The 57,671-nt window shown below is 37.9% G+C and carries 48 protein-coding genes, 1 tRNA gene, 1 other RNA gene and 1 pseudogene; 30 read left to right on the forward strand and 21 right to left on the reverse strand.

Annotation, left to right across the window (positions count from 1 at the left end):
- From F933_RS01685 to F933_RS01720, 8 genes are all read left to right on the forward strand, one after another.
- Positions 1-2,504, forward strand: a 2,504-nt coding sequence (locus tag F933_RS01685) for a YadA-like family protein (RefSeq protein ID WP_005057957.1), incomplete at its 5' end; no start/stop codon positions are given.
- Between the two features lie 69 nt (positions 2,505-2,573).
- Complete coding sequence (gene tpgA / locus F933_RS01690) at positions 2,574-3,362, forward strand: trimeric autotransporter adhesin/peptidogylcan-associated protein TpgA (protein ID WP_005057958.1); 789 nt, start codon at positions 2,574-2,576, stop codon at positions 3,360-3,362.
- A gap of 258 nt (positions 3,363-3,620) precedes the next feature.
- Positions 3,621-7,409, forward strand: coding sequence for a DUF4132 domain-containing protein (locus F933_RS01695; RefSeq protein ID WP_005057959.1), 3,789 nt, complete (start codon positions 3,621-3,623; stop codon positions 7,407-7,409).
- Between the two features lie 12 nt (positions 7,410-7,421).
- Positions 7,422-8,513, forward strand: a complete 1,092-nt coding sequence (locus F933_RS01700; protein WP_005057962.1) for an ATP-binding protein — start codon at positions 7,422-7,424, stop codon at positions 8,511-8,513.
- Between the two features lie 256 nt (positions 8,514-8,769).
- Positions 8,770-11,265, forward strand: coding sequence for a DUF5682 family protein (locus tag F933_RS01705; protein ID WP_005057963.1), 2,496 nt, complete (start codon positions 8,770-8,772; stop codon positions 11,263-11,265).
- Positions 11,265-12,401, forward strand: a complete 1,137-nt coding sequence (locus tag F933_RS01710; RefSeq protein WP_005057966.1) for a VWA domain-containing protein — start codon at positions 11,265-11,267, stop codon at positions 12,399-12,401. The genes F933_RS01705 and F933_RS01710 overlap by 1 nt, the downstream gene beginning before the upstream one ends.
- The gene (locus F933_RS01715) at positions 12,398-14,542 is read left to right on the forward strand and encodes an SWIM zinc finger family protein (RefSeq protein WP_005057968.1); all 2,145 of its coding nucleotides are present in this window, start codon (positions 12,398-12,400) and stop codon (positions 14,540-14,542) included. The genes F933_RS01710 and F933_RS01715 overlap by 4 nt, the downstream gene beginning before the upstream one ends.
- Positions 14,543-14,787: 245 nt before the next feature.
- On the forward strand, positions 14,788-14,988 hold the full coding sequence (locus tag F933_RS01720; protein WP_005052909.1) for a hypothetical protein: 201 nt from the start codon (positions 14,788-14,790) through the stop codon (positions 14,986-14,988).
- 36 nt (positions 14,989-15,024) lie between these two features.
- On the opposite strand, the gene F933_RS01725 is transcribed toward F933_RS01720, so the two are convergent.
- Complete coding sequence (locus F933_RS01725) at positions 15,025-15,417, reverse strand: MerR family transcriptional regulator (RefSeq protein ID WP_005057971.1); 393 nt, start codon at positions 15,415-15,417, stop codon at positions 15,025-15,027.
- Between the two features lie 98 nt (positions 15,418-15,515).
- On the opposite strand from F933_RS01725, the gene F933_RS01730 reads away from it, so the two are divergent.
- The 3 genes and pseudogenes from F933_RS01730 to F933_RS01740 all read left to right on the forward strand — a co-directional run bounded on the left by F933_RS01730 (position 15,516) and on the right by F933_RS01740 (position 20,239).
- A complete protein-coding gene (locus F933_RS01730; protein WP_005057974.1) occupies positions 15,516-18,230 on the forward strand; it encodes a heavy metal translocating P-type ATPase in 2,715 nt (904 codons plus the stop codon).
- A 159-nt stretch (positions 18,231-18,389) separates the two neighbouring features.
- Entirely contained in the window at positions 18,390-19,628 is a 1,239-nt protein-coding gene (locus tag F933_RS01735; protein ID WP_034710436.1) for a putative solute-binding protein, read from the forward strand.
- A gap of 172 nt (positions 19,629-19,800) precedes the next feature.
- Positions 19,801-20,239: pseudogene (locus tag F933_RS01740) on the forward strand (SMI1/KNR4 family protein).
- Between the two features lie 51 nt (positions 20,240-20,290).
- Here the strand turns inward: F933_RS01740 and ssrS are convergent.
- The 3 genes from ssrS to F933_RS01750 all read right to left on the reverse strand — a co-directional run bounded on the left by ssrS (position 20,291) and on the right by F933_RS01750 (position 21,399).
- Positions 20,291-20,475, reverse strand: a non-coding RNA gene (gene ssrS / locus F933_RS16910) — 6S RNA.
- A 79-nt stretch (positions 20,476-20,554) separates the two neighbouring features.
- Positions 20,555-20,842: a cell division protein ZapA gene (locus tag F933_RS01745; RefSeq protein WP_005052918.1), complete on the reverse strand. Its 288-nt coding sequence runs from the start codon at positions 20,840-20,842 to the stop codon at positions 20,555-20,557.
- 2 nt (positions 20,843-20,844) lie between these two features.
- Positions 20,845-21,399 (reverse strand): hypothetical protein, encoded by a 555-nt coding sequence (locus F933_RS01750; protein WP_005057981.1) that lies wholly within the window; start codon positions 21,397-21,399, stop codon positions 20,845-20,847.
- A gap of 66 nt (positions 21,400-21,465) precedes the next feature.
- Here F933_RS01750 and F933_RS01755 point away from each other — a divergent pair, with 66 nt between their 5' ends.
- Both F933_RS01755 and pepP read left to right on the forward strand, forming a co-directional pair.
- Complete coding sequence (locus F933_RS01755) at positions 21,466-22,098, forward strand: UPF0149 family protein (protein ID WP_005057983.1); 633 nt, start codon at positions 21,466-21,468, stop codon at positions 22,096-22,098.
- A gap of 64 nt (positions 22,099-22,162) precedes the next feature.
- Positions 22,163-23,482 (forward strand): Xaa-Pro aminopeptidase, encoded by a 1,320-nt coding sequence (gene pepP, locus F933_RS01760; RefSeq protein ID WP_005057984.1) that lies wholly within the window; start codon positions 22,163-22,165, stop codon positions 23,480-23,482.
- 142 nt (positions 23,483-23,624) lie between these two features.
- Here the strand turns inward: pepP and F933_RS01765 are convergent, their stop codons facing one another.
- Entirely contained in the window at positions 23,625-24,161 is a 537-nt protein-coding gene (locus F933_RS01765) for a hypothetical protein (RefSeq protein ID WP_005057985.1), read from the reverse strand.
- 681 nt (positions 24,162-24,842) lie between these two features.
- Here F933_RS01765 and cgtA point away from each other — a divergent pair.
- Entirely contained in the window at positions 24,843-26,060 is a 1,218-nt protein-coding gene (cgtA, locus tag F933_RS01770) for an Obg family GTPase CgtA (RefSeq protein ID WP_005057986.1), read from the forward strand.
- 15 nt (positions 26,061-26,075) lie between these two features.
- Positions 26,076-27,209, forward strand: coding sequence for a glutamate 5-kinase (gene proB, locus F933_RS01775; RefSeq protein WP_005057987.1), 1,134 nt, complete (start codon positions 26,076-26,078; stop codon positions 27,207-27,209).
- A 151-nt stretch (positions 27,210-27,360) separates the two neighbouring features.
- Here the strand turns inward: proB and F933_RS01780 are convergent.
- The 3 genes from F933_RS01780 to pyrC form a co-directional block, all read right to left on the reverse strand.
- A tRNA-Glu gene (locus F933_RS01780) sits at positions 27,361-27,436 on the reverse strand.
- Between the two features lie 19 nt (positions 27,437-27,455).
- Positions 27,456-28,118: a ribonuclease T gene (gene rnt / locus F933_RS01785; RefSeq protein ID WP_005057989.1), complete on the reverse strand. Its 663-nt coding sequence runs from the start codon at positions 28,116-28,118 to the stop codon at positions 27,456-27,458.
- Positions 28,103-29,137, reverse strand: coding sequence for a dihydroorotase (gene pyrC, locus F933_RS01790; RefSeq protein ID WP_005057991.1), 1,035 nt, complete (start codon positions 29,135-29,137; stop codon positions 28,103-28,105). The genes rnt and pyrC overlap by 16 nt, the downstream gene beginning before the upstream one ends.
- Positions 29,138-29,299: 162 nt before the next feature.
- Here pyrC and F933_RS01795 point away from each other — a divergent pair, with 162 nt between their 5' ends.
- The gene (locus F933_RS01795; RefSeq protein ID WP_005057992.1) at positions 29,300-30,562 is read left to right on the forward strand and encodes a GGDEF domain-containing protein; all 1,263 of its coding nucleotides are present in this window, start codon (positions 29,300-29,302) and stop codon (positions 30,560-30,562) included.
- A 68-nt stretch (positions 30,563-30,630) separates the two neighbouring features.
- Here the strand turns inward: F933_RS01795 and F933_RS01800 are convergent, their stop codons facing one another.
- A complete protein-coding gene (locus F933_RS01800) occupies positions 30,631-31,839 on the reverse strand; it encodes a L,D-transpeptidase family protein (protein ID WP_005057994.1) in 1,209 nt (402 codons plus the stop codon).
- 201 nt (positions 31,840-32,040) lie between these two features.
- On the opposite strand from F933_RS01800, the gene hemE reads away from it, so the two are divergent.
- The 4 genes from hemE (at position 32,041) to F933_RS01820 (ending at position 36,563) form a co-directional block, all read left to right on the forward strand.
- Positions 32,041-33,114, forward strand: coding sequence for a uroporphyrinogen decarboxylase (hemE, locus tag F933_RS01805; RefSeq protein ID WP_005057996.1), 1,074 nt, complete (start codon positions 32,041-32,043; stop codon positions 33,112-33,114).
- Positions 33,115-33,154: 40 nt separating this feature from the next.
- Complete coding sequence (locus tag F933_RS01810; RefSeq protein WP_005057998.1) at positions 33,155-33,952, forward strand: DUF817 family protein; 798 nt, start codon at positions 33,155-33,157, stop codon at positions 33,950-33,952.
- 176 nt (positions 33,953-34,128) lie between these two features.
- Complete coding sequence (locus F933_RS01815) at positions 34,129-34,599, forward strand: DUF3015 family protein (RefSeq protein ID WP_005058000.1); 471 nt, start codon at positions 34,129-34,131, stop codon at positions 34,597-34,599.
- A gap of 83 nt (positions 34,600-34,682) precedes the next feature.
- The gene (locus tag F933_RS01820) at positions 34,683-36,563 is read left to right on the forward strand and encodes an Lnb N-terminal periplasmic domain-containing protein (RefSeq protein ID WP_034710317.1); all 1,881 of its coding nucleotides are present in this window, start codon (positions 34,683-34,685) and stop codon (positions 36,561-36,563) included.
- A 36-nt stretch (positions 36,564-36,599) separates the two neighbouring features.
- Here F933_RS01820 and F933_RS01825 read toward each other — a convergent pair whose 3' ends face one another.
- From F933_RS01825 to trpD, 6 genes are all read right to left on the reverse strand, one after another.
- On the reverse strand, positions 36,600-36,962 hold the full coding sequence (locus F933_RS01825) for a cupin domain-containing protein (RefSeq protein ID WP_005058006.1): 363 nt from the start codon (positions 36,960-36,962) through the stop codon (positions 36,600-36,602).
- A 13-nt stretch (positions 36,963-36,975) separates the two neighbouring features.
- Positions 36,976-37,524, reverse strand: a complete 549-nt coding sequence (gene folE / locus F933_RS01830) for a GTP cyclohydrolase I FolE (RefSeq protein ID WP_171065926.1) — start codon at positions 37,522-37,524, stop codon at positions 36,976-36,978.
- A gap of 90 nt (positions 37,525-37,614) precedes the next feature.
- Complete coding sequence (locus F933_RS01835) at positions 37,615-38,301, reverse strand: Smr/MutS family protein (protein WP_005058009.1); 687 nt, start codon at positions 38,299-38,301, stop codon at positions 37,615-37,617.
- A gap of 159 nt (positions 38,302-38,460) precedes the next feature.
- A complete protein-coding gene (locus F933_RS01840) occupies positions 38,461-38,937 on the reverse strand; it encodes a GNAT family N-acetyltransferase (protein WP_005058011.1) in 477 nt (158 codons plus the stop codon).
- A gap of 137 nt (positions 38,938-39,074) precedes the next feature.
- Positions 39,075-39,881, reverse strand: a complete 807-nt coding sequence (gene trpC / locus F933_RS01845; protein WP_005058013.1) for an indole-3-glycerol phosphate synthase TrpC — start codon at positions 39,879-39,881, stop codon at positions 39,075-39,077.
- A gap of 9 nt (positions 39,882-39,890) precedes the next feature.
- Positions 39,891-40,940, reverse strand: coding sequence for an anthranilate phosphoribosyltransferase (trpD, locus tag F933_RS01850; RefSeq protein ID WP_034710320.1), 1,050 nt, complete (start codon positions 40,938-40,940; stop codon positions 39,891-39,893).
- A gap of 259 nt (positions 40,941-41,199) precedes the next feature.
- Here trpD and F933_RS01855 point away from each other — a divergent pair, with 259 nt between their 5' ends.
- A complete protein-coding gene (locus F933_RS01855) occupies positions 41,200-41,994 on the forward strand; it encodes an MOSC domain-containing protein (protein ID WP_005052948.1) in 795 nt (264 codons plus the stop codon).
- Positions 41,995-42,074: 80 nt separating this feature from the next.
- Here the strand turns inward: F933_RS01855 and F933_RS01860 are convergent, their stop codons facing one another.
- Positions 42,075-43,433, reverse strand: a complete 1,359-nt coding sequence (locus F933_RS01860; RefSeq protein ID WP_005058019.1) for an L-cystine transporter — start codon at positions 43,431-43,433, stop codon at positions 42,075-42,077.
- 357 nt (positions 43,434-43,790) lie between these two features.
- On the reverse strand, positions 43,791-44,375 hold the full coding sequence (locus tag F933_RS01865) for an anthranilate synthase component II (protein ID WP_005058022.1): 585 nt from the start codon (positions 44,373-44,375) through the stop codon (positions 43,791-43,793).
- A gap of 620 nt (positions 44,376-44,995) precedes the next feature.
- On the opposite strand from F933_RS01865, the gene glnA reads away from it, so the two are divergent.
- From glnA to F933_RS01885, 4 genes are all read left to right on the forward strand, one after another.
- Positions 44,996-46,411 carry a type I glutamate--ammonia ligase gene (glnA, locus tag F933_RS01870; RefSeq protein ID WP_171057879.1) on the forward strand — a complete coding sequence of 472 codons (1,416 nt, stop codon included), beginning with the start codon at positions 44,996-44,998 and terminating at the stop codon, positions 46,409-46,411.
- A 286-nt stretch (positions 46,412-46,697) separates the two neighbouring features.
- A complete protein-coding gene (ubiH, locus tag F933_RS01875; protein WP_005058025.1) occupies positions 46,698-47,909 on the forward strand; it encodes a 2-octaprenyl-6-methoxyphenyl hydroxylase in 1,212 nt (403 codons plus the stop codon).
- Entirely contained in the window at positions 47,906-49,138 is a 1,233-nt protein-coding gene (locus F933_RS01880) for an FAD-dependent monooxygenase (protein WP_005058027.1), read from the forward strand. The genes ubiH and F933_RS01880 overlap by 4 nt, the downstream gene beginning before the upstream one ends.
- Before the next feature lie 174 nt (positions 49,139-49,312).
- Positions 49,313-49,561 (forward strand): hypothetical protein, encoded by a 249-nt coding sequence (locus F933_RS01885; protein ID WP_005058029.1) that lies wholly within the window; start codon positions 49,313-49,315, stop codon positions 49,559-49,561.
- A 64-nt stretch (positions 49,562-49,625) separates the two neighbouring features.
- Here the strand turns inward: F933_RS01885 and F933_RS01890 are convergent, their stop codons facing one another.
- Positions 49,626-50,228: a LysE/ArgO family amino acid transporter gene (locus tag F933_RS01890; protein WP_005058030.1), complete on the reverse strand. Its 603-nt coding sequence runs from the start codon at positions 50,226-50,228 to the stop codon at positions 49,626-49,628.
- A gap of 103 nt (positions 50,229-50,331) precedes the next feature.
- Here F933_RS01890 and F933_RS01895 point away from each other — a divergent pair, with 103 nt between their 5' ends.
- Entirely contained in the window at positions 50,332-51,222 is an 891-nt protein-coding gene (locus tag F933_RS01895; RefSeq protein ID WP_005058033.1) for a LysR family transcriptional regulator ArgP, read from the forward strand.
- Between the two features lie 123 nt (positions 51,223-51,345).
- On the opposite strand, the gene rsmI is transcribed toward F933_RS01895, so the two are convergent.
- Positions 51,346-52,185, reverse strand: a complete 840-nt coding sequence (rsmI, locus tag F933_RS01900; RefSeq protein ID WP_005058036.1) for a 16S rRNA (cytidine(1402)-2'-O)-methyltransferase — start codon at positions 52,183-52,185, stop codon at positions 51,346-51,348.
- Between the two features lie 16 nt (positions 52,186-52,201).
- On the opposite strand from rsmI, the gene F933_RS01905 reads away from it, so the two are divergent.
- The 4 genes from F933_RS01905 to F933_RS01920 all read left to right on the forward strand — a co-directional run bounded on the left by F933_RS01905 (position 52,202) and on the right by F933_RS01920 (position 55,205).
- Complete coding sequence (locus F933_RS01905) at positions 52,202-53,131, forward strand: penicillin-binding protein activator (RefSeq protein WP_005058037.1); 930 nt, start codon at positions 52,202-52,204, stop codon at positions 53,129-53,131.
- 13 nt (positions 53,132-53,144) lie between these two features.
- Positions 53,145-53,549 carry a YraN family protein gene (locus tag F933_RS01910; RefSeq protein ID WP_005058039.1) on the forward strand — a complete coding sequence of 135 codons (405 nt, stop codon included), beginning with the start codon at positions 53,145-53,147 and terminating at the stop codon, positions 53,547-53,549.
- A 69-nt stretch (positions 53,550-53,618) separates the two neighbouring features.
- Complete coding sequence (locus F933_RS01915; protein WP_005058041.1) at positions 53,619-54,329, forward strand: BON domain-containing protein; 711 nt, start codon at positions 53,619-53,621, stop codon at positions 54,327-54,329.
- A 3-nt stretch (positions 54,330-54,332) separates the two neighbouring features.
- Positions 54,333-55,205 (forward strand): alpha/beta hydrolase, encoded by an 873-nt coding sequence (locus F933_RS01920; RefSeq protein ID WP_005058044.1) that lies wholly within the window; start codon positions 54,333-54,335, stop codon positions 55,203-55,205.
- 19 nt (positions 55,206-55,224) lie between these two features.
- On the opposite strand, the gene nudC is transcribed toward F933_RS01920, so the two are convergent.
- Together nudC and F933_RS01930 are read right to left on the reverse strand one after the other, a co-directional pair.
- The gene (gene nudC / locus F933_RS01925; protein WP_005058046.1) at positions 55,225-55,983 is read right to left on the reverse strand and encodes an NAD(+) diphosphatase; all 759 of its coding nucleotides are present in this window, start codon (positions 55,981-55,983) and stop codon (positions 55,225-55,227) included.
- Entirely contained in the window at positions 55,983-57,632 is a 1,650-nt protein-coding gene (locus tag F933_RS01930; RefSeq protein ID WP_005058048.1) for a hypothetical protein, read from the reverse strand. The genes nudC and F933_RS01930 overlap by 1 nt, the downstream gene beginning before the upstream one ends.
- Positions 57,633-57,671: the final 39 nt, after the last annotated feature.

Genomic DNA, 57,671 nt, shown 5'->3' on the forward strand with positions numbered 1-57,671 from the left:
CCAATCAAGGTAATGACATCACGACGTTAAAAGGAGGTTTCAACCTCCAAACCAATGGTGCCAACAGCGGTGCAATCAAAGCGGGTGATACAGTTGATATCGGTGTGGTTGATCCAGCAGACAGCAACTTAACTGCGACTAAGACAGGCAACAATGTTGCATTTGCACTTAGCAAAGACTTAACGCTAAATAGTGTTAGTGCAAATCAACTCGCAGTTGGAAATGTTGTTGTAGATAAAACGACCAATACGATTGCTGGATTAAGTAATAAAAACTTAACTGCTGCTGACTTTGCAACTCAAGGTCGCGCTGCGACTGAAGAACAATTGAAGCAAGTTATTAGTAGCAATATCACTGAAGTTGTCGACGGCAATGGAAACAAGGTGAATATTATTGATCAGGTTGTAAATACTAAACCTGATAATAAAAACCAAGATTCATTGTTCTTAACCTATGATAAGCAAGGTCAAGAGACAACTGATCGTCTAACAATTGCTCAGACAGTACAGAAGATGAATACCGATGGTATTAAATTCTTCCATACCAATGCAGACACATCTAAAGGTGATTTGGGAACAACAAATGACTCAAGTGCAGGCGGATTAAATTCTACTGCAATTGGTGTAAATGCTATTGTTGAAAATGGAGCTGATAGTGCACTTGCTTTAGGTCACAATACTAAGGCTCAAGGTAAAGAATCGATTGCAATAGGTAGTGGTGCTGAAGCTTTAGGTACACAGTCAATTAGTATTGGTACAGGCAACAAGGTTAAAGGTAATCATTCAGGTGCGATTGGCGATCCAACGATTGTAGACGGCAATAATAGCTATTCTGTTGGTAACAATAACCAAGTATTAACTGATGACACCTTTGTTCTCGGAAATAATGTGACGCAAACTGTAACAGGTTCTGTGGTATTAGGAACGGCTTCAGCAGCGACAACAGGTGCAGGTGTTGCTGGTTATGCTTTATCAGCAGCAACAGGTGCAGATAAAGCAGCAATCACTAAAACAACTTCAACCACTGGTGCAGTAGCAGTTGGTGACGCTGCAAATGGTATTTATCGTCAAATTACCGGTGTAGCAGCAGGTGCTCAAGACTCTGATGCTGTGAACGTTGCACAATTGAAAGCAGTTGGCAATCAAGTTGTGACAACACAAACAGCACTGGTGAATAGCCTTGGTGGTAATGCGAAGGTGAATGCTGACGGCACGATTACTGGTCCTACTTACAATGTTGCTCAAGGTACTCAATCCAATGTTGGCGATGCATTAAATGCATTGGATAAAGCAATTGGTTCGGCAGCAACTACGTCTAAAACAACAGTATCGAATGGTGACAATATTGTTGTAAGTAAATCAAAAAATGCAGATGGTTCTGATAACTATGAAGTATCAACTGCAAAAGATTTGACAGTGGATTCTATTAAAGCAGGTGATACTGTTTTAAATAGTGCTGGTATTAGCATTGGTAATAATACGGTTGTGTTGAACAACACAGGTTTAGTGATTGCAGGTGGTCCAAGTGTGACAACACAAGGTATCAATGCAGGCAATAAGCAAATTACTAATGTTGCAGCGGGTACCAATGCTACTGATGCTGTAAACAAAGCTCAGTTAGATGCATTAGCAGCGCAACAAACTGCAAGCGACAATTCAGCAGTTAAATACGACGATGCGGCATCTAAAGACAAAATCACATTGGGTGGTGCAGATGGCACAACCATTAGTAATGTGAAAAATGGTGATGTTGCTAAAGACTCTAAAGAAGCTGTAAATGGCGGTCAATTGTGGAATGTTCAACAACAAGTGAACCAAAACACAAGTGATATTTCTAACATCCAAACCAATATCAACAACATCAACAATGGTAAGTCAGGTCTTGTTCAACAACAAACACCAAATGGTGACATCACCATTGGCAAAGATACTGGTGGTACTACAGTAAATGTTGCAGGTAAAGATGGTGATCGTGTTGTCACAGGTGTTAACGATGGTGCTATAAAAGCTGGTTCTAAAGATGCTGTAAATGGCTCACAACTTAATACAACGAATCAAAAGTTTGCTGAGTATTTAGGTGGTGGTGCTAAGTTTGCTGATAATACTTTTACTGCTCCAACTTATACAGTCGGTGATACAACACATAATAATGTTGGTGGAGCGATAGATGCATTGAACAAAGCTGACCAAGAGTTGGGTAGTAAAATTAACAATGTGAGCAACCGTTTAGAGCAAGCGTTCTATTCAACCAATCAACGTATTGATGATGTTGAGAAAAGAGCAAATGCAGGTATTGCTGCGGCAATGGCATTAGAAGCAGCGCCATATGTTGCTGGTAAATATACCTATGCAGCAGGTGCTTCTTATCATGGTGGTGAAAATGCAGTCGGCGTAACTTTACGTAAAACTGCTGACAACGGACGTTGGTCAATTACTGGTGGTGTAGCTGCTGCATCACAAGGTGATCCAAGTGTACGTATTGGTATCAGTGGCGTAATTGATTAAGGCTGAATTGTTCTGGAGAACCTAATATTTAGGTTCTCCTTATCACCAAGATATAAAGTGAGTTCAAATATGAAAAATATGATAAAAGCATTGGTTCTAGGGGTTACAACGAGTTTTGCTATTTCTGTCTTTGCAGAAGAGCAAGCGGTTGTACAACAAGATGAAATCAAATTTCCAGCGATTGATAAAAGCTATCTAAAACAAGTGAAACGTTATGAATACGATAATGTTGCGCGTTTAGATAAAGGTTTAACCAAAGATCAAATTCGTCATTTATTGGGAAATCCTCAATTTAGTGAAGGTTTATTCTTTGTGAAAACTTGGAACTATGTGTTAGATATTCGTCAGCCAAATAGTCAAGAATATTTACGTTGCCAACTTCGTGTAGATTTTGACAAGCAAAGACTTTCTGAGCGTTTATCTTGGAAGGGCGAAGCATGTGAAGGTTTGATGGCTTGGGGCGCAAACAATCAAGTTCCATCAAATTCTAATCTGACAGGTGAACGTTCAGGTAGTGTATTTTTTGCTTTCGATCGTTCAAATAAAAATGCGATTGAACAAGGTTCTGGTTCTATCAGTGCAATTGCACAACGAATTAAACAAAGTAATTCAACTGGTCCAGTTGTTGTTGCTGGGTTTGCAGATCCGCTTGGTAAATTTGCATATAACCAACAATTGTCATCACAGCGTGCAAACACCGTTGCAAAGTTGCTGGTGAGTGAAGGCGTTGATATAAATCGTATTCAAATCCAAGCAAATAGCCAAACAGATTTATATCAACAATGTGCTGGACATAAAGCCAATAACCAACTTGTAAATTGTTTAGCACCAAACAGACGTGTAAACATAAGTTGGTAATTCTTCTTAAATACAAAATGGCTACTCTTTGGAGTGGCCATTTTTTTATCTTAAAAACAGGTACGACAATAAATGTCGCAGATGCTTTGCCAAGAGGCTGACTTAAAATTGTATTTGCTTATAATGAAAACATGAGAATATATTCGGTGAGTAAAAATGATGATTGTTATAGAATTTTTAAATTAAAAAAAACGAATATTGATTTTTAAATCAATAAATGAAAAGTGATTAAAATTGGGGAAAATAAGAGGCTATTTAATGTTTGAAAGTATTAAGAATAAAGTGAATCAACTCATCAACCCACAAGGTCAAAATGCGATAGAGTCAGAAACTTTGGCATTATTCAGTACGATTGTTGAACCTTTAACAGAAATTGATTCGTCCTTACCCAATCAAGTTTTAAACTATATCGTGAATGGTCAAAACCCTGATGTTTTATTGACCTTACAGCAGCAAGCGACCGATAAAGTATGTGCTTTGCTTGGTAGCCCTGGTACATATGGCTGGTACTGGCCATCTACCGAGTTAACCAAAGCACAAGAAAAACTATGTAAAGCCTCACAAAATGCGCGTTATAAGCTGTACATCAATATTTTTTCAAAACTGAATAGTGAACAAATTATTCGTTATGGAAAATTCTTAGAAGCGGCAACACAGCAACGTAATTATTCTCAACTGTCCAAGCAAACTCCAGCATGGTTTAGTTATGTGTTGGTAGATGGGTTATTAACAAGTTTTAATCATCAAAGTTTTGACGATCGTCAGAAAAAATCACATCGTGATCTATGGTCACTTACAGCATTAAAGCAACTTTATTTATTTGAACCTGAAAATAATATTGAAGGGTTTATTACGACTTTATTTGAGCGTAATGGTGTAAATAGTTATCACTATGATCAATTGAATTTCTTGTTTAAGCTTTCGGATAGTGTCCAGTTCTTCACTGATTATGCTCAACAAGTTCGTGAGACTTTAGCTAAACTTTCTGCCGCAGCGCAAGGAATTTTCCTAGAGTTTATTGCTCAGCATCACGACTTATTACAAAAGCAAACTGAACTTATCATTATGCTCGCATTAAGTTCGAGCAAAGGTGTTCGCGAGCAAGCGACTGTTTTACTCACACATCTTGACGATGCTAAAAGTCAGCAACATTTGCAACATTATTTGATCAATGGCGAGAGCAAACAACGTAGTTTCGCTGCCGATTTGCTAGCACGTTTAGGTGAGCAAAATCGGGAAATCTTGCAGCAAGCAGCAGAAAATGAAAAATTAAAATCAGTACTGGCAAATATCCTTTCTGCGTTACAAAGACTCGAATCTTTGGGTCAAGTGGTCGAGCTTGAATATACCTTAGCTGAGATTGAAGTGATTGAGGCTCAAGACATTCCTGAAAGTTTTGCTCAGATTCTACAGGATAATTATTTGGCGGTAAAAGAAAAATATCGTCAAGCTTCTGAACAAGAAGTTGAAGATAATAAAGCTGTTGAAAAAGGTGGATACAAAAGCCATTGGAGACAGAATAACTACCGAGACTTCTGCAAATCATATGACAAACTTGAAAATGTTGGAAAATTAATTCTTGGTCATTTGAATGGGCAAAAAAACTATCGTTCGTATATTGAAGAAATTGCCAATTATCAAAAAAAGTTACAGCAGTTACCTGAGTTTAGTTTGATTCATGCAGCGCGTTTGGTGCTAGGGCATCGAAACAATGATTGGATCAACTGGTATCAGTTTTTCCAATTTTTAGATGCTAAGAACTGGGAAACAATTGAGTTACGTCAGTTAGCCCAAGTTTTGCAACAAGTAGGTATTTCAGAAGAGAGTAGTAAACGTTGTATTGCAAATGAATACCTAGAAAACTATAGCGGTGATGAACTAAATACTCGAATTTCTGATGATGAAAAAGTTATTCCTTTTTTTGTTGAGAACATTGATTTAATTGCTGAAGCTTTAGGGCTACTACCAAGTAAAAATCAAAATTCATGGCGTTATTATGATCCAATCAAGGCATTAGCTTTATTACAACGGTTCCCGCAAGTACCTAAACAGTTTATTCCTCGATTACTTGAGTTCGCTTTGGGGGATGGAAAACGTTTACGTTTTGACGCTCAGGAAGTATTAAAAAAACTGCCTGATATTCATTTAAGAGCGATTGAAGCTTTAGAAAATGGTAAACAAGAAATTCGTATTACAGCGGTGGAATGGTTAGCGCGTTTACAACATCCTTCTGCGGTCACAGCGCTTTATGATTTATTAAAAAAAGAGAAAAAAGAAGTTGTTATCGCTGCAATTCTGACGGCTCTAGAGCAGTTGGGTGAGGATATTAATATTTATCTTTCACCAAAAGCATTGCTCAAAGATGCTGAAAAGGGTTTGAAAGCTAAGATTGCCAGTAGTTTTACTTGGTTTGATTTGAAAAAATTACCTCAAGCGCAGTGGCAAGATGGTACAACAGTTGATCCTCAAATTATCCAATGGTGGGTCGTTTTAGCAGACAAATTGAAAGACCCTGTGCCCAATGCATTGTTACAGCGTTATATGGGACTGTTAAATGATAAAAGCCAACAAACACTTGCATTGTATTTACTGCAAAGCTTTATATATCAAGACACTCGTAATCCAACTTTAGAAGAGGCGATGGAGGTTGCAACGAAAGAAGCACCAAGTCGTTTAGCATCTTATCAAGATTCATTTAAACGATGGGGACAAAAATACCCTGAATATTATGGACGTTATGAACACATCACATTGGAAGAAGTGATTGAAGAAATTAAACGTGAGCGTTTAGCAATTTATTTAGGTTCTGCAATTAAAAGTAAAGGAATGTTGGCACTGACTTTTAAAACGCAAGGTAGTGTTCCGGTGAAATTGTTGCAAGATTATATGAAGCAACATTACCAACGTCGTGCACAAATCGAAGCGATGTTGAGTAGTTTTTCAATCAGTGATGATCCATTGATCATTCAATTACTTCTGAGTTTGTCACGTCGTTACCGCACAGCATCTGTTCAAAATCTAGCGAAACAATTGGTTGAACAAATTGCAGAGCGCAATCAATGGAGTAGTGATGAATTGGCAGATCGCACAATTCCGACCGCAGGCTTAGACGACGTAGGTGTGCTGAGTTTAGAGTACGGTTCTCGAATCTTAACTGCCTATGTAGACGATAAAGATAAGTTCGTACTTAAAAATGAAGATGGAAAAATAATTAAAGCCTTGCCTGCTGCAAGACAAGGTGATGATGAAAGCTTAATTAAAGAAGCCAAATCTTTATTCAGCAGTAGTAAGAAAGAGTTTAAACAAGTGATTGATCTACAAACACAACGTTTATATGAAGCGATGTGTAGTGAGCGAACTTGGAGCAGTACAGATTGGCAAGAATACTTATTTGCCCACCCAATTATGAAACGTTTGATTCAACGTTTAGTTTGGTTGGAGCTTTCTTCAGAAGGTACTATTTTACAAAGTTTCCGTCCTAGTGATGACGGCAGTTTATTAAATCTTGAAGATGATGAAATTGAATTAGCACAAGATAGCCAAATCAAAGTTGCACATGGTGTTTTGATCAGCGCTGAAGATGCAGAAGCATGGCAAGCACATTTTAAAGATTATAAAGTGACGTTCCTATTTGAGCAGATGACACACCAGCTTCCTGTTTTTGAAGCACATGCGGAAATTATTGAGGATCGTAAAGGCTGGTTAACCGATACATTTACTTTACGTGGTGTGATTACCAAGCTTGGTTATCAACGTGCTTCAATTGAAGATGGTGGCTCTTTTGATAGTTACTTTAAACCATTTAGCCAAATTGGTTTATCTGCGGTGATTCGTTTTAGTGGCAGTTATGTGCCTGAGGAAAATCTTGCAGCTGTATTGTACGACCTGAGTTTTGAGAAAAAGAATGTACGTTCTTGGCGTGACAGTGGAATGAATTTAGTAGATGTACCGCCAGTGTTATTAGCTGAAACTTATGCTGATTATTTAAAAGTTGCTGAGGCATGTTCTGGTTTTGATCCTGAATGGCAGAAGAAAACACCTTGGTAAAATGGTAAAGATATGAATCCACAAGACATTATTAAATTAAGTGCTGAACAACGTTTTGCAGAAGAACTTGCAATAATCAGTGAGCATGACCATGCGCCTAAACCACAAGGTTGGTTACGTTCACCACGTGCGGTACGCCAATTTATTCTCGGTGATGAGAAATTAGCGATTAGCCGTAAATTTTATGGTGATGATGCTTTAGTCGACAGAGCAATTGTGACTTTACTGGGTAAACAAGGTCTCATGTTAGTAGGTGAACCAGGTACAGCAAAATCTATGCTGTCCGAATTATTAGCAGCAGCGATTAGTGGTGATTCAGGATTAACCATTCAAGGAACAGCAGGCACAACTGAAGATCATCTCAAATATTCATGGAACTATGCTTTATTACTTGCTGAAGGTCCTAATGAGAAGTCTTTAGTTGCATCACCTGTTTACCAAGCGATGCAGCATGGCAAGATCATTCGTTTCGAGGAAATCACGCGTTGTCCACCTGAAATTCAGGATGTCTTAGTTTCATTAATGTCTGAAAAGACCATGATGATTCCTGAGCTTGGGGATCAAGGTCGTGTTTATGCCAAAGCAGGATTTAATATTATTGCTACCGCCAATTTAAGAGATCGCGGTGTGCATGAGATGTCATCGGCATTGAAACGTCGTTTTAATTTTGAAACTGTACGACCGATTGCTGATCCTGTTTTTGAACGTGAGCTTGTACTGACTCAGTTGAAACGCGAGTTAGGAGAGTTATCTGATCAGATTCAAATGTCTGAATCTGTGGTTGATCTACTGGTCACAGTTTTTCAAGAGTTACGTCAAGGCACAACCAAAGACGGGACATCAATTAAAACACCTGATGCTGTGATGTCGACTGCTGAAGCGGTCAATATCGCTTATGCAGCTGCTTTAGAAGGCTATTATTTGGGTGATCAATCTTTGAGTGGTGCTGCGATTGCGCGTCAGTTGATTGGCGTGGTGTTAAAAGATAATACTGACGATGCCAAGCGGATGCGTTTTTATATGGATAATGTTGCCCGTGAACGTGCTAAACAGGATGTAACTTGGAAGGCTTTTTTTGATGCTGGAAAAACGTTTTGGCAGTAGATTTTTTGAGTCTTAACTGAGTCGCGCCGAGTTCTAATCTTATTTGAGGATAAGCCTTCGGCTCGACCTACTTTTGTTTCGACAAAAGTAGGCAAAACCATTTGTCATTCACAGAACCTGTTGACTTCTTACATTTAGTTAATCGAGTCACAGAAACAACATTTGACAGATATCACGCAGGCTGTGAATGACGTTCCGAGTATCAGATGTTGTATGTAGATTATATAAAAAGTGAAAATTTATTGAAATAAAGAATATGACGATACCACAACGCTTACAACTAGCCTTAAAACAGCAAGCGGCTTTGGCTGATAAGGGCATTCATTTTTTACCGATTCGCCATCATAGCCCAGCGTGTGCTTATGCTGCTTTACAATCGTTGCAGCAATTACAGCCTAAACACATATTGATTGAAGCACCACGTTCATTTAATCGTTTAATTGCAGATTTACAGCATCCAGATAGTCAGCCACCACTAGCTGTACTGTGTCAAACCGAAATCATGGAAGCAAATAATAATGCTGCTGATGATGAAAAGACGGAACAGAAACAAATCCGTACGGCTTATTATCCATTTTGCGATTATTCACCTGAATGGGTTGCGCTGCGATATGCGCCAGAAATTAATGCTGAGGTTGAGTTTATTGATTTAGCATGGACAAGTCAGATTGATCATGAATTAAAGACGATCACCAAACAAACTTGGCAAAGTCGAAGCTTACAGCAAGAGCGCTATTTGGCTCATAGTCAGTATTTACAAACCCTAGCACAGAAGTTGCACTGTCGAAATCATGATGAACTTTGGGATCACTTATTTGAGTTAAAGCCGAAGCTGGAGATGCATGATTGGCAAAGCTTTTTCCATGAGGTGCTCGTTTGGTGTGCTATGTCTCGTTTAGATTACGAGGATAGTGTTTTAGAAGCCGATGCTTCTTTAATCCGAGAACAATGCATGCTGCAAAGCATCTTAGAATGCTATGCAAATAACAAAGTTACCATTTGTATCCTCACTGGTGGTTTTCACACCTTGGCCTTAATTGAGCAATTGGCAGCACATTTACTGGTTGAGAAACCTAAGAAAATTAAAAAAATGAAGTCAGCCGATCAAGATGACCAAACATGGTTGATTCGTTATAGTTTTGATCGTCTTGATGCTTTAAATGGTTATGCTTCTGGTATGCCATCGCCTGCATTTTATCAACGTTGTTGGCAACATATGATAGAGAAAGCCTTTGATGATGCTGAACAGCGACAAGCCTTAATCGTTGAGTTACTGTCTGATTTTTCTAGGCAATTACGCGACCAGCAGATTTTGGAAAGTAGTTTTATTACGGTTAAAAATGCAACTGAACAGGCGATTAGATTAGCGACTTTAAGAGGACATTATTTAATTAGTCGTTTTGATTTGATTGATGCCTGTCAAAGTAGTTTTGTCAAAGGCAGTTTAGATGAGGGGCAACAAGCATTCCAAAGCTTGTTAAAGCAAATTCTGAGTGGTGTGCGTCTAGGACAAGTAGTGCAATCCACGCAAACCCTACCATTGCTAGCTCAAGTTTATGATTTAGCAAAAGTTCATCGTTTTAAATTGGATGAAACGACGACCAAACGCGCAAAACTGGATGTCTTTCGTAATCAAAAACATCGTTTGCGCAGTCGTTTTCTACATTTACTTGATTTCTTGCAAGTGGGATTTGCCAAGTCAGTGAGCGGCCCAGATTTCTTAGGTGGTGGGCGCTTACATTTATTATTTGAAGAATGGGATTATGCATGGACCCCCCATGTTGAAGCTCAGTTGATTGAATTATCCGAGTTAGGAAGTGAGTTAAATACTGTTGCAGTACAAAAACTCTTGCATATCAAACAGACTTTTTCTCAAACAGGACAAGGAAGGTCATCACATCTTGCAGTACAGCTTTTAATTCGAGCAGCATTAATGGGATTGCACAAACAAATTCCAATTCTGTTTGCTGAAGTTCAACAATTCTTACCCACTGATCCTGATTTGGATTCGGTGATTCAATGTGGACAAAAATTATTAAATTTATGGACAGGCAAAGATTTCTTAGCTTTTCAGCAACAACCTGAACTTAAAGCACTGATGCAGCAAGTCATTCCTACAGCATTATTTTTACTGTCTCAGTTGGCAACGCCACCAGCAGACCAACAACAGCAAATTCTTAATCAAGTTTTGCACTTACGCAATTTGTCTAAGCAGATAAATCGTGTAGTGGGTGGTGAGCTAAATTACCTAGCACAATTTTATAATGCTTTAGCACGATTAAATACAGAGTGGCAAAAGCTAGATGTGTTGGCGGGTGCGGTTGATGCCTTACGTTTTATTGATGGTGATTTGACTGAACAGGATTTACAGCAATCAGTTCAGCGACATTTTGGTTTGGGTGCAAACCCTGAACATGCAGTCGCTTATCTATCTGGAATGATGCAAAGCGCACCTGAATTATTATTACGTTATCCTGCAATGACACAACTACTGAATCAACTGCTATTAAAATGGGACGAGGCTGCTTTTGTGGCGATTCTGCCTGATTTACGCCAAGCATTTACTCATTTTAAACCGAAGGAAACAGCAGCTTTTGCTGAGCAGATTGCGCAACTGAATGATGTTTCGAGTTTGGATATTTCTCAATATATCAGTGAGGTTTCACAAGCTGAAATGCTACAAGGTGTTCAATTAAATCAACAACTACAAGAATTTTTGATCGAGCGAAATTTACAAGGTTGGTTAGTATAATGAATGATTCAAACTCTAATAACCTTGCAGCCCGTTGGCGATTGATTCTGGGTCGCTATAGTGATCGAGCTTTGGATCAGGTACAGCTTGATGCAGAACAATTACGTTTGGAACGTACTCTCGATTATTTATACAACCGTGAGTATGAACAACGAGGTCATATTGCAGGGGAGTCTCGTCATGGCTCATTAGATGGCTCACAGCTCACTGCAATTAATTGGCTCAATCAAGCGCGAAAATTATTTCCGCAAAGTACCTTTGAACGTATTCAAACTCAAGCAGTTGAACGCTACCAATTAGATGCATTACTCAAAGATCCGCAAAGCTTGAAAAGTTTAGATCCTACACCTCAGCTTGCTAAAGCCTTGTTGACGATGCGTGGGCGAATGAATGCGCAAACTCGAGATGCTGTCCGAGAGATTATTCAAACCGTAGTAGAGCAAATCGTTGCACGATTAAAACCTAACTTTATCAATGCGATTCATGGTCGACGCAATCGTTTTCGCCGTTCTTTGATTGCAAATAGTCAGAACTTTGACTGGCGACGAACGATTCGGGAAAATCTAAAACACTATAACGCTGATTTAAATAAGCTCATTATTCAACAACCATTCTTCAATGCGCGGGTACAACGTCATTTACCTTGGACTGTCGTGTTGTGTGTGGACCAAAGTGGTTCAATGATGAACTCTGTCATGTACAGTGCAATTTGCGCCAGCATTCTGGCAAGTTTACCTGCTGTAAAAGTACATCTCGTATTGTTTGATACCAATATTGTTGATTTATCTCATATGGCACATGACCCCGTTGAAGTGTTATTGACTGTTCAGCTTGGTGGTGGCACAGACATTGCCAAAGCGGTGAATTATTGCGAACGTTTTATCACACAACCAAATCGCACGATTTTTACGTTAATCAGTGATTTTGAAGAAGGTGGTTCTGTAGCACATTTACTCAATGCGATTAGTCGCTTGCAAAGTCAACACGTAAAGTTATTGGGCTTAGCAGCTTTAGATGAACAAGCTAACCCTGTCTATGATATTCAAATGGCACAGAAGCTGAATGAGAGGGGCATGTCTGTTGCAGCGCTAACCCCTGAACATTTTGCTGAATGGATGGCAGAGGTGATGCAATGAGCTGGCAACACCAATATTTGGCTTATGATCAAGACAGTCTTGCTACTTATGCAAATACTGGTTTGGTTCGCCGTGCCTTAAAAGATATTGAGGCAGGAAAGGTTATTTTACAAACTGAGCAATCTGAACACATCACCATTGAGAGTGATGGTCAACAGGTTGGTTTATCATCGGCAGGTTTAGTCAATGCATCATGTAGTTGCCCTGCAACAGGTGCTTGTAAGCACATTGTCGCAGCCGTTTTATATCTGCAGCAACATTTACAAAATTCAGTTCAGCAACCAATCGAAAATCTAACAACAGACTCAGCTGAGGATATTCAAAGTACGACTGTTGAATTGGTTGAACAACTTGAAAATAATTTCCAACCCAATCTGATCGAAGAAATATTGAGAGTTGATCTCAACCAAATCGCAAAGAAAATAGGTAAAGCTCAAACTCAAAAAGCCATCAAACTCGCTCGGCTTTGGCAAAAAGAACAACAAACAGAATTATTTGAAGAAGAATACAGTTTAAAAATTCGTATCAAGAGTCTGGCTGAAGACATTATTTATGTGGCAGGGGCTAGTTTTGCTGGAATGCTGTCAAATTTAGAAAAGGATCAGTCTGCATATTATCTAGCTGCTTTAAGTGAAGTACAGCGACTGCAAGGAAAATTCTGGACTGAGTTGGAACTCAATGAGACAGAGAATCCTGCAGTTCTGAGTGAGAGTGAAGGTCAATTTATTATTGAATTAAAAGATGATCTTGCTCAGTTGATTGAGTTTGGTTTATCGCATGTAAATGAAATGACTGCACGACAATTACATCTACTGAATATGTCTGCTAGAAGTGAGTCATTACCTCGTTTGGCTGCATTGTTAAGGCAACTGAGTGGTCAGGTTACTCGACTTTTAAATCGTGACGAACATAGTTCTGAACACGAAACATTATTATATTTAGCTCAAATCAATGCGTATCTTTACCAGTTAGAACATGCTGAGGGTGAGGTTTTAGTTCGCTTAAGAGGGAAGTCACGTCGTCAATATGAAGTAGATCAGGAACAAATAGATTTAGAGCTTTTACCTTTAGGCGCACGTTGGTGGCGAACATTGGGTGGTGCTAGAGGAATAACTTTATATTTCTCAGAGCAAGAAAACCCTCAAATTTTTGAGGTGACACTAGCGCGTACGGAAAATAATGACCCAAACTTTAATCGTTACAATGCATGGTCTCAGCAAAGTATTTGGATGATGACAGCTCAACAACTCATGCAGAAAAAGATACGACTACAACAGCCACGATTTTCTGAGGATGATCGTTTATCTGCTTCAGGACAAAGTCGAGCCTTACCACTTCATAGCTTAAAAGATCTTCAAGATTTTAGTATTTATCAACACATTGGATTTGATAATTGGCACAAAATACAGCAACGTTGGCAGCAACAATTACATAGTATTGAAGGTGTTGATCAAACAGTAATGCTCAGTATTTCTAGCTATGACAAACCTCAAGTTGATGAAATTGAGCAATGTTTGTGGTGGACAGTCTATGATCAGCATCAATCAGCGATACATTTACGTTTAGATTGGAAAACGTCAGAAATAGAAAAAATTCGTCAGCTCGAACGTTTGTGTACTCAAAAAATTCAAATCGGCTCTGTTTTTGTATATTGCCAGATTAAAGGACATACGTTGGTGTTATCGCCAATGAGTTTATTGATCACGCAAAATGAAAAAACTCGCTTGTTTAACCTAGATTTTGATCAATTCACTGAATCAAAAAAGACCTTGAAAGAAAGTATCGTTGGACGTATTGAACAACTGTTAATAAAGAAACAACAACAGAGAGCAAAACTTTCTTCTATTCAAATGAGTTTGAGTCAAAAAGTGTGTGAACCAATTTTTGATGTATTACTTAGTCTGAGTTGCTCAGGACGTATGATGCTGAGTTCATCACAGATCCAAACGCTGCAACAGCAACGTGAGTTGGCATTAGATGCTGGTATGAGCATACTTGCAAAGCAGCTCACATCACTTTTAGCAGCATCTAAAATCAATGTTGATTCAATTTTACGGCTTATTTATCTCTGTGATTTAACTTTAAGAATGCAAGTGAAACTACCAATACAACTTACCGTTGAAGATAAGCCAGTTTTATAGTTTTTTATTCACAATAATAATATTTTTTGTGATCAATCTGACAAAAAGTACTTTACTTGTTTAAAAAATAAACTAAAATGCGCATCGTGAACTTGGATATTCAGATACAAGTTTGATGTATTTGAATAATTAAAATGAGTATGGTTAAGTAGCAATATCATTCATAAATCATATTGTTGATGATATGCATTTATCGAACTTATCAAATACTCGACATTGGCTAAATCTTTAAAGAGGGAAAAGTGATGTTGGACTCAAAGAAATTAATTGTACTTGATCAAATGCTTATTCTAACCAAAGAAGGTAAAAATGATTTGGTTTATGAGAATGATACTTTACTCAAAGTTAAAATGATTTCAAATCAACATATTGTTGTAGAGGATGATCACAAAACTAGTTTTTTATTGAAAAGACAAGATGAAAACTTAGTTTGGTCTTTCATATAGTATGAAGATTAAACATCAATTTTAATTAATGTTTAATCACGAATTAACCTGTTGTTTCAGTTCCATTAATATTGGACAACAGGTATCTTGAGTAGTTTTACATTCGTCTAACCAAGAAGAAAGTCGCAGTTTAAGTCCTTGTAATTCTTGTATACGCTCATCAATTTTAGTAAGACGCTGCTCAATGACATGACGTACTTCAATACGATCCTCTAAATTTAAGCTAAGCAATTCTTTAATTTCGTTGAGTTGTAAGCCAGCATCTTTTGCTTTTTGAATAAAACTCAAAGTTTCCACATCCTGTTGATTGTAATATCGATAACTCTGCGTACTTTCTGGGATACGCATTAAACCAATACGTTGATAATAACGAATAGTTTCAACATTGATATGGCAAGATTTTGCCAATTTTCCAATCGTAAGATTCATTTTATATGCCTCTGTTTTATTCATAAAAAGCACTTGACTCTGTACCTAGGTACAGACTTTATCCTAAACCGATCAAGAATGAAAAGATAGGTCTAGTAATGGCACATCAACATACATCTTCATGTTGCAGTCAATCTAATAAAACAATCGTTTATCAAAACATTGATCCCGTTTGTGGTATGCACGTTGAAGAAGATTCTGAGCACTATTCTGACTATGTAGGAATTCGTTATTTATTCTGTTCGGCGGGTTGTAAGCAAAAGTTTATTGAGCAGCCTGAGCATTATTTGAATAAAAAACAGTCTGGAAAATCTTCATGTTGTTCCCAAGAGAGTGAAGAAAAGCGTTCTTCAAGCTGTAATGCAATTTCAGAACAAGATAATGAAGTCATTAAGACATCGACATGTTGTGCCCCAAAGCTTGAAGAGAAAAACAACAGTTCTTGTTGTAATCCTAAAACAGAAGCACAATCAGTTCCACAATCGATAAAACAATCGTCTTGCTGTGGTGGCGGATCAAATCAACACCAACATGGAGCAGATACTAATCAAACAGAGATTGATCCTGTTTGCGGTATGTCGGTTAAAACGACGACAACTTTAAAAACAGATTATCAAGGTAAAACATATTATTTCTGTAATCCTTCTTGTGTAGATAAATTCCAAAACGATCCTGAGTTTTATCTCATTCCACTAGATCAACGTTCTGTTCCTGAAGGTGCAATGGATATGGATTATACCTGTCCGATGGATCCAGAAATTGTGCAAAAAGGACCGGGTACATGTCCAATCTGTGGTATGGCACTCGAACCCATGCAACCTAGTTTGGATGATGGTCCAAATCCTGAATTAGTTGATTTTAGTAAGCGTTTTTGGACGACTTTGCCTTTAAGTTTATTGGTGATGATCTTGGCAATGGGATCACATATCCACGCTTTTATATCGCCACATATTCAACCGTGGATCGAATTAGTACTGAGCTTACCAGTGGTGTTATGGGCAGGTTATCCAATTTTACAACGTTGTTGGGTATCGTATAAAACACAACATCTCAATATGTGGAGCTTGATTGGTGTAGGGGTGTTAGCGGCATTTATTTATAGTGTGATTGCTACGATTTTCCCTGCGCTGATTCCTATTGAAGCAAAAACAGGTCATGGAGTCGCCGTCTATTTTGAGGCAGCGTGTATGATTGTTTCTCTGAGTCTGTTAGGACAAATTTTAGAACTAAAAGCTCGTTCTCAAACGGCAAACTCATTAAAAGAACTTTTACGCTTACAGCCAAGCAAAGCGAAATTGGTTCAAAATGGTCAAGTTGTAGAAGTCGATATTTCAATGGTTAAACAGGGTGATATTTTGCAAATATCATCTGGTGAGCAAATTGCATTAGACGGTGTCGTGATCGATGGGAAAACCTATGTTGATGAGTCGATGATGACGGGTGAGCCTGTACCTGTGAAAAAGGAAAAAGATGATCAGGTCATTGGTGGAACAATTAATCAACAAGGTTCTATTCGAATCCAAACGACGGCAGTGGGTTCCAACACAACGCTTGCAAAAATGATTCAAATTGTTGCAGATGCACAACGCTCAAAAGCGCCGTTACAACGAATTGCAGATGTGGTCGCAAAGTATTTTGTGATCGCTGTGCTAAGTATTAGTGTGCTGACTTTTATTGCATGGATGGTATTTGGAAAAGCACAATTCGACTTAGCGTTAATGTGTGCCGTTGCGGTTTTAATTATTGCCTGTCCTTGTGCATTAGGTTTAGCAACGCCTATGTCTGTTATGGCAACAACAGGTCGTGCAGCTCAAAAAGGAGTATTATTTAAAGATGCTGAATCGATTGAAAATTTAAGTAAAGTCAATACGTTGATTATTGATAAGACAGGAACATTGACGCAAGGTAAACCCAGCCTAAAAGAAATTCAGCCTTTGTCAAAAACTTATGATCAAGCACAAATTGAATTATGGATTGCGTCAATTGAACAATATTCTACGCATCCCATAGCGCAGACTTTAACGAAATTGGTCGAACCAATAAAATTATTAAATGTCTCTGCATTTGAAGACGTTACGGGCTTTGGAGTGAAAGGAAATATTGAAGGAAAAACATTGTATATCGGCAGTCAGAAACTGATTGAACAATTAGATCTATCACTCAGCGATACATTGCTCAAAGAGCTTGATCAGAAACGTGCAAAAGGTGATGTAATCAGTTTTCTAATGTCAGAACAAGAGGTGATTGCCTATGTTTCGATTCATGATGCGATTAAAGAGAATGCCAAAGTAGTCATTGATCAATTACATGCAGATGGTATTACCGTGATCATGGCAACGGGTGATCATGAAAAAAATGCGCAGATGGTTGCAGATATTTTAGGTATCCAAAAGGTCTATGCCAATCTTAATCCTAAGCAAAAGCATGAAATTGTACAACAGGCACAAGCACAAGGACGAATTGTTGCTATGGCTGGAGATGGTATTAATGATGCGCCAGCACTTGCACAGGCGAATGTCGGTATAGCAATGGGAACTGGAACAGATATTGCCAAACAGACAGCGCAGGTGACGTTAGTCAAAGGTGATATTCAAGGTATTGCACAAGCGGTGCATATGGCAAAATTAGGTGTCAAAAATATGAAGCAAAATCTTGCATTTTCCTTTATTTACAATGGACTTGGAGTGCCTGTGGCAGCAGGATTGTTTTATCCACTTACAGGTTTATTGCTTACGCCAATGTTTGCTGCAGTTGCAATGTCGCTCAGCTCATTGTCTGTTGTCGTAAATGCTTTACGTTTAAATAAATCATAATTTGAGTCTGAAAATGAATAACCTATTCTCACAGGCTGAGAATAGGTTTTTATTTTTGACTCAATTGACATCATCAAAAAGAAAGCAGTCATTTCTATTTCTAGTCTTTGTCTTTAACGTGGATAAAACTATTGGGAAATAGCTAAAATGGACGATCAAATGCAAAACAATAAACCCAAAACGGTTATCAAATCGTTACTCGCGACAAGCCTAATCACATCTTCTTTGTTATTTAGCAACCTAAGCTATGCTGCACCTGCAGAAAAACTTGATTTAACCCTTTCCGCACATTCACAGAATAAAATTAAAAAACTGCTTAATGATCCGAAGGTTTGGGATCAAATTCCAAAGCAAGTAACTTTATGTGTTTATTCACCGAGTGGGGAACATGGTGAGGCATTTGAACAGGCAACCAGTTATTTAACAGAAATTCCACGAATTGTCCGTATTGCAAAGCAATATGGCGTGAATATGAATGTGACACGCCCATCTAATCTTCAAATGAATTTAAGTTTCGATTATCCAAAACTAAAAAAATCCGCATCGACATTGGTTAGTCTTAAAGTCTATACCAATGAAAGTGTTTTAACTGAGGATTTTCGTAGTAAACGTTGCGATGGGGCAGGCATCAGTAATTTAAGAGCTAAACAGTTTAACAAGTTTGTTGGCAGTATAGATGCAATTGGCGCGGTGCAAACCTATAAACAATTAACTGCGGTAATTCAAACTTTAGCTAATCCAAAATTTGATGAAAAAATGATCAATAAGGATTTTGAAGTTGTTGGAGTTGTGCCGTTAGGCGGTGCTTATATTATGGTTGGAGACCGTAATATCAATACATTAGCTAAGGCAGCGGGAAAGAAAATTGCGGTTTTGCAGTTTGATGAAACCCAAAAGAAACTGGTACAGAATGTAGGAGGGCAGCCTGTCGCAGTGGACTTATTAACCGTTGGACCAAAATTTAATAATAAAGAAGTTGATATTATGGCGGCGCCAGCAATCCTATTTGAACCAATGGAATTGCGTAGAGGTATGACCGACAAATCAGGTAAAGTGGTTGGTGGAATTATTAAATTTCCTGTGATTCAAGTGACTGGAACATTGATCATGCATCGTAATAAATTCCCAGCTGGTATGGGTTCAATTGCGCGTGAGATTATTTCAAAACAATTAACACCAGCTTTTGAATTTGTAGATAAGCTTGAAGGTCGAATTCCTGAGAAGTATTGGATGACATTAAATCAAAGTGATAAGCCTGGATACATTCGATTAATGCGTGAAGCACGTATTCAAATGACCAAAGAAGGCTATTACGATCCAGATATGATGAAATTACTAAAACAAGTTCGCTGCGCACAAGATCCGAGTAATTATGAATGTGCTCTAAAAGATGAATAATTTTTTAATTACTGTTACAGCATAGAAAAAGTAATGGAAATACTATGATTGATTAATAAGCTTAGTATTTCCAATTTTTGATCAATTTAATGATAATTCATATCCAAAGAACTGATCATTGGGTGGATAGAAATGATTTATTTTATAGAAATTAAAAACTATGGGATAAATTATGAATATAATTCACCAACTCAAAAATAAATTATTACAACAAAATATTAAGCTAAATAAGCCAGCAACATGGCAACAGATATTGGCTTTTGAATATAAATATCAAGTTAAATTATCACCCATTTTAAGCGCTTACTTTTTAGAATTTAATGGTATCGCTGATGGAGATATGGATGATAACTATTTTACATTTGTTTCTTTGGCCGAATTTCAGTCTATTGAAACTATTTTAAGCTGTGGTGATAAAGATAAGTTTTTATATCCGAATTGTTTTGTAATTTCAGATTATCTAGTGTGGTGCTGGGGATATGCAGTACAACTCGATCAAATAGGTTCGGATGGTGTTGTGTATCAAGTGGCTAGATCAAAAAAATAAAATTGCAGATTCGTTCGCAGCATTTTTAAATCAATATTTAATTGATAGTGAAGAATTATTATAGAATTACAGAAAATATTAGTGCGGTGGAATGCGCGAAGAGGGTATAGAAAATAGATACTCCAGAGATGCCGCTGCATGTCGTTACCCTTGAACCCTAAAGTTCAAGGTGGAGGTGACGCATACTTGCTGGGTTTCCTACACGGGGTAGGCATACGCTCTAAATACACAGAACACCATCCTAATGTGATGATATCGGCTCAGGGGAATCAGACCCGCTGGCGAACATCCTAGAGATAGCTTTAGTATAACTAATCTTTAGATGATCGCAATGCTTACATGTAAAGATACTTATTAATTGATGGGGCTTTGTGCAATTTTACTCAACAGTTTGTTCAACATCTTCCAAAATGGTTTGCAACAAGTGTTCGCAATGTGCATATTCTTGCAAAGATTTATTTAAACTAAATACTTCTTGAGCCATTTGGAGTGCAACCATAATCACCAATTTGTTGTGTTCAACTCGCGGTGCATTACGACGCATATCATGAAATTTTTGATTTAATAACTCGGCTGCACGCTCTAATTCTTCACGCTTATCATTGGTCGTATTTAGGCGGAATGTCTGCTCGATTAAGCGAAGCTCTACAACAATTGGTTCACTCATGATTAGTTCTCCTCTTGAGTTTCAGCATTCGGATGCGCGAGTTGCTGAATTTCTTGTGCATGTTGATCTTGCGCAGTACCTAAAATTGCAAGGCGTTGAATAATTGCTTCAACCTTAGATTTTGCCAATTCATTTTTTTGCACTAAGCGATCACGATCTTGCTGTAAATCTTGAATTTCTTGCTGACTGTGTCTTTGTTGCGCTTGTAATTTCTCTTTATTGACGCGTAGATCATTGCGTTCAGCCAAAATCTCTTGAAAGCGATTTTTCAGATCAGTGGTACTTTTTTCCAAACGGCTATAACGTTCAGCTAAAGTTGTTGCATCATTATTCAATTGTTTAAATTGATCTTGTAACTGAGTAAGTTGTTCAGTTAAGTTATCAACTTCTTCCTGCTTTTGCGTGATGATGCTATTTTTCTGCACAACTTGTGCATGATGATCAGTTTCAGCTAATTGTTTAGTTTCAGTGAGCGAAGTGTTCTCTCGCTCTAAATGATGTAAGCGTGTTTTTAAAACACCAATATGCGCTTGTAGACGCTGTAATTGTTCTAACATAACGAAGGTCGCACAGAGTTGCAATCAAAGGTAATATATACAGCAGTATAGAGATTGGATAAACGAATGCAAGACGATATTTCAGGTTGGAACGAATGGAACACTCATTTTGATGGGATTGAAGAAATTTCAAGTCCAAGTGAGTTACATGGGTTGCTCACAGGTATAGTTTGTGTGACACAAGCGCCAACCTCAGATGAATGGTCACAAATATTAAACACCTTGAATGTGCCTGCTTTACAACCAGAAGCATTAGAAGCTTTAACTGAAGAAGCAGAAGATGTGGCGAATGCTTTGTCAGATGACGAATTAGATTATTTACCGATGTTACCTGATGACAGTCATTTGCTTGTAGAGCGTGTTCAAGCATTGGCAGATTGGTGTGCAGGTGTAGTCCTTGGTTTTGGTTTAGCATCGGGTCATATTCGTGGCGAAGAACAAGAGTTGATTCAACATTTACAAGATGTTGCAGCTGTCGAGTTTGAAGACTCAGATGACGATGAGGAAGGCGAAGAAAGTTATCAAGAGTTATATGAGTTTGTACGTTTGATTCCAGTGAGTTTGTCGATTGGTCGCACTAAAATTCCTGTAGCTGAAAGTTCATTATTAAAAAACTTTCATGCTAAAAGCAGAAATCAAGAAGTAGCCGTCGATCCACAAACTGTGGTTGAAATGTTTACTCCACATCGTCCGAGTTGATAAGGTAATTAAATCTCCCTAAATCCCTCTTTGTAAAAGAGGGACTTTCTAGTTGTAGGATAGTATGAAATTAAGTCAAGCCGATTTTAAAAAACGCCGTGATCTTCTTGCTGAGAAAATAGGTAGTAACAGCATTGCAATTATTGCAACACGAGCAGAAATGTATCGTAATCGTGATGCTGATTATAAATATCGTGCAGACAGTAGTTTTTATTACCTCACTGGATTTGCCGAGCCTGAAGCGGTTGCCGTTATCGAAACCTTTGCAGAAGGCGAAGACTATAGTTACAGTTTATTCTGTCGTGAACGCGATCGAGAAATGGAAATTTGGCATGGTTACCGTGCAGGCGTTGATGGCGCAATTGAAGTTTTTGATGCTGATGAAGCTTACGCAATTGATTTATTAGATGAAGAAATCATCGAAAAACTGATCAATAAACAACGTCTTTATTACCGTATTGGTCAACAAGCAGAGTTCGATGCACGTGTCAGTGAGTGGATTAAAACAGCAGATGCAGAACAGCGTCGTGGTAATGCAGCACCAGCTGAATTGATTCAACTTGATCGTATTGTTGATGAAATGCGTGTGAAAAAATCGGCACAAGAAATCGAGTTGATGCAGATCGCATCGAATATCAGTGCTGAAGCGCATACTCGTGCCATGCAAACGGTTAAACCTGAGATGATGGAGTACGCCCTTGAAGCGGAACTCAAATATATCTTTGGTAAAAACGGCTGCGTACCGTCGTATAACAGTATTGTCGGTGGCGGTGAAAATGCCTGTATTTTGCATTATGTTGAAAATAACAAACCATTAAAAGATGGTGATTTAGTCCTGATTGATGCAGCGTGTGAATATGAATTCTATGCGTCAGATATTACTCGTACATTCCCTGTCAACGGTAAGTTTAGCCCTGAACAAAAGGCTTTATATAACGTTGTTCTTGAAGCACAGCTTGCTGCGATTGATGCAACACGTATTGGTAATCACTATAAATATCCACATGAAGTGGCTGTAAAGATTTTAACCCAAGGTTTGGTTGATCTTGGCTTACTTAACGGTAATGTAGAGGAGTTGGTTGAAAGCGAAGCATTCCGTCAATTCTTCATGCATGGTACAGGGCATTGGCTTGGTATGGATGTACATGATGTGGGTGCGTATAAGACAGGTGAACACTGGCGTGCTTATGAAGCAGGTATGGTAGTTACTGTTGAACCAGGTTTATATGTTGCGCCTGATGATGAAACGGTTGATGCGAAATGGCGTGGTATCGGGATTCGTATCGAAGATGATATTGTGGTAACTGAAAATGGTCCATTGGTTTTGACCAAAAATGTGGTGAAAACAGTTGAAGAAATTGAAAGTTTGATGGCGAGTCGTTAATCAGTAGAATGATTGCTTCTTACTTAGTATTTATTTTATGATTTGATGGCTGAGTAATATTGTAACAAAAGAACTCATATAGACTTAGCCTGTACTTGATTAAGTCTATATGAGGGAAGTATCGTGGAATAATTATTTATTTTTAATGTCTTTGATTTAATTTTTTAATGGTTTCACATGGCCGTACGATAAAATCTGTCATGCCTTTATTTTGTATAATTTCATCTTGTGTAAAGGGGTATATTTGAACATTAAATTTAATATCCTCAGGGCCCTTACTTATTCTTTCAAGCGGACATAAAATATATATTTTTCCTGCATCTGCTTTAAAAGGCGGAATCGGAGTATAGACATTCCAGGCTTCAAACCCTCTATATGTATCTAAAAAATGACCTACAATTAATGAGTGTACCTTTATATTTAATTCTTCAGGATTCACACTTACTAACTGAGTACTTCCAAATAAAGATTTATTTTCGGACATCTTTTGATCATTAACTTCATATATTGTGGAACTGCCGGCCTTAAAATACTGACCAGCACCTAACCAGTCGATATAAACCATAGCTAATTCACTTTTTGGTTTAATTTCCCCACTATACATTTTTGTAGGTTTTAAATGAGACGAACTACAGCCTACAATTGAAATTGATAGGATTAAAAAAAATAAAAATCGCATGTTATTCCCCTTTGTGAAAGTAAATTATATTCTTTTTTTGTTTGATTTTTAAAAATCTATCTATAGTCATTAGAAAAATAAGAAACATACATAGATTAGCTATAACGATAGTAATAATCGCTAAATACCCAACATAAGTGGATATTGAAGAGCTTCTCATTGAAGTGATTTTATATTCTAATTTTTATAATAAAATTTATTTTTATGTAAAAAGCAGAAAGTTTTGATTTATGAGAAAAATCACTGAATGTTATGTGTGGTTGAATATTTTTCTAAGAACTTTTAAAAACATAGACCAAACAAAGTACAAATTCCCTTCCTGATTTGAGTTAGAGCAAGATAGTCCCGAAACATCAAGTCATTAAAAACTGCTAAGAAATCATATTATGCAGCGACAAGTCATCATTGTCGGTGGCGGTATGGTTGGGCTCAGCCTTGCTTAAATGTTTGTAAAATTTAATATCTTTGTAAAGCTATGAAAAATCCGAAAATAGACAATCAACAAAACATAGATTATTAAATTTTTACAACCAAATCATTCAGTTTTATAAAAAAAATTCAACCTAAGCTTTTACTTAGTATCAAATATTTAAAAAAAGGGATTCACTGCACAATTCCATTCGAGAAATTTATTAAAATGTGGCAAAATAGCCGGCTTTACAGAATTCAGAGGATTGGCACATGCGCTTTGTTGATGAAGCAGTCATAACCGTAGAGGCTGGCGACGGTGGCAATGGCGTAGCTAGTTTTCGCCGTGAAAAATTTGTCCCTTTTGGTGGTCCTGATGGCGGGGACGGGGGACGTGGTGGAAGTGTTTATATTCAAGCAGATGATGACACTGGGACGCTCGTAGATTATCGTTATACACGTAGATTCCGCGCTGAACGTGGTAAAAATGGTCGTGGTGCAAACTGCTCAGGTCGTGGTGGTGAAGACATTATTCTAAGAGTACCTGTGGGTACAACCATCGTTGACACTGAGTCTGGCGATATTATTGGTGACTTAGTTGCCGATGGTCAACGCGTAAAAGTTGCACATGGTGGTGATGGCGGTTTAGGTAATACGCATTTTAAATCTTCAACCAATCGTTCGCCTCGTAAATGTACACATGGTATTAAAGGTGAATACCGTGAAGTGCGTTTAGAGTTAAAAGTGCTTGCTGATGTTGGCTTGCTTGGTATGCCGAATGCTGGTAAATCAACGTTTATTCGCGCAGTCAGCGCAGCAAAACCAAAAGTCGCTGATTATCCATTTACAACAATGGTGCCTAACTTAGGTGTGGTCGATGCTGATCGTCATCGCTCATTCGTAATGGCGGATATTCCAGGATTAATCGAAGGTGCGGCGGAAGGTGCAGGTCTAGGAATTCGTTTCCTCAAACATTTGGCGCGTACTCGTATCTTGTTGCATATTGTTGATGTACAACCAATTGATGGTTCAGATCCTGCACATAATGCAAAAGCGATTTTAGGTGAATTAGTAAAATTTTCGCCAACTTTAGCAAAACTCCCCGTAGTTCTTGTCTTGAACAAGCTTGACCAACTTCCTGAAGAATCAAGAGAAGAGTGGTGTCAACATATTCTTGATGAATTGCAGTGGGAAGGTCCTGTATTTAAAACTTCTGGTTTGATGTCTGAAGGAACTAAAGAAGTTGTATATTACCTCATGGATCAAATCGAGCAACAACGTGAGCGCGAAATTGAAGATCCTGAGTATGCAGCAGAAGTGAAAGCATTCCGTGAACAGCTTGAAGCTGAAACACGTGAACAAACCATCGCGGCGAAAGAAGCATATCGTGCAATGCGTAAGGCTCAGCGTGAGGCTGGCTTGGACGATGATGAAGATTTTGATGAAGATGAGGATGAAGGCGACGTAGAAAGTGTCTATGTTCGTGACTAGTAAATCGAGGGAAAAATGATAGAAGTGGTCGATGGGCAACGTCAGCTCAATGCGTGTAAACGAATCGTTGTTAAAATCGGATCATCTTTACTGACTGCAAATGGTCAAGGTTTAGATTTGCAAGCAATTTCGCATTGGGCGAAACAAATTGCAGATCTACACAATGCTGGGCACGAAATTATACTTGTGTCATCAGGTGCAGTTGCAGAAGGGATGGTGCGCATGAAACTTGCGAGTCGACCCACTGATTTACCCAGTTTGCAAGCTTGTGCAGCCATAGGTCAAATGGGTTTAATTCATACTTGGTCTAGTGTATTGGATCAGCATGGAATTCAAACCGCGCAAGTTTTACTTACACATGACGATCTTGCCGATCGTCGTCGTTATCTCAATTCTTGTGATGCATTGCAAAACTTGATTGATTGGCGAGTGATTCCCGTGATCAATGAAAATGATACAGTCTCCACAGATGAAATTCGTTTTGGTGATAACGATACTTTAGCTGCCATGGTTGCAGGACAAGTTCATGCAGAATTGTTGATTATTTTAACTGATCAGCAAGGCATGTTTGATTCAGATCCACGAAGTAATCCAAATGCTAAGCTATTTTCTTCGGTACGTGCTTTAGATGACACCTTATTTGAAATGGCAGGCGGCGGCGGCGTTCTGGGTCGTGGCGGAATGGTCACTAAAGTTCGAGCGGCAAGACTTGCAGCAAAATCTGGATGCCCAACACTGATTGCTAGTGGTGAGAGTGATCATGTACTTGCGCGCTTGATGGCTGGAGAGATGCTAGGAACATTATTCACTACTGATAATGATCGAGTTACAGCACATCAACAATGGTTAGCAGCACATTTGCAAACGGCTGGTCGTTTAGTGATAGATGATGGTGCGGTTGAAGCAATTAAACTCCAACATCGCAGTTTATTACCTGTTGGGGTCAAGGCTATCCAAGGGCATTTCGCTCGCGGGGATGTGGTTGAGTGTATTGATCAACGTGGTAGTCGAATTGCAGTTGGCCGAGTGAATTTTAGTTCATCTTCTGCAGAAATGGTTAAAGGCTTATCTTCTGAAAAAGTATACCAAGTATTAGGCGAAGCACGTTCTTTAGAAATGATTCACCGTGATCATATGGCAATTTATTGATTTATATTTAAGATTGAAAACTCGCTTAATGCGGGTTTTTTTATATCTAATGATTAATTTTCAAAACTGCAGCAAATATTATTTTAATTATACTTTTTGAAACCTAATAAAAAAGCCACTGTTCAGATTTAGACAGTGGCTTTTTAGAATTTGGCGTCCCTACGGGGATTCGAACCCCGGTTACCGCCGTGAAAGGGCGATGTCCTAGGCCTCTAGACGATAGGGACTTCTTGAGGTGGGTGTATATTAGGGCTCTGTCACCAAAGTGTCAAGAAGATGAGGAGACAGTTTGTTCAAAATATAGCAAAACAGTTCAGCAGTCTTCTGTGTATCGTATAAAGCAGAGTGGGCTTCTTTACCATCGAACTCAATTCCAGCTTGAATACATGCTCTAGCTAAAACAGTTTGTCCAAACATTACTGCACTTAAAGTTACCGTATCAAATACAGAAAAACTATGAAACGGATTTTGATTTTTAGTACCAGTTCGTTGAATTGCGGCTTGTAAAAAGCCTAAATCAAAATGAGCATTATGCCCGACTAAAACAGCATGGGTACAATGCTGAGCCTTACGAACTTCATTTAATGATTTAAAAATGCGTCGTAAAGCGCCGCGTTCATCTTCAGCCATAGCAACACGCATTGGATTAAATGGATCAATTCCAATAAAATCCAACGAACGGCGATCTAGATTAGCCCCTTCAAAAGGATTGATATGCGCTTGAAATGAGGGACCTGGAACAAATTGTCCATCTTCATCATAGACAATTGGAATACATGCAATTTCAAGTAGGGCATCGGTTTGGCAGTTAAAACCTGCTGTTTCTACATCAACAACAACAGGTAAAAAACCACGAAAACGCTGACCAATGACGGGAGCTTTGTTTTCTTCTGTCACACTTTTCTCCATTGCAGTGTTTTTCCTGCATGAAGTGGAATAATTTTTTGATCATCGAGATAATCAAGTGATTCAACCACAGTATTTTCTTCTTTCACTAAAGTAATGGTTGACGTATTACGTGGTAAACCATAGAAGTCAGCACCGAACATGCTAGCGAAGCCTTCTAAGCGTTCTAACTTACCAACTTGATCGAAAGCCTGAGCGTAAAGTTCTATCGCATTTGGTGCACTATAACAGCCAGCGCAACCGCATGCATTTTCCTTAGCATGTTGCGCGTGAGGTGCGCTATCAGTGCCTAAGAAGAATTTTGGATTACCACTCGTTGCCACTTCAAGTAACGTTGTTTGGTGTGTTTGGCGTTTTAAAATAGGTAGGCAATAGAAATGAGGTTTAACACCACCGACTAACATATCATTGCGATTGAATAACAAATGTTGGGGAGTAATGGTTGCCGCAACATTACGATCTTGTTCAAGTACAAAATTTGCAGCTTCACTTGTGGTGATATGTTCCAGAACAACTTTTAATTGAGGAAACTGTTTTAATAAGGGCGATAGAACTTCATCGAGGAAACGCTTTTCACGATCAAAAATATCGACATGATTATGAGTAACCTCACCATGTAATAATAATGGCACTTGATGTTCTTCAAGTTGTTCAATAACAGCATAAACCTTGCGAATATCACTAACGCCATTATCCGAATTTGTTGTTGCACCAGCAGGATAAAGTTTAATTGCATTTACAAATTCAGATTCTTTGATTTTGCGTACTTCATCAGGTGAGGTGAAGTCGGTAAAATAAAGTACCATTCGAGGGTCAAAATTAAGCCCTTCGGGTACATGTGCAAGAATACGTTCACGGTATGCAACTGCTTCTTCAACAGTTTTTACAGGTGGAACGAGATTAGGCATACAAATTGCGCGTGCAAATTGTTTAGCAAGATCTGGGACAGTACGTTTTAATGCTAAACCATCACGCAAATGCGCATGCCAATCATCAGGTTGCAAAAGAGTAATCGTATTCAAGGTGCACTTCAAACTTAAAAATAATACAAATAATAATGCATATAGGGGGAAAATGGTAACTACAATTACGGATAAGTGGTTAAGCAAAGTGCATGACAACAGCAGAAATTGTGTTATTTTTATGCGGCGTAAGAAAACAGTATTATAAGAAGAGTAACAGGGATGGAAAATCAATATGATCTTGAGCAGCTACGGAGGTCAAAAGAAGATCTAGAACAGCTTGTAGCTAAACATTATCAGGGGAAAAAGACACAGAAAACGTTGCCGGCTTTATTAGAAAAGGAGTTTTGGCGATTTAATATTGATCGAACACGTATCAACGCGATTCAATTTTTTGCTCAAGGTGTAATTACTTATACAATTTTCGTATTGTTGATTCTGCCATCCAATTTTTTAGTTATTCGTAATAGCCCCAATTATGCCTTAGACCTTGTCTACAGTATATTGAGTTTACTGGTGGTTGGTGCTGCGCTTTTTTTATTTTGGGCATTCTCCAGATTTAATAAATTGAATCAATTATTTTATCCTGCTGCTTGTTTGATTGTTTTTTGTACTATTTTTTTCCCTTCTTTACTCATGATGTGTGTATCGAATAGAGTTTTACAAAATCAATCGATGGTATTAATCGCATTTATATATATGTTGGGTTTTATTCTGAGTGGAATTAAACCGAAACACATGCTGTGGATTGGTTCTTCTGCCGCAGTCATGATTTTATTGTGCTTATATTTTTTAAAGATTCCATGTGATTTTCTAATGTTAGGTCGAACTTTTATTGGAAGCCTATTATTAGGATTTTCAATTAGTATTATGCTTTCGACCAAAGAGCGAAAAATATTTTTAAAAACAAAAATCTCTGAAATTGATGAGAAAATTCTCCGTTTACAAGCATCTGAGCTTTTGCACTTAAGCCAACATGATGAGTTAACTACTGTGTCAAATAGGCGAACATTTGAAGAAATGTTTAGTTATTACTATGAAATGGCATGCAAAGAAACAAAATCGATGTCAGTCTTATTTATTGATATAGATTATTTTAAAAACTATAACGATTATTACGGACATCAAATGGGAGATCAGGTGATTTCCACGATTGCTAAATCCATTAAAAGTTCAATTCGTCATATGGATTTTATTGCACGTTATGGTGGTGAAGAGTTCGTGGTGTTGTTACCAGAAACATCTGCTCAAGGTGCTTATGCGGTAGCAACGAATATTTACCGTGCGATTGATCGCTTGATGATTCCACATGAAAAGTCTTTGGTCTCTAATCACGTCACTATTAGTTTGGGTATTACTGTTTTTAATGGCAACTCCAAAATCAGTCAAGAAGTGTTAATTGATACCGCAGATAAAGCATTATATAGAGCAAAACAGTTAGGTCGAAATCAAATTTATTATCAACCATTACCCATCATTGAATAAATTGGAGATATTAAAAAACCGAATATATTGATATTCGGTTTTGGTATCTATCGTATTGTACTAAAACATTATTCTAAGAATTTTACTGTAACCCCAGAGCGTACTTTAGCACCTAAGTCATTCGCATCCCAGTTGGTTAAGCGGATACAACCGTGTGATGCTGTCTTAGAGATTAAAGATGGATTTGGTGTCCCGTGAATACCAAAAGACTTTTTGCTCAAACCAATCCAAATATTACCTACTGGTGCGTTCGGACCAGGTGGTAAAGAAAGAGGTTTTAGGTTTTTACCTTGAATAAAGTTTGAAGGTGAGTAGCTATACCAAGGGTTTTTAGCAACGCCGACTACTTTATACGTACCCGTTGGAGAAGGCGTGTCAGTACTACCAATTGTTGCAGGAAATGAAGCAATCATTTGGTTGCGACTGTTGAATAAATAAAGTTGACGAGCACCTTTATGTGCAACAATCAAATGAATGTCTTCTGGTAAATCATTACGAACATTCGCAACGATAATTTTTTCGCCTACTTTTTTAAAGGTTGCGGTCGGATTTAATTTCTTCAAGAAATTTTCATCCATATGGAACTTTTCGCCTAACATTTCAGTTACACGGGTATAGTACAAGCCTTTCATTTTTGCTTGTAAAGCATAGTCCGAAGGGATCGAATCTGCGTATGGACCCTTCAAGTCTGCATCGGTAATGGTGTACTCAACATAAGCAGGCTTGGTTTGTTTTGCAACCAAGGCATCCCATGTTTCTTGAGTTAACTGACCTGTTGGTGTTAATCCATTCATCTGTTGGAATGAAGCAATCGCTTTTAAAGTATTCTTACCGTTTGCACCATCAATTGCGCCAGGTGATGCGTGTGCATTATTCAGCATTACATGAGCACGTGCGTAGGCAGGAAGCTGACCTTTTGGTAAGCCTTCAGGCCACTCTGCATTATTCATGCTATCCAGTGTCCATGAAACTTTTACAGCAGGCGTAACATTATTAGCGGTAGATGATTCAGGAGTAGTTTCTAATTTTGAAGAAACTGCTGAAGCAACGCCTGTATTTACTTGAGGATCAGAAACTGCATTATCGGCAACACTTGATGCAGGTTGTGCAACAACGCTTGAAGCAGCTGAATGTTCTACTGCTAAAGGATCAATCGGATCTTGGACAGATGCCGAAATTTTTTTTGGATTTAAAGGTTGCTCAGTTGTTGGGGCAGCAAAAGCAACATTGGCAATAATACAACTTAAACTCATAGCGAGTAATGAGCGAACAAACATGTAATTCAACCTTAAGAATTATTCATATTGAGATATAAGATATTGCAAGTATTACAGAAAATCAGTGACCTTGCAGTAGCAGTTTTGTGTCTAAGTAAAAAATAATGTAGGAAGTCTGATTTTTTGTATGGATTTGGAATTATAAAAAAAGGATTAACTTTGTTATCATGCGCTTCACATGAAAAAATTTAGAGATTGGTAATGACAACGTTAAAAAATGATCGTTTTTTACGAGCTTTGCTACGTGAACCTGTAGACACCACGCCAGTATGGATGATGCGTCAAGCAGGACGTTATTTACCAGAATACAAAGCAACTCGTGCGCAAGCAGGAGACTTTTTATCTCTATGTAAAAATACAGAATTTGCTTGTGAAGTTACTTTACAACCATTACGTCGCTATGATTTAGACGCTGCAATTTTATTTTCTGACATTCTAACGATTCCTGATGCGCTTGGTTTAGGATTGTATTTTGAAACAGGTGAAGGTCCAAAATTTCATAAAACGGTTCGTACTGAGCAAGATGTCGCTAACTTACCGAAATTAAATTCAAAATCTGATTTAGCTTATGTCATGAATGCAGTATCGACAATCCGATCTGCATTAGGTGGTCAGGTACCTTTAATAGGTTTTTCTGGTAGCCCTTGGACTTTAGCGACTTATATGATTGAAGGCGGCTCAAGTAAAGAATTCCGCTTCACTAAAAATATGATGTACGCTCAACCAGAAGTGTTACATGCATTATTAGATCATCTTGCTGATTCAGTGATTGATTATTTAAATGCACAAATTGATGCTGGTGCTCAAGCAATTCAAATCTTTGATAGTTGGGGCGGGGCATTAGCTCATCGCGAATATCTTGAGTTTTCTTTGAATTATATGACGAAGATTATTGCTGGGCTTCAACGTGAAAAAGATGGTCGTCGTATTCCAATCATTGTATTTACCAAAGGTGGTGGACAGTGGTTAGAAACTATGTTGACTACTGGAGCTGATGCATTTGGTTTGGATTGGACGACACCACTTTATACTGCTCGCGAAATTGTAAATGGTCGCGCAGCATTACAAGGAAATTTAGATCCAGCAGTATTGTATGGATCAGCAGCTTCAATTGAAAAATCTGTCAAAGCAATGCTAGATGATGCCTATAAAAATGGTGAAAAAACAGGATATATCGCAAATCTTGGTCATGGTATTACTCAATGGGTCGATCCAGCTCAGCCAAAGATTTTTGTCGATACAGTTCATGAATACAGTGCGAAATATTTAGGTTGATATCTTTAATCCTTCAAGACTAAATATTAGGACTAGTTTTGTGCAATCGATTGTATTACTTTCAAATTTTATGATTAAGGCAGCTTCAGCTGCCTTATTTGGATTATTGCTTTTAATTGCATTTGCAATCACTGCACCTATGGGAAGCCAAGATTATTATGGTTTCTTCCGTTATGATTATTTATTGTTTTATGCTCTGATTATTCAAGTTTGCTTAATTTATTTAAAGTTAGAGTCATGGGCTGAGGCAAAAGTCATTGCTCTGTTTCACATTATGGCGATGGGGATGGAAATTTTTCTAACTCATCCAGCAATTGCTTCTTGGCAATATCCACAACCTGCGGTCTTTAAATTATTAACTGTGCCTTTATTTGCAGGATTTATGTATTCGGCTGTGGGTAGTTTCTTTGCCCGATCTTTAAGATTATATACAGTTTCTATTGAGAACTTGCCTACTTTCAGAAATATGATGTTTTTAGCTGTTCTTTCTTATTTGAATTTTATGACTAAATTTTTTCTTCCAGATATTCGCTTGATTTTATTTAGTTGGAGTGTCGTTATTTTCTGGAAAACGAAATTATATTTCCAGTTGAAAAACATTCGCTTCAAGATGCCAATGCTTCCAATTTTACTGTTGCTTGCATTTTTGATTTGGATTGCAGAAAACATTAGTACCTTTTATAAAATTTGGCTTTATCCAAGTCAAATCGATGCTTGGCATATGGTTGGCTGGGGAAAACTTGGCTCATGGTACCTATTGTTATTATTAAGTTTGGTTTTAGTTTTAAAAATTTTAGGAACACGCAATCACAATGGAACTTGGCAATTAAATAAGTGAAAAGTTTTATTCATGGTTATTTTTTTAAATACGCTTTATAAATATTTCAGCTTTATTTCAAATTTTAATTGCTAAAAGACTTTAACCTCGCTATTTTAATTTACGTGTAATAAGCGTTACACAATACAATAGTGATAACAAATACCAAAAAATAATTGATCCTGGAGATTATTTCTATGTTGAAAAAAATTGCATTAGCAGCGCTACTCGCAGCTGGTTCAAGTGTCACAATGGCTGATAATGATGTTGGTTGTGGTGCTGGTACCCAAATTTGGGCTGGTCAAAAAGGTATTGCACCTAAAATTCTAGCTGCAACTACAAATGGTATTTTTACTAACCAATTATTAGGTATTACTTTCGGTACTTTAGGATGCCGTCAAGGTGGAACAGTTACGGCTCAAGTCGTTACTTTTACAAATGAAAATGCTGAATCTTTAGCGCGTGATATGGCTGTAGGTCAAGGCGAAAGCTTAAACGTACTTGCTGAACTTATGCAAATTAAAGCAACAGACAAAGCACGTTTCTTTGCAGTTTCTAAAGCAAACTTTGCTGAAATTTATTCAAGCAAAAATCAAAATACACTTCAAGTATTAGATTCATTACAAGGCGTAATGGCGAAAGACGCTGTACTTAAAGCTTACGTTTAATACGTTTGAATATAAAACCCTGTCTCAATGGCAGGGTTTTTTATAGATCATTTAATCTTAATAATCTTAAAATTTGCGGCTGAATGAAATTAATAACCTGCACCCTCGCTTCTTTAATGTGCCATTTTGCACATGCCTCAGTTGAAACCGATATACAAAATTATTTGCAGATTGCTGAACAGAAACAACTGCAGCAAGACATCACATGGCAACGCTTAATGTATGGAGACCAATCGCAAAATAGTGAGGTTGCTTATGATGGATATTTTTATGCAAAAGATGGAAAAAATAATTTAAAAGGTGAATTAGAAGCTGATGTAAAAGCTCTATTTATTAATACTGCTGAGAATCAATCAATTCGTTGCAAATTTCCTGCTCGTAGCCGTTGGTTGATCCAACAACTCAATATTGATACCGAAAAGCTTCCAATCGTGAAGTGTCCTGAGTTTGATCAATGGATTAATCAAATTAAACCACATAAAGCCACGTTGATTTACGCAACTGACTTTATGGGTAATCCAAGTTCGATGTTTGGGCATACCTTACTGCGTTTAGACCCTAAAGATCAGAAACAACTAAACTTAGTTTCATACGCAGTAAACTATGCAGCGACAGTTAGTGGTGAGGATAATTGGTCATATGCTTGGAAAGGTTTAACAGGGCAGTATCCGGGTGAATATTCTTTAATGCCTTACTATCGTAAAGTAAAAGAATATGGCGACTTTGAAAGTCGTGATTTGTGGGAGTATGAGCTCAATTTAACACCTGAAGAAACTCGTTTCTTAGTCGAACATATTTGGGAAATGCAGCATGTGAGTTTTCCTTATTATTTTGTCAGTGATAACTGTGCATATCGTTTGCTTGGATTAATTGATCTAGTTCGTCCGAACTTAGACTTAAAAAAACAATTTAATTATGCTGCAATTCCGATTGAAACGTTAAAGGCAGTAGATCAACAAGACTTAGTCAAAGAGGTGATCTATCGTCCAGCCTTGGAAACTCAATTGTTATCACAAGCAAAACAGCACGGTACGCCACTGGCTAAAGTTGCCCATCAAGTTGCATTTCAAGATGTGGAAAAAGCTCAACCATTATTAGAAAAATATAACAAACACGATCAAGCAAAAATCTTAGAAATGGCATATGACGATTTATATTTGCAATATATCAGTCGTCAGGTTGATGCAGATTTTGCCCAGCCACAGTTAAGACAGCTTCTTGCCGAAAGAAGCCAAAATGATGTTGAAAAACAGCGTCAAGAGCCTGAGCGTCCTAAAATGCAACCTGTGGAAGGACATCATGCACGAAATTTATCTGTAAATGTCGGTGAAGTACAAGGACAGAAGTTTATCGAGTTAGGACATCGTCAGGCTTATCATGATCTGATTGATCCCCAAAGTGGTTATCGTTTAGGTACTCAATTACTATTTCTAAACGGCAATATTCAATATCGTGATGATCACCTTAAGCTCGAACATTTAGATTTATTGACAGTGAATTCGTATAACCCTATTCAACCTTTTAAATCACCGATTACGTGGGGATTTAATTTAGGTTGGAAGCAAGAAGCACTAGATCATGGAAATTTTAGTAATGATCAGCAGCATGGTGTTATGAACCTAAATATGCAGGTCGGCTACAGCTTAGCTGATTATGATCGTCGACATTTGTGTTATGCCCAAATGCAAAGTCATTTTCAAGGTGGTCATTCGCTTGATAAAGGTTGGCGAATTGGTTTAGGACCAACAGTCGGTTGTATGAACAGATGGACGGATAAGATTAATAGTGTTGTGCAAATTGAATTGCCTTACTGGGAAGATCAAAGTCAGTGGAATCTAAGAGTCGGTTCTCAACTCCAATATAGTTTAAATTCAAATAATGCTTTACGGTTGAATTGGGATTTTGAACAGCAAGATCATAAAGACTGGAGTAAAGTCGGTTTGGGTTATGTTTGGTTTTTTTAATTTTTAACGTTGAGAAGTTTGGTAGATCTAAATCTATCAAACCTCAACAATCACAAAGTATTTTTTTACAGCTTCAATCACTTCAAACGTACCAACAAATGAGGGTGGGATAATGCCTGCATGACCCGCAGAAACTTCAATATATGAATCTGTTTTGGCATCGTGAATACGCACAACACCTTCAATGACTTGAAAGAACTCTTGTTTATTGTCTGCAAACTGAATATTCCAAGCACCGACTTCACATTGCCAAATTCCACAACCCATATGAGGATGTGTATATAAGTCATAGGTAAGACGTTGTGGATTGCCTTTAACCAAGCGATCAGGACGAGGATAATCAACACTGGCTTCAGCTTGAATTAACTCACCAAAGCCTGCTAACTGAATGGAAGACATGACAATGCTCTGATTAATAACTTTCAGGAACAGCGCTTAAAAATTCACGACGTGCTTCTTTGTCCGTTTTAAAATCACCAACAAAAGAAACCGTACGAGTGGTTGATTCTTGTTTGCCAACGCCGCGCATCATCATACACATATGAGCAGAATCAATTACAACAGCCACACCACGAGCTTGAGTTACTTCTGCAACTGCTTCAGCAATTTGTTGCGTTAAGTTTTCTTGAATTTGCAAACGACGCGCAAACATTTCTGTAATACGTGCAAACTTAGATAAACCTAAAACCTGACCTTCAGGCAAATATGCAATGTGGACACGACCGTAAAAAGGGAGTAGGTGATGTTCACAAAGTGAATAAAATTCAATATTTTTAACCAATACCATTTCATGGTTATCGGATGGAAAAACCGCACTATTTGTAACTTCTTCAAGTGTTTTACTATAACCAGAAGTTAAAAAAGAAAAAGCTTTAGCCGCACGCATAGGCGTATCTTTGAGGCCTGGACGATTCAAATCTTCGCCAATGGCAGTTAAGATATTTGCGTACGATTGCTGCATAGACATAACAATGTTCACTTAGGTGGGTTGAACAAAACGGGAATTGTATCAGAAAACGATTCAAAAACTTACTTTTGAGTCAAATGCCGATTATTGTTTGTACTTTGGGTTCTTTTCTGCACGTTTTAGGAGCACAAGAACAGCACCAGTACCACCTTGATTTTCTGGCGTACTGACAAAGGCAAGTACATCACGATGTTGTCTAAGCCAGCCGTTTACATAGGTTTTTAAAATCGCTTCTGGACCTTTACCGTGAACAATTTTGATGACATTTTGATTTTCGTCTTTAGCCATCTGAATGATTTGTAAAACTGCGGCGCGTGCTTGCTCGACAGTACAACCATGTAAATCTACAGCTTCAAACCAGCGAATTTTACCTGCTTTTAAGTCTTCAAATACTTTGTGCTGTAAAGTTGCAATTCGATAGCTTAATGCAGCTTGGCTTGCCACAGGATTTAAAATCGCTTGAGTATCTGAAATCTCAGTGAGTTCTTGTTCAGCGCTACCTTCAGCTGCTGCACGTTTGGCCAAGGTTTGGGCATCTACTTTTTTTGAGCGTGCGGTCTGAATCTGTGCAATATTGCCATTATCAATGGGCTTAACCCCCGATAATGCTTTTTTAAAAAGCTCTGTATCTTCCAGCTCTTCAACAGCAGTAGCCTTTTGTGACTCAGCTTGTTTTGTAATCGTGTTGGATTGAGGGTTTGAGATTTGCTTTTTAAAAGCTTTCAGTAAGTTAAACTGATCTTTAGAAAGCGAGGAGTCATGTTTACTCATAATTTTAAGAAAATATATAAGATACGAGAGGGATGGAAAATTATAGTCTGAAACCGTGTTGATTTGAACTGAATCAGATTCATATAATTTTTTTGATCAATGAAAGCTTAGTCGTGGTCTACTTTAAAAACAATGATTAGTTATCTAAATCACCTTATTTCATATTGAGGGCTTATATAGTCTATATTTTATAAAACATTCACCGCTAAACATAATTTCACTTTCAAACTCAAATCCTAATAAATAAACTCCTTTTAATTTATTTCTTGTAGGGGGTAATAAGATCGTGATTGATTCCATCCCCATTTCATTAAATGCTTTTCTTATAATTTCATTAAATATTTTCTTGCCTAATCCCCAGTACTTGGGATGCAACACTAATGCTAAATCAGCATCTCCATCTTCATATTGTAAGCCACCCCAACCTGCAAATTTATTGTCGACTAGAAATGCCCAAGGACCATAACCATGGTCTTGCCATTGTTTTTCTTTTCCTTTAACCCAAGCAAGACATTGTTTTTCATCAAATAGGCTATCTTTAGCCAAAGGCATATGTTTGAGCACTCGGTCGTTAGTTAGTAACGAAATAATGTCAGCGATTTCAATATTACTTAGACGACAAAACTCAATATTCAATGTGTATTCCTAAAAATATGAATGGCACTTTATTATAAAATCTAAATGATTATTTATAATTATTATTTTTCAAAATAAGATTGAGATATGAAAAAAGCCCAATCATAAAGAATTGGGCTTTGTATCGAGCTATAAATTTAAATCTGCTCAGGTGTTCCAAACAATTCATTAAATGCCTGATCTGGTTTAGGCTGTTTCATAAAGCTTTCACCAACAAGGAAAGTATGAATATCATTTGCCTGCATCATTTGCACATCCGCAGGAGTGGCGATACCACTTTCAGTGACTAATACACGAGAAGCAGGCAATAACCTCTTTAAACGAATAGATGTATTCAAATCCACATCAAAAGTTTTAAGGTTACGATTATTCACACCTAAAATGCATTGTTCAGATAATTTTAACGCACGTTCTAACTCATATTCATCATGTACTTCAACTAATACATCTAATTGATGTTCAAATGCTGTTTTAGACATTTCTTCTAGTTGTTGGTCAGATAAACATGCCACGATTAATAAAATACAATCTGCATGTAATGCACGTGCTTCAACAACATTGTAAGGATCAATTAAAAAGTCTTTACGTAACGCTGGTAGGGCACAATGCTGACGCGCAATTGCAATATTCTCATCAGCGCCTTGGAAAAAGTCTACATCTGTTAAAACAGAGAGACATGCTGCACCTGCTTGTTCATATTGCTGTGCAATTTCCGCAGGATTAAACTCCGCACGAATCACACCCTTTGAAGGTGATGCTTTCTTAATTTCAGCAATTACAGCAGGGCGTTTATGCTGTAAAGCCTTGGCAAAACCACGAACAGGTGTTGCTTCTTTTGCCCATTGTTCTACATCATGCAAACTACGTTGTTTCAAACGTGCAGTAAGCTCCTCATGTTTGCGGTCAACAATTTTACCTAAAATGGTATTTTGAATATCGATCATGAGAAATCCTTAGTCAGCCTGATATTGTTTCAATGTTTTAGTAAATTCAGCCAAAATACTCATTTTTTCCAAGGCTTGACCGCCATAAAGAATATCCTGAGCAAACTCAACTGCTTGTTTATAAGTTTTGGTAATGCCAGCCACGTAAATGCCAGCAGCAGCATTGAGTGCAATCATATTTGCTGCTTTTTCACCAATTTCAGATTTATCTCGACTCAAAGCATCTTTGATCAACTTTAAACTTTCTTCTGAGCTATTTACCACTAAACCTGTAAGGGTTTGCGATGGGATACCTACTTCATCAGGTGTAAGCGTCCATTCAGTGATTTCACCATCTTTAAGCTCAGCCACAGTAGTTGGCGCAGCAAGACTGATTTCATCTAAACCATCTTTAGAATGTACAACCATTACATGTACTGCACCGAGTTGTTTTAGAACTTCTGCGATTGGTCGGCAAAGTTCATCAGAGAACACACCAATAACAAAACGATTTACACCTGCAGGATTTGTGAGAGGACCAAGTAAATTAAAAATACTGCGAATACCTAGCTCACGGCGTGGTGCAACGGCATATTTCATAGCTTTATGATGATTCGGCGCAAATAGAAAGCCTACACCAATTTCACGTATGCAACGTTCAGTTTGCTGCATATCTAAATCAAGTTGGATACCCATCTGTTCAAGGACATCAGAAGAACCTGATTTGCTCGATACCCCACGATTGCCGTGCTTAGCAATTGTTGCGCCAGCGGCAGCAATAACAAAGCTAGATGCTGTAGAGACATTAAATAAATTTTGCCCATCGCCACCTGTGCCAACAATATCAACCAAATGTGGGATATCACTGACATCAATTTTAATCGCGAATTCACGCATGATACGCGCAGCCGCAGTTATTTCATCAATACTTTCGCCCTTCATACGCAAGCCCATCATTAATGCGCCTATTTGGGCATCAGTGGCTTCACCTTGCATGATGCCGCGCATCAAATCTTCCATTTGAGGTTGGGTGAGATGAATATTTTTAGTAATGTGATTCAGTGCCTGTTGGATATTCATAGTCATGAGTTACAGTATTAAGAATTGATTAAATTTGAAAATAGTTTGATTTGGTCGCAATTGGTTCGGTACGACGAAGGAGTAATACTTGAGCTAAAAGCTAGTGAGTTATGTTATCAGAAAATAATGTGGATTTTATATGCTTTAAATAAAAACCTGATGTGCTCTAAATTTAGACATATTGCTATAATTTTCTACTATCATAATCAATCAATAACAAACTTTATTTATAAATTTCTGCCTTGATGAGAATTTCGATATGTACGTCAGCCAACTTTTAAATTATCCCGTGAAATCATGTAAAGGCAATCAGCTATCTGAAATGGAAATTGATAGTTTTGGGCCAAAATGGGATCGTCGATGGATGTTGGTTGATAGCGATGATCGTTTCGTGACTCAGCGACAAATTGCAGAAATGGGACAAATAGGGGTTAGCGTTTCTTCGGAAGATGTTTGTTTTGATTATCAGTCTGAACATATTGAGCTCAGTTTAATTGAGGCTCAAGGACATAAAGATGAGCGTCTAGTGACCGTATGGCAAGATCAGGTTAAGGGAAATCGAATTGATCATCCAGTGAATGATTGGCTCAGTGAAAAGTTAGAGAAAAAGGTACAACTGGTATATATGCCACTTGAAACGGTTCGTCAGGTCGATCCAGAATATGCGCAACTTGGTGAGCGGGTTGGTTTTGCTGATGGTTTTCCTTTTTTGATTATAAGTGAAGCCTCTGTCGAGTTTCTTTCTGAAAAAGTTGGCTATGCATTGGATGTACAACGTTTTAGACCAAATATTGTTATTTCAGGATGTGATACTTTTGCTGAAGACAAATGGCAGCAAATTCAAATTGGTGAGATTGTATTTGATTTAGTTAAACCATGCTCTCGCTGTGTTATTCCGACTATTGATTTAGTTACAGGACAAAAACAGCCTGAAGTCATGCGAGCGATGCTCATGTATCGCAAACAAGGAAATAAAGTCATGATGGGGCAAAATGCATTACATCGTGGAGAAGGCGTTATACAAGTTGCACAAGAAGTTAAAATTCTCGGCTAAATACATGATTGAATACAGATTAGATAGTAAAAAAAGCCAATCATTGAATGAATGATTGGCTTTTTTATGAGTGAATCATCTTAATCGTTATTTGTAGTCTCTCTAACACCGAGTAATTGGCTTGTTGCAACACCAGCGGTCATTGAGCCATTTACGTTTAGCGCCGTACGCCCCATATCAATTAGGGGTTCAATTGAGATAAGTAGAGCGACCAATGTAACTGGCAGCCCCATTGCAGGTAAAACAATCAAAGCAGCAAATGTTGCGCCACCACCGACACCTGCAACCCCAATTGAGCTTAAAGTCACAATCACAACAAGCTGTGCAATCCATAAAGGGTCTAAAGGGGTGATACCAACTGTTGGTGCTACCATGACTGCGAGCATTGCAGGATATAACCCCGCACATCCATTTTGACCAATGGTTGCTCCGAAAGAGGCTGAAAAACTTGCAATGCCTTCAGGTACGCCCAGTTGTTTTGTTTGGGCCTCAATGTTCAGAGGAATACTAGCGGCACTTGAGCGGCTGGTAAATGCAAATGTTAAAACAGGAAAAACTTTCTTGAAAAAATCGATTGGATTTATACGGACAAACAGTAAAATCAACGCATGGACGATGAACATAATCGCAAGACCGAGATAGGAAGCGACAAGAAATTCACCTAGTTTAACGATATCAGCAACATTCGCCGTCGCAACCATTTTCGCCATTAAAGCGAATACACCATACGGTGTAAATTGCATCACTAAGCGAACTAAACCAATGATTAATGCTTGTAGAGCTTCAATTCCATGTCGAATTCTTTCGCCGTTGATTGGATCTTTATCCATCAGTTTAAGTGCTGCAACCCCTAAAAAAGCAGAGAAAATTACAACACTAATAATCGCGGTTGGACGAACCCCAGTCAGATCAGCGAAAGGATTTTGAGGTAATAATGAGAGGAGTAGTTTAGGCACATCGAGGTTGGTTACTTGACCAATGTAGTCGGTTTGTAGCGCTGCAAGACGAGCAGTTTCCTGAGAGCCTTGTACTAACCCCTCAGCCGTTAAACCAAATAAATTGGTCACACCAATCCCAACGAAAGCAGCAATTGCTGTGGTAAATAATAAAATACCGATAACGAAGCTGCTAATTTTACCTAATGACGTGGTTTGATGAAGTTTGACAACAGCACTCAAAATCGAGATGAAAATAAGTGGCATGATCACCATTTGTAATAGTTGAACATAACCATTTCCAACTAAATTAAACCACGTCACTGACTCTGCAATAATAGAACTGTCTGCATAAATCGTTTTTAAGCCTAGACCATAAACGATACCGACACCCATACCGATGAGCACTTTTTTTGCAAGGCTCCAATCTGGTCGATAAGTAAAAAACAATCCTGCCATGAGCAAGAAAAATACAATAATATTCAATAAAACCAAGGTATTCACAATAAGGCTATCCTGATTGATATTTCAGGGGGAGATATCTAAAAAATAATTTACAGATTCTATCATCCACTTACCCTGAAGCTTAATCATTCCTATGACTATACTTAATCTAAAAAATTAAAAAGGCGTCTAAATCATCTGAAAACTGTGTTTAAACTTCCTTTTAAAAACATGTGAAAAGTCGATTAATTATTGAAAAAGAATGAATTGTTTTAAATAAATGTTTGTTGTTTAATTTTAATGCTGAAAATATGATCAGTATGTATAAGTTATATATTGATTTTAGATGTTCAAAATAAAAACAGCCTATTCATTAAAATAGGCTGTTTGAAGACTGAGAATTTTTAATTCTTGAGTTTAAGCATACATATCCAAGAAGTTTTTAAAAATTTGATGACCATGTTCGCTTAAAATTGACTCAGGATGAAATTGAACACCTTCAACAGGTAGTGTTTTGTGTTTCACTCCCATAATTTCTTCAATGGTTCCATCAGCTTGATTGGTCCAACAGGTAACTTCTAAGCATTCAGGTAAGCTTTCTTGTTCGATTACGAGAGAGTGATAGCGAGTTGCAGCAAAGGGTGAAGGTAAATTGCTAAAAATTCCTTTATCACTATGGTGCATATCTGACAAACGACCATGCATGACTGTTTTAGCACGGATAATATTGCCACCGAATGCTTGTCCTATTGCTTGATGACCTAAGCAAACACCGAGCAATGGAATTTTTCCTGCAAAATGATTAATCGTTGGTATAGAAATTCCTGCTTCACTTGGGGAGCATGGGCCAGGACCAATCACTAAATATTTTGGCTGCCATCGCTCAATGTCCTCTAATGTCACTTGATCATTACGAACAACTTTTACTTCTTGATTCAACTCGCCAAAATATTGAACGATGTTGTAAGTAAATGAGTCATAATTGTCAATCATTAGAAGCATGATTATAACCTTTTGAAAATATGCACTTAACTGTGCTATTGAATTCGATAAACTAATCCGAACGCTATGTAATTTCATCTATCTTTAACAAAAGAAGGATTATTCTAGCGATTACGGAAAATCATCATATCAAAACAGACCATTAATGTGGGAAATTTTGAAACAAGTAGTTATTTTAGACCGAGTGATTTTCTTAAATTAAAATAACCAATTAAGTGTGAATAATTTTTGTAATTATACACTTGAGAAAAAAAGAACAAGGTGAATGGAAAGTCTAAATGAATTGATTGGAATGATTCTAAAAAGAATGATATAAAAAGCCAATTTATGCTAAGAATAATGGCGTAATTAGCACTACATTAGTTCTTTGTTATTTATATTGCACTGTTTTGGTACATTTTGTCTTTTTTAGGGACTCTTGCGAAAGAGTAATGTATAAATATGGTGCATTACTAAATGCAAACATTATAGTAGACATAGGACATGGAGCTTAAAGCATTTTTTCTGCAAAGAATTTCAATGTTTTAGGTATGCTTTAAAATTGTTGGTATGATAATTGCTATTTATATATCAACAACTAACACGCACTTAACAGGTGCACAAAAATTTCATTGGAGCAAATGAGCATGGCGAACAAGGTCCTTCAACTCATCAAAGAAAGTGGCGCAAAATGGGTCGATTTTCGCTTTACTGATACTAAGGGTAAAGAGCAACACGTAACTTATCCTGCCGATACTATTGATGAAGATACGTTTGAAGACGGTAAAATGTTTGATGGTTCTTCAATCGCTGGTTGGAAAGGCATTGAAGCGTCTGACATGATCTTACGTCCAGATGCTGAAACAGGTTTCCTTGACCCGTTCTTTGCTGAGCCAACAGTTGTTGTGACTTGTGACGTAATTGAGCCTTCTACTGGTCAAGGTTATGAGCGTGATCCACGTTCGATTGCTCGTCGTGCAGAAGAGTATTTAAAATCTACAGGTATTGGCGATACTGCATTCTTTGGTCCAGAACCAGAATTCTTCGTTTTTGACGAAGTGAAATGGGATATCGATATGTCTGGCGCTCGCCATACATTAATCGCTGAAGAAGCTGCATGGTCTACAGGTAAAGATTACGAAGCTGGTAACTCAGGTCACCGTCCACGTGTGAAAGGTGGTTACTTCCCAGTTCCTCCAGTTGACTCTCATCAAGACATGCGTGCTGAAATGTGTGCACGTATTGAAGACATCATGGGTCCTGGTCGTGTAGAAGTACATCACCACGAAGTTGCTTCTTGCCAATTAGAAATTGGTGTGAGCTTCAATACCTTAGTTCGTAAAGCGGACGAAGTTCAACAATTCAAATATGCAGTTTGGAACGTTGCTCACCAATATGGCAAAACAGCGACATTTATGCCTAAGCCAATGGTAGGTGATAACGGTTCTGGTATGCACGTTCACATGTCTATCTCTAAAGATGGTAAGAACTTGTTTGCTGGTGATGAATATGCTGGTTTATCAGAAATGGCATTATTCTTCATCGGTGGTGTAATCAAACACGCTCGTGCGTTGAATGCGATTACGAATCCAGGTACAAACTCTTATAAGCGTTTAGTTCCGCACTATGAAGCACCAATTATGCTTGCTTACTCAGCACGTAACCGTTCTGCTTCTATCCGTATTCCTTACGTTTCTAGCCCTAAAGGCAAGCGTATCGAAGCACGTTTCCCTGATCCATTAATGAACCCGTACTTAGGTTTTGCTGCATTATTAATGGCTGGTCTTGATGGTATTCAAAACAAGATTCACCCAGGTGAAGCTGCTGATAAAAACTTGTATGATCTTCCTCCTGAAGAAGAAGCAAAAATCCCAACAGTTGCTCATAACTTAGAAATGGCAATTGCTGCGCTTGAAGCTGATCATGAGTTCTTATTAAAAGGCGGTGTATTCACTAAAGAAATGCTTGATGCATATATCGAACTTAAAACTGAAGATGTACGTCGTCTTAACACGACTACTCACCCAGTTGAATTTGATATGTACTACAGCCTGTAATACATCCTTATTCAAAAAAGCTCGCTTCGGCGAGCTTTTTTATGTCTAAACTTTTAACTATAGTATTGAATTGAAATATATTTCTAAAATTGATATATGCTAAATGTGATTATTAAATACTTTATATGTCATTTTAGTAGATGATTTAACAAAGATATTTTTTAGTAAAAGATTTTTGAATGTTTAAAACACAGACCAAACAAAGAACAAATTCCCATCCTAATTTAAGTTAGAGTAAGATAGTCTCCAAACATCAAGTCATGAAAAACTGATAAGGAATAATATTATGCAGCAACAAGTCATCATTGTCGGTGGAGGTATGGTTGGACTCAGCCTTGCTTTAATGTTGGCAAAATCTAATATCGCAGTAAAGTTATTAGAAGCTGTGAAATATCCAAATTACGATGATGAAAATATTGCTCCTTATCATTCCAGTTTTGATGCGCGTAACACGGCATTGTCACGCCGCAGCGTACAGATCTATCAAAAATTAGGTTTGTGGGAAGCACTTCAGCAATATGCTACGCCGATCTTACAAGTGCATATTACCGAGCAAGGCAGTTTTGGTAAGGCGCGTTTAGTCGCAGAACAAGAAAAAGTAGAAAGCTTTGGACAAGTGATCGAGAATGCTTGGTTAGGTCGTGTATTGTTAACTCAAGTGCGTCAACAACCTCTCATTGAGTTAATTGATGGTGTGCAAGTGACGTCTCTAACCCAAGATTCAGATTACGTGCAAATTGAAGCGATGCGTAACGGTGAATATATTCATTCATTAAAATCCAAGTTAGTGATTGCAGCCGATGGCCGTGATTCATTCTGCCGTCAAGCGATTGGTGTGGCAGTTGACGAACATGATTACGACCAAGTCGCAATTGTGACCACCGTACAGACTTCTAAGCCGCACCAGCATGTTGGTTTTGAACGTTTTAGCGCATTAGGGCCGTTGGCATTGTTACCATTACCGGGTGAATACCGTCGCTCAGTGGTTTGGCCTGTAAAAAAAGGCACTGAAGCAGAATGGTTGGGTGAAGAAAATGATCAGCACTTCCTTGATGCTTTGCAGGAAACCTATGGCGATCGAGCAGGTAAGTTTGAAAAAACAGGTAAGCGTTTTAGCTATCCCTTGTCGCAAGTCTTGGCGCATAAACAGGCAGTTGGGCGTGTGGTATTGATGGGCAATGCAGCACATACCATTCACCCCGTGGCAGGACAAGGTTTTAATCTGTGCTTGCGTGATGCGGATGTGTTGGTTCGTTTCTTGTTGGAACAATTGGCGAAGTCCGATGATGTTGGTGCTCCAGAAAATTTATTGGCTTATGAGCAATCCCGTTTAAAGGATCAGCAACGGGTGATCAAGTTCTGTGATTCGGTAGTGCGTGGCTTTAGCAATCAAAATCCAATCCTTAAATTATTAAGAAATACAGGCTTGGTTGCTTTTGACGTGATTCCAGGGATTAAACCTTTGGTTGCGAACTATGCGATGGGGCTAAAAGCATGAGTGAGCTGTTAGATGTTGTGATTGTAGGCGGTGGTTTAGTCGGAGGTTTAACTGCTTTGCTATTGGCTCAAGGTGGTGTGCAAGCTACAGTGCTGGATGCAGCGCCTGTGCTTGATCAAGACAAAACACTGGCGGTGATGAATCCTCGTGTATTGGCACTGAGTCAGGCAACGATTCATTTGCTTAAAACAGTCGATGTTTGGGATGATTTAGCACGTCAAATGCCATATTCAGGCATGCAAGTCTGGAATAAAAATGGCTATGGTGAAATTAATTTTGGCCATGCCTCTGAACAGCAACCTCCGCCAGATCAAGCTCTTGGTTCAATGGTCGAGCCAAGCGTTTTGAATGTTGCGATTCAACAGAAAATGTTGCAGCAGCTTAAAGACTACCGCACTCAAGTCAAAGTCATACGGATCGAACAAATTCCACAAGGTTGGTCTATTCAATTGGCGGATGGCACAACATTAAAGGCTAAGTTACTTATTGGTGCTGATGGTGCGAACTCTTTTGTACGTGAGCAAGCTTATATTGATTTAGATGTACTGGATTACAAACAAGCTGCGATCAGTTGTGCAATTAAAACTACTCAGCCGAATCAATATGTAGCTCGTCAAATTTTTCTACCGACAGGTCCGCTGGCATATTTACCAATGGCGAGTTTGGATTCACAAGAGAATGGTTATTGGCAGTCGATTGTTTGGACTTTACCTGATGATTATGCTGATGAGTATTCAGCACTGACTGATCAAGATTTTATGCGATTGATCACTCAGGAGAGCCTACAAATGTTGGGTGAGGTCGTTGATGTTCGCTCTAGAGCACAATTTCCACTTAAAGCGCGTGCAGCGCAGCGCTATATCAAATCAGGCTTGGCATTGATTGGTGATGCTGCCCACGTCATTCATCCTTTAGCTGGACAAGGTGTGAATATTGGCTGTCTAGACGCTGCGGTACTGTGCGATGTCTTACTACATGATTTAAAGCGTGGCGCATGGGCAAACGATCAAACTTTATTACGTTATGAACACCTGCGTAAAGGGCAGAATGATGCGATGATGCATAGCATGTCCGCGATTGGTTGGTTGGAAAGTTCGGAGTTATTTCCATTTGTTTGGGCAAGAAACTTTGGGCTGAAACAGGTTGAACAATTCGATTGGTTTAAAGATCGCTTTATGAACCAAGCCAATGGATTAGCGGCATTACGATACACAAGATACGCTTGCTAAAAAAGAGTAGATATTTTTTAAACAATCATTTATAAATCAGAGTGAATTTGGTTATAAAATACACAATTTTGCAAATATTTTGCTTTGATAAATGTGAAGAGCTTGCTAAATTTCACCAAGTTCTGATGACCAAATAACGATGATGAGAGTTTTAGTCATTGTGGGGAGAGTAATATGACGGAAATGAATGATTACGACGAAAACACAGAAGATTCTGCTGTAGACGATGAAGAGGCGAAAGCCGCAGAAAGTGGCGCTGATAGTGAAGAATCAAGTGCCAATGATGCTGATCTTGCTGAAGCAGAAACATTGACTGTTACTGCTAAGCTAAAACAACGCCAAGCTTTAGAAGATGAAGTAGCTGCATTTCTTGCACGTGGTGGACGTATTACAGAAGTTCCACCAGATGAACATCAAGATTAAGTCAGTTATGGCATAGAAAAAGCATCACGATCGTGGTGCTTTTTCTGTTGCTCAAAGACTTAGATTAGAGAAGCAACGATGTAGCAATACTCCACATGATACAACCAATAATAAAGTCTAATATTTTCCATGCTTTTGGGTTAGTGAATAGTGGTTTTAAGAATTTAGATCCATAACCTAAACTAAAAAAGAACATCCATGAGGCAACGATACTGCCTAAAGCAAAACTCATTTTATCCTCAAATTGAGTAGCTAATGAGCCAATAAGTACAATCGTATCTAAGTAAACGTGAGGATTTAACCATGTAAATGCCAGCCCAGTTAAAAGTACTTGGGTTAATGTTTGATGGTGACCTTGGTTGAGTTGCATACTATGAGTCGTTTTAAATGAAGCATAGAATGATCTAGCACCATAAACAAACAAGAAAATTGCACCAAAATAATGAGTAAGTTTCATTAGAATTGGAGATGCGGTCATGATTTCAGCAAAACCCAATACACCTAATCCAATTAAAATAGAGTCAGAAAGGGCGCATATAAAACATAGCCAAAATACATATTGCTGTTTGAGCCCTTGTTTTAGGACTAAGGCATTTTGAGCACCAATAGCGACAATCAGACCACTGCCTATACCAAAACCTTTGATAAAAATGCCAAGAGAGATCATAAAAAAAGAAGAGAAAATAAGATGAGAGAATTATCTGACTTTTAAGCTTAAAATAAGTAAAATTAAGAATATTTAGGTTTGACTAAAAATAATTAAGGTTAATATGCTCGATAGTAAGCAATGTGAAGCTTTTCTTGCGGTGGCTGAATTGGGAAGTTTTGATGCTGCTGGTGAATTTTTATTTATTACACCTTCGGCTGTGTCATTACGAGTACAGGCCTTAGAAAAATATCTTGGACAAGTTCTAATCCTTCGTGGTCGTCCATCTACGCTTACATATGCAGGAGTAACCTTACTCGATCATTTGCGGCATACCCGATTAATGGAGCAAAATTTATTACAAGGTTTAATGGGTAAAACTTCTGATTCTAAATTTTATAAAATTGCCTTGGCCTCAAATGCTGATTCATTGGCAACATGGCTTTTACCTTCAATTCAATCAACACTCATTAAAGAAAAGATCGTATTGGAATTGAAAATTGATGATCAATCTCACACACATTCTTTGTTAGAAACAGGTCAAGTCAATGCGTGTATTTCTGCTGAGGCTGAAGTGATGTCTGGCTGTTTAGCACAGCCACTTGGCAAAATGCGCTATAAAATGTTGGCTTCGACGGATTTTGTTAAATATTGGTTTAGACAAGGGGTTAATAGGGAGCGTTTGAGATCTGCGCCTGCAGTTATTTTTAATCATAAAGATCTGATGCATTCAGACATATTATTAAAGTATTTTGGATTATCGATGCAAAGTTATCCCTTTCATTTTATTCCATCGACAGATGCATTTGTTAAAGCAATCCAATTAGGTTTGGGCTACGGAATGGCACCAGAGATTCAAGTTCAATCCTTACTCGATAATGGTTTACTTGTGGAACTAATGCCTGAAGCTGAACTTGATATTCCTCTGTATTGGCATCATTGGAAACGACAGTCGCAACAATTAGAAATATTGACTGAAACGATTATCCAAGCAGCTCAGAAAATACTGAGATAGATGTGTTTTTTTAATTGTGATGAATGTTGTCTAAAGCTAAGTAAATGATAGGTTGCAACTATTCACGTTGTTAATTATTTGCAAGGCAATATATCCAAAATTAATTGCCTTGCATCTTGCTCGTTATTCGGCTTGGGTTAATTCCAAAGCGCGTTGATATGCGATTTTTTTCTTAATACCAGTTAAATCTGCTGCTAATTGAGACGCGGCTTTGACCGACAAATCTTGTAGTAAACGTTTCAATAAATGATCTAATTTTTCTTGTTCCAAGTCTTTTTCAGCTGTCGCACCACCGACAATAACCACAATTTCACCTTTTTGTTGATTATGATCATTTTCAATAAAAGTAACTAAATCTTTTAAAGTCATTTTTTTGATCGTTTCAAAAGTCTTGGTAATTTCACGTGCAAAACCAACAGGGCGATCTTCACCAAACACTTCAGCCATATTTTTAATACTTTCTAAAATACGGTGTGGTGCTTCATAAAAAATTAACGTTTGAGTTTCATCTTTTAATTTTTCAAGTTGGCTAATGCGTTGTGATGATTTAGATGGTAAAAAACCTTCAAAACTAAAGCGATCACTCGGTAGTCCAACGGCACTCAATGCTGCGATTGCGGCACATGCACCGGGTAAAGGTATGACACGAATTCCTTGTTCTTGTGCAGCGCGAACCAGTTTAAAACCTGGGTCGCTAATGAGAGGCGTACCAGCATCACTGATTAAAGCAATACTTTCACCTTTTAACATTCTTTGTATAAGTTGATCAATTTTGTTACTTTCATTGTGATCATGACACGCTGTAAGCGGAGTTGAGATATTATAGTGTTTGAATAATTGAGCAGATTGACGAGTATCTTCTGCTGCAACCACCGATACAGACTTTAAAATATCAATTGCACGAAAGGTCATGTCATCTAAGTGCCCAATCGGGGTTGCTACAACAAATAATTGAGCACTCATAAAAGGTAACTCCCTCATGTATAAAAAAATTTGGCTGCTTTTTAGTTTGGCAGCAATAATGAGTCCAGCTTATGCGGACGTATTGGTGATTCTACCTGAATCTGGTGCAATGGCGCGAGCAGGTCAGAGTATCAAACGCGGTTTCTTGAGTGCTTATACAGCATCTGGTAGTAAAGAAAAAATCATTTTTGTAGATTCGGCAAAAAATAGCATAGATACAATTTTTAAAAAGAAATTGAATAGTAAGACGAAATTAATTGTCGGACCTTTGGTGAGGTCAGAAATAGAAGCCGTTATGCAGTTAAATCCTGTGATTCCTGTTCTTGCATTAAATGATTTAAATCAGCAATCGAATAATGTTTGGCAATTTAGTCTCTCAAAGCAACAGGATGCGGTGGCGTTAAATCAATTACTGAAGAAAGATAAAATAAAAAAATTAATGGTTTTTCGTGAGTCAGGAGTCGAATCAGCTACCGAACTGTTGCTCATGTCAGTAGCTAGTGAATTTGGTTCTGGACTTCATTTTGTCAATGAACTACCTAAAAAAATATCCAAAAAAGAGGGGTTGTTACTACTCGGAAGCCATCAATGGTTAGAACAATTAGGATCATTACCTGAAAAGAATATTTATGCTACCCCGATCAGTATTGAACAAGGGAAAACTATTCCGCTTGGATTAAGTTTTTGTGATACGCCTGCATTATATAACGGGCAGTGGAATGACGTAATTAAAGCTTATAAAGAACAACCAGAGAATATGGCATTTCAACGACTCCTCGCATTTGGTGGTGACGCATGGACAATCAGTCAACAATTTTTAAATACTTCACAACCTGAGTTTTCATTTGAAGGACGAACGGGGGCAATCTATGTCAATCATGGCAAAATTGATCGGCAACCGTATTGTTATCAACAACAAAAACATGGCATCCAACTTTTAAAATGAGAATCTAGCCAAGATGGAGCTTCACAGACAAAAGCTAGGTGAGTGGGCTGAGCTCACAGCTTTAGTTTTTTTACAAACACAACAATATCATTATGTAAGTAAAAACTATCATTCGAGGTATGGTGAAATAGATTTAATCGTAGCAAAAGGAAAGGAGTTGATCTTTGTTGAAGTAAAAGCAAGAACTGCGGGAAGTTACGCGGAATCTTGTGAGGTCATATCTCAGGCTCAACAACGTAAAATCATTAAAACTGCTCAATTATTTTTACAAAAAAATCCACAATATGGTGATTTTGATTGTCGTTTTGATGTGATTTGTTTTGATTTTCCACAGAAAATTGCAAAAACAGTACAACCAGATTTTTCAAAATTGCAGTATGATCAGCAATGGATAGAGCATGCGTTTACTTTAGACTGAATGATAGTTTGAGCTTTTTTAGATAAATGCCGAAGATTTAACAAGTTTGTAGATAGGGAGTCTTGCCAAGTGTTAAAACGTTTAACGATTACGTTAATTTGCGCTGCAAGTTTATCGGGATGTGCGAGTTTTATTTCTGGTGGTACAGGTAGTTCGCCTGTAGGTAAAGAGAGCGGTGAGCGTAGTTTAGGGCAGGTTTTTATTGATTCTTCAATTAAAAGAACTGCGAACATTAATTTGTATAAATTAGATCATCGTTTCAAACAATCACGCATCAATATTGAAAGTTTTCATAGTAATGTTTTATTAACTGGGCAAGTACCTGATCCGTATTTAAAGCAACTGGCAGAAGATAATTTACGCGCTATGACTGACGTTAAAGCAGTGCATAATTATATCACTGTCGGGGATAAAGTTGGTTATAACACAATTATGCAAGATTCAACTGTAACTGCTAATACACGTGGTTTGCTCATGCGTGCGCCTGTAGTTTCAGATAGTAAAGTTCTTGTGCATACTGAAAATGGTGTGCTTTATGTGATGGGGCGTCTAAATAGTGCTGAACAGAGAGATTTAGATGATGTCTTACAAAAAGTGGGTAATGTGAGTAAAATTGTCACTCTGATTGATAATATTGACCAGCCTTCAGGAACAATAGCAAGTTCAACTGCTGCAACGCCAATGGTGGGAACGGCAACGGCGCAACCTTTAGTTGAAACGCCTGTGGCAATTGATCCTGATCAGGTTGAACCTGCGACCATAACACCGACTACACCTTAATTTATGAAGCAACTTATTCAACAAGTACAACAAAATGTTATACGGGCGAAAAACTTTTATCAGGATTTTCGCCTTTATGATTTAGCAAGTTATTCGATGAACTATCTCACACCAAAAGATACGTTTGAGAAAGACGAGCATCTTGCTTATGGCTTAAAAGCTAGACAACGTTTGGACTTATACCGAACAAAAAATCCGAAAAAGCAAAGACCATTAATTGTTTTTGTTCATGGCGGTTCTTGGCAACACGGCAATAAACGAGATTATATATTTTTGGGGGAAACATTCGCTCGAGAAGGATATGATGTTGCAGTAATCAATTACCATCTTGCGCCAGAACACATATTTCCCGCATTTATTGATGATATTGCTCAGGCGATTCATTATTTAACTCAAAATCAAAGCAAGCTCAATATTTCAACTGAGAATATAATCCTGATGGGGCATTCTGCGGGTGCATTTAATGTGATGTCTGTGGTTTATTCACCACAATCGCAAGGATTCAAATATAAAGATAAAATTAAGGCAATTATTGGTTTAGCAGGTCCTTATCACTTTGATTATAAAGGTGATCCACTGGCTGAGCATGCGTTTGATTTGAAAGTTTCATATCAAGATGTAATGCCTTATTATTTTATTAATTCTAATCAGATCAAACACTATTTGCTCATGGCTGAAAACGACCAATTGGTCGGTAGTCACAATAGCTTTGACCTTGACCGTGCATTAAGGGAAAAGGGCAACCATAGTCATATTGCAGTTATTCCCAAAACTGGACATTTAACGATTATTGCGACTTTAGCAAGTTTTGCCAGTCACTACTTCAAAACCAAACGAACGATTATGCATTTCTTAGATGAAGCATTAGAAGGTTAAATAAATGAAAAGGCATCTTTTAAGATGCCTTTTCATTACTCTCAATGATTTCATTAATCATGGCGTGAGCGATACTCCCTTTGAATGGAATCTCTGGTAGTTGGTCAAATTTAAAAAATTGAGCATCACTGATTTCTTCAATCTGTAGTTCAATCTCACCAGAATCGTATTCTGCATGAAACGCGATCATTAAATTACTTGGAAATGGCCACGGTTGGCTTGACATGTAGCGAATATTTTTTAGTTTTAGCCCAACTTCTTCAAGTGTTTCACGTTGTACAGCTTCCTCAAGAGTTTCACCAACCTCAACAAATCCTGCAATCAGTCCGTACATATTGCCATAATGCTTGTGTGCTGATTTTGCTAACAGCACCTCATCCTTACCTTTGGTGATAATGGTAATCACGCAGGGCTGTACGCGGGGATATTGATGATACCCGCAGGCAGGGCAAACCATTGCATATTCTTTGGGATGAATTTCGGTGTGATGTCCGCAATGACTGCAAAACTTATGGTTACGTCGCCACTCAAGAAGTTGAACGGCACGACTCGCTTGAAGAAACGCTGTCGTAGGCCATGACTGAATCAGTTCCCGAATTGGTACAAGTTGATAGCCTTCAGGAATGATTTCATCATCGAGGAGATCACGAGCAATGACTTGATCATTGTGATGTATGGGTAAATCACTTGCTAACTTTTCAACTTTTGGTAGTTCTAAATTTTGATCGACTAACAGTTTTTGATGTTGAAAAATATAAGCAAGTGATAGTTGAGTCATTATGCAGCCGCAGTAATTTGTAATCGTTGACTGCTTGATAATGCCACATCAAACATAGATTGCAACACTGGCTGTTTATTCTTTAAGTTATCTACGAGTAAATCTAAACCAGCGACAACATTTAGAATACAATTCACATGTTCAGCATCGAAACTTTCATTTTGACTTAAGCGATATTGAGCAAAATGAGCAGCGCCTAATAGTGCAGTTTGTTGTGTAGAACTGCCTAAGAATAAAGCTGCACCCGATAATTCATTCAGATAAACAGGCAAGGCTTCTAAGTTATGTGCAGTCGGGTCTTGAGCATATAAACTAAGTGTTTGCGTTAACGTATCAATTAGCGTTTTTGTTTCAACAATCAATGCTTTGTGCGCTTCATCTAATCGATCTAGAGAAATTTGCATATTGTTTACACGTAGTTGTAAACGACTAGAGGTATAATTACGCTCTAAAATTCCAATAGAATTCATAGACGCTAAAATACTGTTCATTAACTGCTGAATCGATGTTGCATCCGTTAGTGTATTCGGTTGGCTCAGCTTTTCAGCTTGCTGATCTAATTCTTTCGCTGCTTCATTTAGATTTAATACTTTAAATACATTCGCAAGTTGATTCAATTTTTGCTGTAATTCTTGCGTTTTTTCAGCCGACATATTTTGATGGTTGTACTCAATTTCATTACGAATTTGAGCCATTTCATCCGTCATTAACTGGCTAATCGTATGTACTGTTTCATAATCTGGACCGTACAAGTGACGACTTAAAACTTGAAGTTGAGTGTCACTGAGAAGCTCATCACCTATATTTAGTTGTTCACGAATATGTTGGGATAAGTCATCTTCTTGGCTAATACAAATACTTAAAATATCTGCAAGATCGGCAATATTACTTTGGAACGTAGCTGGTTGATTTAGGAATTTGCCAATATTAGTTTCAATTTGAATTAGTGTTCTTAAACGTGCTTCAGTGATTAAGAGCTCATCAATATGACCTAAACCAACATTAACCAGTTGCCAATATTGTTGGCTTGGTTGGTTTGTCGCTAAACCTGCTAGATAAACGCCAACCAATTTAATGCCTTGTAAATCTAATGGTGTCTCAGCTTGTTTGATGAGTTTGTTCAAACACAATTTATATAACTGATGAATATATTGAGATTGTTCTAAACTTGGTGCTAGCGGCAAGTTAAAGCTAGGTGTAATACAATCGAGTAGTGGTTGAATCGTTTGACCTTCTTTCGTGATTGGTTTACCGAGAGCTTTTTCCAAACGATTTAAGGTATCAATTAAAAATTGAGGAACTTTTACTTCACGTAAACAAATAAATTCTATGTAACGTTTAAGCATAGTCGTGCCTTCGCTCAGTGCGATGACATCACTGGTTTTAATTTGCTGTGGTTGAGCCATGATTTGGCGCATGAGTTCAGCGGAGTATTGAGTGATTTGCGCGAGATGGGGCATATCAATCAATTTAAGAACTTGAGTGCACTGTTCAAATTGATTGAGTGCATCATCAATACCGAAAGGTAAGGCTTGTTCTTCAGCAAGCGTATTAACTGCCGTCTCTACTAATTTAATCGAATTGTCGATCTCATTTTTTATTATTAATAATGCAGTTGGGTCGAAATGAATCGAGGTTTGGTAAGACATATGACCTACACCTTTCCTAAGTTGTTATATCCATGAACC

The sequence above is a fragment of the Acinetobacter beijerinckii CIP 110307 genome (assembly GCF_000369005.1).
Taxonomy (GTDB): Bacteria; Pseudomonadota; Gammaproteobacteria; order Pseudomonadales; family Moraxellaceae; genus Acinetobacter; species Acinetobacter beijerinckii.

Excerpts from the sequence above, each read along its gene's own strand:
- trpC (WP_005058013.1), bottom strand. The coding sequence starts at position 39,881 with ATGATCGATATTCAAAATACCATTTTAGGTAAAATTGTTGACCGCAAA.
- nudC (WP_005058046.1), bottom strand. The coding sequence starts at position 55,983 with ATGACTCAACTATCACTTGCTTATATTTTTCAACATCAAAAACTGTTA.
- F933_RS01800 (WP_005057994.1), bottom strand. The coding sequence starts at position 31,839 with ATGTTTGTTCGCTCATTACTCGCTATGAGTTTAAGTTGTATTATTGCC.
- tpgA (WP_005057958.1), top strand. The coding sequence starts at position 2,574 with ATGAAAAATATGATAAAAGCATTGGTTCTAGGGGTTACAACGAGTTTT.
- F933_RS01895 (WP_005058033.1), top strand. The coding sequence starts at position 50,332 with ATGCTCGATAGTAAGCAATGTGAAGCTTTTCTTGCGGTGGCTGAATTG.
- F933_RS01755 (WP_005057983.1), top strand. The coding sequence starts at position 21,466 with ATGCAAGACGATATTTCAGGTTGGAACGAATGGAACACTCATTTTGAT.
- F933_RS01720 (WP_005052909.1), top strand. The coding sequence starts at position 14,788 with ATGTTGGACTCAAAGAAATTAATTGTACTTGATCAAATGCTTATTCTA.
- F933_RS01700 (WP_005057962.1), top strand. The coding sequence starts at position 7,422 with ATGAATCCACAAGACATTATTAAATTAAGTGCTGAACAACGTTTTGCA.
- F933_RS01820 (WP_034710317.1), top strand. The coding sequence starts at position 34,683 with ATGAAATTAATAACCTGCACCCTCGCTTCTTTAATGTGCCATTTTGCA.
- F933_RS01730 (WP_005057974.1), top strand. The coding sequence starts at position 15,516 with ATGGCACATCAACATACATCTTCATGTTGCAGTCAATCTAATAAAACA.
- F933_RS01705 (WP_005057963.1), top strand. The coding sequence starts at position 8,770 with ATGACGATACCACAACGCTTACAACTAGCCTTAAAACAGCAAGCGGCT.
- F933_RS01710 (WP_005057966.1), top strand. The coding sequence starts at position 11,265 with ATGAATGATTCAAACTCTAATAACCTTGCAGCCCGTTGGCGATTGATT.
- F933_RS01715 (WP_005057968.1), top strand. The coding sequence starts at position 12,398 with ATGAGCTGGCAACACCAATATTTGGCTTATGATCAAGACAGTCTTGCT.
- F933_RS01765 (WP_005057985.1), bottom strand. The coding sequence starts at position 24,161 with ATGCGATTTTTATTTTTTTTAATCCTATCAATTTCAATTGTAGGCTGT.
- trpD (WP_034710320.1), bottom strand. The coding sequence starts at position 40,940 with ATGAATATCCAACAGGCACTGAATCACATTACTAAAAATATTCATCTC.
- pepP (WP_005057984.1), top strand. The coding sequence starts at position 22,163 with ATGAAATTAAGTCAAGCCGATTTTAAAAAACGCCGTGATCTTCTTGCT.
- F933_RS01695 (WP_005057959.1), top strand. The coding sequence starts at position 3,621 with ATGTTTGAAAGTATTAAGAATAAAGTGAATCAACTCATCAACCCACAA.
- hemE (WP_005057996.1), top strand. The coding sequence starts at position 32,041 with ATGACAACGTTAAAAAATGATCGTTTTTTACGAGCTTTGCTACGTGAA.
- F933_RS01745 (WP_005052918.1), bottom strand. The coding sequence starts at position 20,842 with ATGAGTGAACCAATTGTTGTAGAGCTTCGCTTAATCGAGCAGACATTC.
- ubiH (WP_005058025.1), top strand. The coding sequence starts at position 46,698 with ATGCAGCAACAAGTCATCATTGTCGGTGGAGGTATGGTTGGACTCAGC.
- F933_RS01865 (WP_005058022.1), bottom strand. The coding sequence starts at position 44,375 with ATGCTTCTAATGATTGACAATTATGACTCATTTACTTACAACATCGTT.
- F933_RS01750 (WP_005057981.1), bottom strand. The coding sequence starts at position 21,399 with ATGTTAGAACAATTACAGCGTCTACAAGCGCATATTGGTGTTTTAAAA.
- proB (WP_005057987.1), top strand. The coding sequence starts at position 26,076 with ATGATAGAAGTGGTCGATGGGCAACGTCAGCTCAATGCGTGTAAACGA.
- F933_RS01855 (WP_005052948.1), top strand. The coding sequence starts at position 41,200 with ATGTACGTCAGCCAACTTTTAAATTATCCCGTGAAATCATGTAAAGGC.
- F933_RS01880 (WP_005058027.1), top strand. The coding sequence starts at position 47,906 with ATGAGTGAGCTGTTAGATGTTGTGATTGTAGGCGGTGGTTTAGTCGGA.
- F933_RS01905 (WP_005058037.1), top strand. The coding sequence starts at position 52,202 with ATGTATAAAAAAATTTGGCTGCTTTTTAGTTTGGCAGCAATAATGAGT.
- F933_RS01725 (WP_005057971.1), bottom strand. The coding sequence starts at position 15,417 with ATGAATCTTACGATTGGAAAATTGGCAAAATCTTGCCATATCAATGTT.
- F933_RS01815 (WP_005058000.1), top strand. The coding sequence starts at position 34,129 with ATGTTGAAAAAAATTGCATTAGCAGCGCTACTCGCAGCTGGTTCAAGT.
- F933_RS01735 (WP_034710436.1), top strand. The coding sequence starts at position 18,390 with ATGCAAAACAATAAACCCAAAACGGTTATCAAATCGTTACTCGCGACA.
- F933_RS01930 (WP_005058048.1), bottom strand. The coding sequence starts at position 57,632 with ATGTCTTACCAAACCTCGATTCATTTCGACCCAACTGCATTATTAATA.
- cgtA (WP_005057986.1), top strand. The coding sequence starts at position 24,843 with ATGCGCTTTGTTGATGAAGCAGTCATAACCGTAGAGGCTGGCGACGGT.
- F933_RS01910 (WP_005058039.1), top strand. The coding sequence starts at position 53,145 with ATGGAGCTTCACAGACAAAAGCTAGGTGAGTGGGCTGAGCTCACAGCT.
- folE (WP_171065926.1), bottom strand. The coding sequence starts at position 37,524 with ATGCAGCAATCGTACGCAAATATCTTAACTGCCATTGGCGAAGATTTG.
- F933_RS01795 (WP_005057992.1), top strand. The coding sequence starts at position 29,300 with ATGGAAAATCAATATGATCTTGAGCAGCTACGGAGGTCAAAAGAAGAT.
- F933_RS01835 (WP_005058009.1), bottom strand. The coding sequence starts at position 38,301 with ATGAGTAAACATGACTCCTCGCTTTCTAAAGATCAGTTTAACTTACTG.
- rsmI (WP_005058036.1), bottom strand. The coding sequence starts at position 52,185 with ATGAGTGCTCAATTATTTGTTGTAGCAACCCCGATTGGGCACTTAGAT.
- rnt (WP_005057989.1), bottom strand. The coding sequence starts at position 28,118 with ATGGAGAAAAGTGTGACAGAAGAAAACAAAGCTCCCGTCATTGGTCAG.
- F933_RS01920 (WP_005058044.1), top strand. The coding sequence starts at position 54,333 with ATGAAGCAACTTATTCAACAAGTACAACAAAATGTTATACGGGCGAAA.
- F933_RS01825 (WP_005058006.1), bottom strand. The coding sequence starts at position 36,962 with ATGTCTTCCATTCAGTTAGCAGGCTTTGGTGAGTTAATTCAAGCTGAA.
- F933_RS01890 (WP_005058030.1), bottom strand. The coding sequence starts at position 50,228 with ATGATCTCTCTTGGCATTTTTATCAAAGGTTTTGGTATAGGCAGTGGT.
- glnA (WP_171057879.1), top strand. The coding sequence starts at position 44,996 with ATGAGCATGGCGAACAAGGTCCTTCAACTCATCAAAGAAAGTGGCGCA.
- F933_RS01885 (WP_005058029.1), top strand. The coding sequence starts at position 49,313 with ATGACGGAAATGAATGATTACGACGAAAACACAGAAGATTCTGCTGTA.